The following is a 57671-nucleotide window of genomic DNA, read 5'->3' as shown; positions in this document are numbered from 1 at the left end:
CCGGGTACAGCGTGGGCATGCTGCTGCAGGAGCCGCCGCTGGACGAGTCCAAGACCGTGCTGGAGAACGTGCAGGACGGCGTCGCGGACACCAAGGCGAAGCTGGACCGGTTCAACGAGATCGCCGAGCAGATGGCGACCGACTACTCCGACGAACTGCTGGACGAGATGGGCCGACTCCAGGAACAACTGGACCACGCCAACGCCTGGGACCTGGACGCGCAGCTCGAACAGGCCATGGACGCGCTGGGCTGCCCGCCCGGCGACTGGCCGGTGACCAACCTGTCCGGTGGTGAGAAGCGCCGGGTCGCGCTCTGCAAGCTGCTGCTGGAGGCGCCCGACCTGCTGTTGCTGGACGAGCCCACCAACCACCTGGACGCGGAGTCCGTGCAGTGGCTGGAGCAGCACCTCGCCAAGTACCCGGGCACCGTTGTCGCCGTCACCCACGACCGGTACTTCCTGGACAACGTGGCCCAGTGGATTCTGGAGCTGGACCGCGGCCGGGCGATCCCGTACGAGGGCAACTACTCGACGTACCTGGAGAACAAGGCGTCGCGGCTCAAGGTCGAGGGTCAGAAGGACGCCAAGCGGCAGAAGCGCCTCAAGGAGGAGCTGGAGTGGGTCCGCTCCAACGCCAAGGGGCGGCAGGCCAAGTCGAAGGCGCGGCTGGCCCGTTACGAGGAGATGGCGGCCGAGGCCGACAAGATGCGGAAGCTGGACTTCGAGGAGATCCAGATCCCGCCGGGCCCGCGACTCGGGTCGATCGTGGTCGAGGTGGTGAACCTGTCGAAGGCGTTCGGTGAGAAGGTGCTGATCGACAACCTGTCGTTCACGCTGCCGCGCAACGGCATCGTCGGCGTCATCGGCCCCAACGGCGCCGGCAAGACCACGCTCTTCAAGATGCTCCAGGGCCTGGAGCAGCCGGACTCCGGCGACATCAAGGTCGGCGAGACCGTGAAGATCTCCTACGTCGACCAGAGCCGGGCCAACATCGACCCGAAGAAGACGTTGTGGCAGGTCGTCTCGGACGGCCTTGACTACATCAATGTCGGGCAGGTCGAGATGCCGTCGCGGGCGTACGTGTCCGCGTTCGGCTTCAAGGGCCCGGACCAGCAGAAGCCCGCCGGGGTGCTGTCCGGCGGTGAGCGCAACCGCCTCAACCTCGCGCTCACCCTCAAGCAGGGCGGCAACCTGCTGCTGCTGGACGAGCCGACCAACGACCTCGACGTCGAGACGCTGTCCTCGTTGGAGAACGCGCTGCTGGAGTTCCCCGGTGCGGCGGTGGTCGTCTCCCACGACCGCTGGTTCCTGGACCGGGTGGCCACGCACATCCTGGCGTACGAGGGCGACTCCAAGTGGTTCTGGTTCGAGGGCAACTTCGAGTCGTACGAGAAGAACAAGGTCGAGCGGCTGGGCCCGGACGCGGCGCGGCCGCACCGTGCCACGTACAAGAAGCTGACCCGCGGCTGATGGCGCGACACATCTTCCGCTGCCCGCTGCGGTGGGCGGACATGGACGCCTTCGGGCACGTCAACAATGTGGCGTTCCTGCGGTACCTGGAGGAGGCGCGGATCGACTTCATGTTCCGCCTGGCCCCGGGCGAGGGGAGCGCGTCGTTCACCGGCGGGTCCGTGGTGGCGCGGCACGAGATCGACTACCTGCGGCCGCTGGTGCACCGGCATGAGCCCGTGACCATCGAGACGTGGGTGACGGGTCTGGCGGCGGCGTCGATGACGCTCGGGTACGAGGTCAAGGATGCGGAGGTCCTCTACGCGCGGGCGTCGACGGTCGTGGTGCCGTACAACCTCGCGCATCAGCGGCCGAGGCGGATCACCGCGGAGGAGCGGGCGTTTCTGGAGGAGTACCTGGACGGGGCCGTCGCCGCATGACGCGGCTTGCCTTCACAGCGGGTACGGATACAGGTACGGACGCCGGGGCGGGCGGGGAGGCGGCGGAGGAGCTGGCCGCCTTCCTCGGGCGGCTGCTGCGGTGGGACAAGGCAGCGGTGGTACGGCTCCGCTCCGCGGAGGGAGAGGCGGCGCTCGGGGTCTTCGGGCACCCGCCGTTCGGGGACGTGCTTGCGGTGAAGGGCGTGGCGCTCGGCGGCAGCGGGGTCGGGGTCGCGGTGGACGCGACGGTGTCCGCGGGGGAGTTGCTGGAGGCGGTCTCCGCTGCGGCGTCGGAAGGCGGCGCCGAGTTCACGGTGCCGCGGTCCGTGACCGGGCCCGCGTGGGCGGGACTGCTGCCCCCACGCGGCGGCTGGCAACGAATCGCCGAGATGCCCGCGGCACCCGTACGGGGGGTGGCGGCGGAGGCCGTCGCGGAATTCCGCGCGCGGACCGAGGGTTTGCCGCAGGAGCGGCGTACGCGGCGGGAGTTGGACGCGCTGGCCGAGGAGTTGTGGGGGCGGTCGTTCGGGCCCGGCGGCGCGGTGACCCTGCGGGTGGTGCACGCGGCTTACGCCCTGGGCTTTCTCCGGGTTCCCCCCGGGGAGGGAGCGCAGGACGTGGCCGTGCTGCTGTCGGCCGGGGCGTGGGTGCGGCTTCGTACCGGGTACGGGTCGGTGGCGGTGCGGGGCGCGTCGGCGACGAGCCGTCTGACGGTGTCCCCGGTCTGACGGCCGGCGCGCCGACCCGCCGGCCCCCGGTTCCGCGGCCGGGGTTCCTTCTCCGGCCGGCGGTCAGCCGGGGGTGTTCACCATCGACGCGGCGGCGTACACCAGGTAGTCCCACAACTGGCGCTCGTGGTCGGGTTCCAGCCCCAACCCGTCCACCGCCGCCCGCATGTGGCGCAGCCAGGCGTCGTGCGCGGCCCGGTTCACCGCGAACGGCGCGTGCCGCATCCGCAGCCGCGGGTGGCCGCGCTCGTCGCTGTACGTACGCGGGCCGCCCCAGTACTGCATGAGGAAGAGGGTCAGCCGCTCCTCGGCCGGTCCCAGGTCCTCCTCCGGGTACATCGCCCGCAGCTCGGGGTCGTCCGCCACGCCCTGGTAGAACCGGTGCACCAGACGTCGGAAGGTCTTCTCGCCGCCGATCAGCTCGTAGAGGGTCTGCTGTCGGAGCGGAGGCTGCGGGATCTCATTCACCCTCCTATGGTCGCAGACGGCCGGACCGAGTACCCGGGTCGTAGGACCTGGCCGGTGGGCGCACGATGGAGGCATGGGCGAGTCGGCTCACGACGAGCGGTACCGGGCGGCGGCGAGGGCGCTGCGCAACCGGATGGTACGGCGGATCGTCGCGGGCGGCGGACTGACCGACCCGGCCTGGCGGCAGGCGTTCGCGGAGGTACCCCGGCACCTGTTCGTACCGGGGTCCGAGGGAGTGGGGTACGAGCGGCCCGCGTACGAGCGGCCGGGCGACGGCCGGGCTGGACGCGAGCGCCCCGGGTACGAACGCTCCGGGTACGGGCGCCCCGGCTCCGACCGGCCGGGCGAAGCCGTGGAGGCGCGGCGGCGGCTGCGTCGGCTGGCCGCCGCCTACGCGGACCAGCCGATCGCCACGCGGGTGGTGGAGGGGGAGCTGGTCTCCTCGATCAGCCAGCCGTCGCTGATGGCTGTGATGTGCGAGGCACTGGAGGTGATCAAGGGACAGCGGGTGCTGGAGATCGGCGCGGGCACCGGTTACAACGCGGCGCTGCTCGCCCACCGGCTCGGCCCGGACACGGTCACCACCATCGACCTCGACCCGGAGATCACCGCCGCCGCCCGCGCGCACCTGGACGCGTACGGTACGCCGGCCGCGCGTTCGGTCGTCGTGGTCACCGGCGACGGTGCGCTCGGTCATCCGGACCGGGCCCCGTACGACCGGATCATGGCCACCTGCGAGCTGCCCTGGATCCCGCCGGCCTGGCTCGCGCAGTGCCGGCCGGGGGGCCGGATCCTCGCCCCGTTCGCGACCGCCGTGGTCGTCCTCACCGTGCACGGCCCTGACCGGGCCGAGGGCCGCTTCCTGCGCACCCCGGCGTTCTTCGTCCCGCTGCGGGGCGCGGCCGGGGGTACCTCCCGGGCTGAAGGCTCCGGGGGAGGGGCGCCCCGGGGCGGCATCGCCGGCGCGCTCTTCACCGGCCGCCACCCCGAGCGCGACCGCTTCGGCCTCACCGTGGACGGCCCCCGGCAGTGGGTGTGGCTGGACGACCCGCACGGCCCGGAGACCTGGCCGCTGACGTCGTAGCATCCACGGCCGAACGTACGGGCCCGCGACCGCCTGACGCGCCGCCGCGCGCGGGCGACCGCCCTGCGCCACCGCCCCCCGACCGGTCGGAGCACGTTCAGCGACCGCCCGCCACCGACCGCCTCACGCCCGCCGCAGCGTGATCGTCGTCCACGCCCCCACGTGCACCCGGTCGCCCTCGTCCAGCGGGACCGGGGTGTAGGGCCGGATCGGGTCCTCGGCCAGGTTGACCGTGGTGCCGTTGGTCGAGTCCTGGTCGACCACCGACCAGGTGCCGTCGGGCTGTTGCACCAGCACGGCGTGCTGGTGCGAGACGCCCGGGTCCTCCGGGGCGCGGGACAAATCGATGTCGGGACCCTCGCCGGTGCCGTGCCGGCGGCGGCCGATGGTGATCTGGCGGCCGACCAGCGGCAGTTGCACCTCGGGCGAGAACGCGGGGAAGTACAGGCCCTGCGCCTCGGGGCCGCTGCGGGCCATCATCGCGGTGAAGTACGCGCGGTCGGCGGCGATCACCGCCACCCACGCCGTGCCCCGGCCGGCCGCGGACGGCACCACCGTGGGCACGGAGGAGGGACCGGCGACTGACGTGGGCGCGGAGGGCGCGGAGGCTGCGGACGGAGACGACGGAGACGACGGAGACGGGGAAGGACCGGCGGACGCCGCGGACGCCACCCCCGGGTGGGGCCTCACCGGCTTCGACGGCGGGTCCAGCAGGAAGTCCCCGGACCCCGAAGTCACCGTCACCGACTCCGAAGGCACCGGCTCCGCCGGCCGGTTGATCTGCGAGGGCCGTGACCGCTGCGACTCGTAGCGCTCGTAGGGCGGGAACTCCGGCGCGACCGGAGAGACCGGCGGCGCCGGAGCCGACGGCCCGACCGGCGGGGACAGAGGCGGCTCGGCCGGCGACACCGGCGCGATCGTCGGCGAGTGGGTCCGGAAGTTGTAGCGGCACACCTCGCAGTAGATCGCCGCCCCCTCCCGCGGGGTGTCGCACACCGGGCAGAGTTCCAGGCGTTCCGCCGGTTCGCCGTCGAAGCCGGGCGGCGAGGCGGAGGCCGGCGGCGTGGAGGACGACGACGCCGAGGACGACGAGGAGGCGGACGACGACCGCGGCCCGTAGGCCGAGTACGGCGCGTCCATCCGCATGCCGCAGACCTCGCACCAGTCATCGGTCCCGGACTGATGACCGTTCGGACAAATCGGCATGGTGCCGGGCCCCCTCCGTCGTGTCACTTCTTGACGCGGACCGTCTTCGTCGACCGCGTCTCCAAGGTCATCTCATCGGCGTCGGCGACCCTCGCCTTGAGCCGCACAGTACCGCTCGCGGCGTCCACCACGTCCACCACTTTGGCCAGCAGCTTGGCGGTGTCCTCGTTGCCGGACGCGTTGGCGAGCTGCACCGCGCGGCCCAGCTTCGCTGTGGCGCCGTCCAGGTCACCGGCCTTGCGGGCCTCCAGGCCCTGCTGGATGACCTGGGCGAGTTCGGCCTGCCCGGTGTAGTGGGCGACCTGCGGGCTGATGCGGGTGGAGGCGGCCATGTCGTCGGTCCACACCGCCCGTACCAGGCCCTGCCCCAGGACCTGCGAGGTGCCGTCGGGTGCCGGCAGCACCAGCGACAGCCGGGCGGCGAGCATCTCCTGGCCGATACCGGCCGGGGGCACCCGCACGGAGACGTGGTAGTCGCGCGATTCGTCGCCCCACGACCCGGTCGGGTAGTCGCCCGCCCGCGGACCCACCTCGGTACGCCGCGCGGTCAGGTCCTCCACCGTCGGCGCGACCTGCTTCACGAAGGCGATCTCGGCGCCCTGCGGGGTCCACAGCCGCAGCGCCACGTCCGCGACCTCCTTGCCCATCGCTTTCTCCATCAGCGCCTGGAAGTCGGCGGCCAGGCCGGCCGGGTCGGCGACGATGTCGGCGGACCCGAGCAGCGCCGAGGCGATGCCGGTCACCTCCTTGACCTCCCAGTCGGTGCCGACGCCGCGGGCGTCGCAGGTGAAGCGGCCGGCGCAGGCGTCCAGGGTGTCCCGCAGGGCCTCGGGGCTCTCGTGCTCGTTGCGGCCGTCGGTGAGCAGGATGCCGTGCCGGATGGCCACGTCACCGGTGGCCAGCAGCCTGTCGGCCAGCCGCAGCCAGGTGCCGATGGCGGTGCCGCCGCCCGAGGTGAGCTTGCGCAGCGCCAGCTTGGCCTGGGCGCGGGTGGCGGGCCCGGCGATCGCCAGCCCCCCGTCGGCCGGGTAGACCTCGCGGGCCTGGTGGGTGCCGGCGACGACGGCGAAGGCCACACCGTCCCGGAGCGTGTCGATGGCGACGGCGGTGGCGTCCCTGGCGTTGCGCATCTTCGTCGGCGGGTACTCCATGGAACCCGAACAGTCGACCATGATGACCACGGCCGCGCTCGCCGAGGCGGTGGAGCCCGGCAGCGGCCGGCCGCCGGTGGTGCCGCCACCGGTCGAGGTGACCGTGACGATGGCGTTGACCTCACGGCCGCCCTCGGGGAGGTACTCGTTCTGGTACACGTCCACCGAGAACTGCGGCACATTCGACTTGGAAAAAACTGCCATCGTTTTCCTGCGCTCCTTAAACCCCTCGGGCCCGCAGGCCCTCATCAAGCTCCGCCCCAGCGTCACAGACAGCTAGGCGGTTGGGAATCCTGTCCGGGACATGGCGGCCGGGAACGGCAGCACCGCGACCGTCACGTTGTCGTGGCCGCCGCCGTCCAGCGCCACGCCGAGGAGCGCGCGGGCGCTGTGCAGCGGGCGGGCGCGGGCGTCGACCGGTACCACCTCGGCCATCTCCGCGGCCGATTCGGCGTAGTTCCACAGCCCGTCGGTGCACACCACGATCACCCCGGGGCCGTCCGGCTGGAACGCGGCGACGTGCGGATCGACGTCCACCGCGTCGGCGCCGAGCCACCCCGTGATCGCGTGCGCGCGCTCGTCCGCGTATGCCTCCGCCTCCGACATCAGCCCGGCCGCGACCATCCGCGCCGCCCACGAGTCGTCCTCGGTGAGCCGCGCGGAGGGCAGGCTGCGGTCGTCGGGGACCCAGTACGCGCGGCTGTCGCCGATCCAGCCGACAGTGAAGACCGGGCCGGTGACGACCGCGCTGACGCAGGTGCAGGCGGGCGCGTTGTGGTGCGGGCGGCCGTCCGGCGGCTCCTCCTCGGCGGCGAGCGCGGTGACCGCGTCGAAGGCCGCCATCAGCGCGCCGCGCATCGCCTCCTCCGCGCCGGTGCCGCGCTCCAGGGCGCCGAGCAGCCACTCACTGCCCGCGGTGGAGGCTGCGGCCGAGGCGTCGTCGGGACGGTACGCGGTGGACACGCCGTCGCACACCACGGCGGCCACCGCGGGGGTGCCGTCGGGCAGCCGGGCGGCGGCCACGGTGAAGGCGTCCTCGTTGCGGTGGTGCCGCAGACCGCGGTCGCTCACCGCCGCCACGCCCTCCAACTCCTGCTCCTGGTGGTCGCGCTGGCGGGGCTGCGCGTGGCCGCAGTGCTCGCAGTAGCCGTCGTCGTCCACGCCGCCGAGCCCGCAGGCCACGCACACGGTGCCGGTGCCTCCGGTGGCCGCGGGAGGTTCCTCCGCACGGGGGTCGGACACACGGGCGGTGAGGCCCAGCGCGAGGGTGGCGCCGCTGTCCGCGTGCGGCGGCGCCGGCACGAAGGAGCCGGAGGCGTCGGGGTCCGGCCGCCCTGCGCCCGAGGCCCCTCCGGCAGTCGGCTCTCCGGCCGTGCCGCCGGGAGCGGTGCCGCTGCTGTCGTCGCGGTCCGCGCCCGGTCCGGCGCCGGCCGGACGCGTGCCCGGCCCGGTGCCGGTCGTACCGCTGCCCGGTCCGGCCGCGCGGGCGGCGGCCGCCGTCGTCAGGTCCAGGCCGCAGACGCCGCAGAAGAGGTCGCCCTCGTCCAGCGGCTCGGCGCAGTGGGGGCAGATGGTCGGAGGAGTGTCGGGATCGGTCGAAGGCGCCGACTCGGGCAGCGGTGGCATCGGTTACACCCATGTCCGGGGGCGGAAGCGGTTCGCCCGCTCCACCAGTTCGATCCTGGTGCTGCCCTGCTGGGCGAGCCGGGCCAGCACGCGGTAGGAGCGTTCCAGGCCGAACCGCAGGCCGCGCTCGCTCAGTTCGGCACCGAGCACACGGCCGGTGGGCGACGCCGCCGGGGCGCCCGCCTCGCCGGTGCGTCCGGCCAGCACCCAGTCCAGCGCGCTGCCCAGCACCTCCGTCGCCAACTGCTCGCGCCGGTCGGCGTCCAGGCCCTGCCGCTGCAACTCCTCGACCTGCCGGGAGGCCGCGTACAGATCCGGCAGCAGCGGCTCGCCCGGCGACCGTTCCCGCAGCCGGGCCCGTATCGCGGCGACCCTCGCCGCGGTGTAGTGGATCGAGGACTCGGGCACCGACTCCAGCGCCCGTACCGCCCCGTGCCGGTCGCCCGACCGCAGCAGCACCCGGGCCAGGCCGAACGCGGCGCTCACATAGCTCTGGTCGGTCGCCCACACCAGCCGGTAGTACTCGGCGGCGTTGTCGAGCTGGCCCAGCACCTCGGCGCAGATGCCCAGTGCCAGCTTGGGCGCGGGCTCGCCGGGGAAGGCGTCGTAGACCGCGTCGAAGCTGAGCGCCGCCGTCCCGTGGTCGCCGGTGCACAGCGCGGCCAGCCCGCGGTGCCACACCACCCGCCAGTCGGCACTGCCGTCGGCGGAGTGGGCGAGCGACCGCAGCGCCAGTCGGGCGCCCTCGGTGTCGTTCAGCTCCAGGCGGGCCCGTACGTCGCGCAGCCGCTTCTCCACCGAGTCCTCGGGCGCCGACTGGAGCGCCACCACCAGTTCGGCGGGCGCTGCGGCCGAGAGACCGGCGAGGAAACCGGCGTTGGGGTCGGACGGGTCCACGTGCGGTACGGGCAGGGCGAGTACGGCGGCGCCCGCGTCGAGACGGGACACCACGGGCGTGGCGGGGCCACGGGCGGGCCGCCCGCCCGCGATGGGTCCGCTGCCCGGTACGGGGACGGGCGCGGCGCCCCCGCCGTGAGCCGTGGAGGGCAGCGAGACCGGCGCGCCGCCCCCCGGCGGCAGCGCCCCTGCCCTCTCCCGCTCGCGGGCCGCCCGCGCCGGCGCCCGGTCCCCGCCGAGTGTGGAGGTGTCACCGGTCACCGGCCGCACCAACTCCGTGTCCACCACCCGCAGTTCCGGCCCGAACAGGGTGGACAGGGCCGGCCGTGGCTGTCCCGTCTCCAGCGCCACGACCTCCCGCAGCACCCCCAGCAGCTGGTCCGCCATCTCCTCCGCGGAGGCGAACCGCTTGCCCGGGTCCGGGTCGGTGGCCCGTACCAGCAGCCGGTAGAACGACTCGTACCGAGAGAACACCTCGATGTTGGCCGGGTCGGGCAGGCTGTCCGCGAAGACATTGGTGTAGCCCTGGAAGTCGAAGGTCAGCACGGCCAGCGTGCGCGCGACGGTGTAGAGATCGGAGGCGACCGACGGCCCCACCTCGGCGACCTCGGGCGCCTGGTAGCCGACCGTGCCGTAGATCGCCGACTCGGCGTCGTCCATCCGGCGCACCGCGCCCATGTCGATGAGTTCGAGCCGGTCCCCGGTCTGGATCGCGTTGTCCACCTTGAAGTCGCAGTACAGCAGGTTGCGGCTGTGCAGGTGGCCCAGGGCCTCCAGCGCCTCGATGGCGTACGCGATGGCCTGCGCGACCGGCAGCGGCTCGCGCCTGCCGTCCGGGCCGCGCCGCTCGTTGGCGATCTCCTTCAGCGACTTGCCGCCGACGTAGGCCATCACGATGTAGCCGTCGAGGGTGTTGGTGCGCTGGTCGAGGTGTTCGACGAAGTTGTAGATGCGGACGATGTTGGGGTGCTCGATCTCGGCGAGGAACCGCCGCTCGGACAGGGCCGCGGCCAGCGCGTCCTCGTCCCCGGTGTCCAGCAGGCCCTTGAGCACCACCCAGCGGTCGGAGACCGCGCGGTCCACCGCGAGGTAGATCCAGCCGAGCCCGCCGTGCGCCAGGCACCCCACCACGTGGTACTGCCCGTGCACCACGTCGCCCGGCCGCAGCTTGGGCGTGAAGGAGTACGGGTGCCCGCACTTGGTGCAGAACCCCTCGGTACGGCCGGGCCGGTCGCCGCGGCTGCGGCCCACGGGCGCGCCGCAGTGGCTGCAGTACCGCTTGCGTTCGGGCACCTCGGGGTTGGCGAGCACCGCGGCGGCCGGATCGGGCCGCGGGATCGGCGGTACGGACACCAGGCCGGCGCCCAGCTTGCCGCGCGCGGGACCGCCGGTGCTGCCCCGGGTGCTGCGCACCGAGACCGAACGGCCGGTGGAGCCGCCGCTCAGGCCCTGCGACAGCCGCCCGGAGACCGACCGGCGGGACGCCTGCGAGGAGGACTTCGACGAACGCGAGGACTGCGAGGCGGAAGGCCCGGAGTCCGAACCGGACCGCGCCGAGGGCACGGCGGCGGCGGGCCCCGGCCCGGGAGCCGGAGCCGCGGCCGGCAGCGGCGCGAGCCCGCACGTGTCGCAGTACAGCTCCCCGCCGCCCATGTCCTCCAAGGTCCCGCCGCAACCTGGCCGTTGGCACTTGCTCACGGTCTCCCCCTCAGCCTTTCTCCGACGTTTTCCCGTCGGTCGCCGTTGTGCGTGTCCTGCCGCCCGCCGCACGTGTGATCCCGTCCGCCGGCCCCTGTCCCCGCCCCTGTCCCCGCTCCTGGCCCTGTCCTCGTCCCCGTCACACCGGCCCCCGGCGGTCCTCGGGCGTACGCGGCGTGCTGCCGATCTCCGCGACGGCCTGCTGGTAGCGCTGAACGGTGCGCTCCGCGGCGGCTAGGTCGCACGGCGCGCTCCACAGCAGGCGGCGTGCCTGGTCGTACCGTTCGATCAGCACCGGGTCCTCGGCCATGCCCAGCCTGGCCACCTTCGCGCGGTACGCGTCCAGCCTGCCGCGCAGCTCGGCCCGTACGGCCAGCGGCGCGGTCACCGCGGTCAGCGAGTCGCGGGCGCGCAGCAGTTCGTCGTCGGCGTGCTGTTCCAGGCTGTCCAGCAGCGGGGAGAGCCGGTGCCATTGCGCGGTCCGGCTGAACCCCTCAGCCGCGGCCAGCTGTTCGTGCAGCGCCGCGGCCGGGCCGCTGACCGCGGGCACGTCGGAGGCGAGGATCTTCGACAGCACCTCGACGCGGGCGCTGCGCGCCTCGGTCAGCGTGCGGTCGGCCCGGGACAGCACGTCGCGCAGCCGTTTCAGCCGGTGCTCGGCGTCGTCCCGTACGTGCAGCACCGCCTCCACCTCGCGGCGGATCTCCTCCAGGCGGCGGCCCGCCTGCTCGTACCGCGAGGTGTCGGGCCGGCCGGGCGGCGGCTGCGCCTGCCAGAAGGCGAGCGGGTCCGACACGGTCTGCGCCCGCAGCACGGTCAGCTCCGCGACGAGCTGCTCCAGTTCGTCGCCGGACGGATGGGTGCCGGGACGTACGCCCACCGAGTCCGCCAGTGACCGGACCCGCCGGGTCTCGGCGGCCAGCAGGTCTATCCGGGCCGGCAGCGCGGACCACACGGAGTCGGCGGCGGCCACCGTCTCCATGGCCTGGTCGTACCACCCGTTCATCCGCTCCAGCAGCCGCTCCAGGCTGAGCTGTTCGGTCAGCCGGGCGGGGCCGGTCAGGGAGCGGGCGCCGTCCGGCACCGCGGCGCCGGTCACCGTGACGCCGTCGCCGCGCAGCAGCTCGGTGAGCCGGTTCAGCTCGGTCTGGGTGGGCCAGCGGCGGCGGCCCCGCAGCTCCCGGGCGGCGGAGAGAGCTTCGGTGTACGCCTCGAAGTGCGTCCACAGCACGGAGATCGCGGCGTCCGTCTCGGCCCACCGCTCCTTGGTGACGCCGGTCAGCTCCGCGCCCTCCAGCAGCCGCCGTCCCGAGTGGTCCTGGAGGGCGAGCAGGGAGGACTCGATCGCCTCGTGCTCGGTGCCGAGCCGTGCCAGGGCACGGTCCACCTCCTCCCGGCCCATCACCGGCCCGGATGGTCCCGCGACCGCCATCACACCCTCTTCCTGTGCGTTCGTGGGCGTCACTTCTGCGTTGTCGGCGCCGCTTCTTGCCGGCACTGCTTGTCGGCACTACTTATACGTCGGCATCAGTGCTGCGTCGGCGTCACTTTGTACTTCGGCTCGGGCGGCCCGCTGATCCCTTTCAGCTCGTCGGCGAGCCAGTGGTCGTACGACTTCATCCACGCGCTGCCGGAGCCGCCCGCCCGGTAGCCGTCGAGAACCTGATTCACCCTGCGTACCAGATCGGGGGAGCCGAGGTTCATGGCCACACCGTACGGCTCCCGGGTGACCGGTCGGCCCTTCAGTTCCATCGAGGGGTCCTGCGCGGCCTGGCCGGCGGCGAGGGCGTTGTCGGTGAGGACCGCGTCGGCCAGACCCAGTTGCACCCTGACCAGGCAGTCCAGCTGGTTGGGCACGATCTGCACATCGGCGCCGAACCGCTGGGCGTCGGACTTCCCGGTGGCCTTGTCGATGTCGGTGAGCTTCGTGTCACCGGTGGAGTCGTCCGCCGTGCAGACCCTCATGCCCTTGAGGCTGGCGTCGTACCCCGTGATCGGTGAGCTCTTGGGGGCGAGGATCTGCTGGCCCGCCTCGAAGTAGGCGGTGGAGAAGGCCACGTCCTCCAGCCGCTTGCAGTTGATGGTCATGGTGCGTACCACCATGTCCACCGTGCCGTTCTCGATCAGCTCGATGCGCTTGTTGGTCGGCACGGTCAGGTACTGCACCTTGTCCTCGTCGCCGAGGATGTCCTGCGCGACGGCCTTCACGATGTCGATGTCGAAACCGTCGATCCGGCCGGTGGCCGGGTCGCGGAAGCCCCACAGATAGCTGTTCTGGTCCACGCCGACGACCAGGCGCTCGCGGTCGACGATGGTCCGTACGGCGGCGCCGTCGGTGGGGCCGGTCAGCGGGTCCAGGCTCGCTTCCGGGTCGGCGCAACCGTCCTGGGCGGACGCGTAGCCGGCCCGCGTGACCGGCACGGCCGGGGTGCGTACCGCCGGCGCGGCGTCGGTACCGCTGTCGTCCAGCGGCAGCAGCGCGGCGGTCACGGCCAGCGCGCACGCCGCCGCCATCGCCGCGACGCCGCCCCAGCCCCGCCTCGCCCACAGCCTTCGGCCCGGGAGGTGCCCCCCACCACTCACCGTCCGCCTCCTCGCCCCGTCTGTACTTTTCATACGGTCCGCCCGCTTCGTCCGCATCCCGCTCACCGGTACTCCGACAGGCGGCGCCCGATGCCGAGCACCGCGCCCGCCGCGGCCAGCAGCGCGAGCAGTGCCGCGCCGGCCGGCAGCAGCGACAGGGCGCCGCGGCCGTCGTCGGCCGCCTTCCGGAACTCCCCCTGCTCCTGGACGACGGCCTGCTCCAGGCTGTCGTCCACCGCGCGGAAGGACTGCTCGGTGGTCTCCTCGACTTCGTTGTTGTCGCTGTCCAGGCCGCCGATCACCCGGGCGACCGCCGTCGTGTAGTCGCCGTTGTCGTCGCTCTCGCGGGCCGCCGCGTGCCGTTCCCGCCAGGTCTGCACGTTCTTGATGGCCGCCTCCACCGGGGCGCGACCCTCGGGGCTGTCCGCGAGCGCCAGCGCCCGCGCCAGTTCGCCGCCGACGCCCTCGGGGTCCTCGCCCGCGAGCGCGTCCATGCCCTCGTTGAAGTTCGTGTCGTACTTTTCGCCCGAACCCCGCGCCACCAGCGTCAGGTTCTCGTCGCCGCGGGACTGGAGCACCTTGATCCGCGCGTCGTTGAGCACCTGCATCGACCTGGCGCCGTGCGCGTACGAGGTGTCGAGCTGCGTACGGGCCACCGTGTGCCCCACCACCAGCCACAGCAGGACCACCGCGCCGGCGGCGCTCGCCGCCAGCATGCCCTGGTTGAACACCCGGTTGGTACGGCGGTAGTGGCGGCGCTGCGCCCACACCAGGGCGCCCAGCGCGGTCACGCCCAGCGCCCACGCGGCCCACGGCAGCGCCTCGGCCCGGCCGTAGTCGTGGCCGAGGCGGGCGGTCTCCGCGGCGTACAGCTTTCCGGCCGCGTCCAGCAGACCGCCGTCCTTGCGCATCTGCTCGTTGGCGTACCGCAGATAGGCGCCGCCCAGCGGGAAGCCCTGCCGGTTGTTGGCCTGGGCGGTGGCGACGAGCTCCACGTAGAAGGGGAGTTGGGTGTTGAGCGAGGTGAGCTGGGCGCGGGCCTCGGCGGAGCCCTGGCTGTTCGCGGCGGCCTCGGTGATCAGGCGCGTGGCCTTCTCGATGTCCTTCTTGTAGCGGACGGAGGATTCGGAGGATTTCGGCTGCTGTCCGCCGACCAGGAAGCCGCCCGCGACGGTGGCGTCCGCGTCGGCGAGGGAACGGTAGATCTCGGCGGCGTCCGCGCTCAGCCGGGCACTGTGGTTCAGCACGTCGCCGGCCGCGGTCGAACGCTCGGTGATCTGCCAGGCGGTGACGGTGCCGAACGCGACGACGAGGACGGCAAGGGTCGCGCCGATGATGCGGAGGCGGCCGGGCTCGGTGGTGGCCGAGGCGCGCAGACGCTCGGCCGTTTCGCGCCACGCCCGGCGCCGCGGTGCCGCCCGGGGCGCCGCGGACCCTCCTGTGTCTGGTGCTGCGCCTCGCGTCGGCGTGTGCGTCACTTACCCTCCCCCAGCCCCGGACCACCGCGTATGCGGAGGTCATGCAGCAGTATGGCTGGCGCTGCCTGCGCGCTTCCACCGCCGGGGGCGGATCTCCCCTCCCCCCAGCAGCCCACACGCTCCCGCACGGGGGTTCGGTTCCACGCCCGCTGAACCGGGAAGCGGGGCGGGTGGGCGCACGGCCGGGGTCGTACGCCGTGCGCCCGCGCGCCGCGCTGCCGGCGCGAGCCCTTCCGTACCCCCCGAACTGTCAGGCGTAGTGCGCGCGCAGGGCCGCGTGGGCCGCCGGGGGCGCGGTGACGCGGTCGAGGCCGAGCAGCGCCGCGCCCAGGACCGGGGGAGCGGTGACGACGCGGGGGCGGGCCTTGGGGGCGCGGGAGGCGAGGCGGGCGGTGAGCGCGTCCATCAGATACGGATGGCGCGCCGCCATGACGCCACCGCCGAGCACGACGTCCGTCTCCTCCTCCAGCAGGTCGAGCCGGCCGAGTGCCACCACGGCCAGCGCGACGATCTCCTCGGCCTGCCGGTCCAGGATCGTCCTGGCCACCGGATCGCCCGCGTCCGCCGTCGCGAAGAGAACCGGCGTGAGCTCGTACGTCCGCGTCCCCGGAATCGTGTGCAGGTGCAGCGCCTCGATCAGCGCGGACATCGACGGCAGCCCGAAATGCCCCGGCAGCGTCGAGGCCAGCGCGGTCGGCCCGCCGCGCCCGTCCTCGGCGCGGGCCGCGTACCACAGGGCCTCCTCGGCGAGCCCGTACCCGCCGCCCCAGTCCCCGGATATCCTGCCGAGCGCCGGGAACCGCGCGGTGCGCCCGTCCGGCAGCATCCCCACGCAGTTGATGCCCGCGCCGCACACCACCGCGACGCCCCGTGGCTCGTCCACCCCGGCCCGCAGGATCGCGAACGTGTCGTTGGCGACCCGCGTGGTACGCGCCCACCCCCGTGCGTGCACCGCTGCTTCGAGTTGCCGCTCCTCGACCGGCAGGTCCGCGTTGGCCAGGCACGCCGACGTGTGTTCGGCCAGCGGTGTCCCGTCCCCCGCCGCACTTCCCTCGGCGGCCAGGCCCGCCTGGGCGGCCGCGCGCGCCACGATGCGCGCGAGCGACCCGACGGCCGCCTCGACCCCGACGACCGGCGGCTGGAACCCGCCGCCGCGCGCGGCGCCGAGCACCGTCCCGTCGGCGGCGACCAGCGCCACGTCGGTCTTGCTGTTGCCCGCGTCGATGGCGAGAACGCCGCCGGGCACGAGCGGCTCCAGGGTCAGGCCCACGCCAAGTGCTCCCGGTTGTGCGCGACGAGACGGTCGGTCAGCGCGTCCGCGTACTCGTACTGCCCGATCAGCGGGTGTGCCAGCAGCGCCCGGAAGACCCGGTCCCGCCCGCCGCGCAGCGCCGCGTCCAGAGCCAGGTCCTCGTACGCCGTGACGCTCGCGATCAGGCCCGCGAACAGCGGATCGAGCGGTGCGACCGGCAGCGGCGCGGCGCCGCCGCCGTCCACCACCGCCGGCACCTCGATCACCGCGTCGTCGGCGAGGAACGGCAGGGTGCCGTTGTTGTACGTGTTCACCACCTGCACGTCGCCGGACCAGGAGGCGGACGCGGGCCGCAGCAGGGACGCGGCCAGCGCCACCGCCGCTTCCGAGTAGTAGGCCCCGCCGCGTTCGGACAGCAGTTCCGGCTTCTCGTCCAGAGCCGGGTCCGCGTACATGTCCAGCAGCCGCTGCTCCATCGCGGCCACCTCGGCCGCCCGCGACGGCTTGGTCCGCAGCTCCCGCACCACCTCGTCGTGCGCGTAGTAGTACCGCAGGTAGTAGGAGGGCACGACGCCGAGCCGGTCCAGGATCTCCCGCGGCAGGCGCAGCTCGGCGGCGATCTCGGCACCGTGTCCGGCGAGCAGCTTCGGCAGCACGTCCGCGCCGCCCGGCCCGCCGAGCCGCACCCCCCGCTCCCACGTGAGGTGGTTGAGCCCCACATGGTCGAGGTGCACCTGTTCGGGCGCCACATCCAGCAGTCGCGCGAACTTCCGCTGGAACCCGATCGCCACGTTGCACAGCCCGACCGCCTTGTGCCCGGCCTGGAGCAGCGCCCGCGTCACGATGCCGACCGGGTTGGTGAAGTCGACGATCCAGGCCTGCGGCGCCACCCGCCGCACCCGTTCGGCGATGTCCAGCACCACCGGGACGGTGCGCAGCGCCTTGGCGAGGCCGCCCGCGCCCGTCGTCTCCTGCCCGACGCAGCCGCACTCCAGCGGCCACGTCTCGTCCTCGTTGCGTGCCGCCTGCCCCCCGACGCGCAACTGGAGCAGCACCGCGTCGGCTCCCGCCACTCCCGCCTCCAGATCCGCGGTGGTCACCACCTTCGCCGGGTGTCCCTGGCGCCCGAGGATGCGCCGGGCCAGCCCGCCCACCAGCTCGACCCGCTCGGCCGCCGGATCGACCAGCACCAGCTCCTCGACCGGCAGGCTCTCCCGCAACCGCGCGAATCCGTCGACCAGTTCGGGCGTATACGTGGACCCGCCGCCCACGACTGCCAGTTTCATCCCTTGACTCCTGTCAGGGTCACGCCTTCGATGAAGGCCTTCTGCGCGAAGAAGAAGACGGCGATCACCGGTGCCATCACCAGTACGGTGGCCGCCATCGTCAGGTTCCAGTTGGTGTGGTGGGCGCCTTTGAAGGACTCCAGGCCGTAGCTGAGCGTCCAGGCGGCGGTGTTGGAGCTGGCGTAGATCTGCGGGCCGAAGTAGTCGTTCCAGCAGTAGAAGAACTGGAAGAGGGCGACCGCGGCGAGGGCCGGTTTGATCATGGGGACGATCACGGTGAGCAGGGTGCGCAGTTCGCCGCAGCCGTCGACCCTGGCGGCCTCGCCGTACTCCTTGGGGATGGTGAGGAGGAACTGCCGCAGCAGGAAGATGGTGAAGGCGTCGCCGAAGGCCATCGGGACGATCAGCGGCCACAGGGTGCCGTCGAGGCCCAGCTGCTTGGTCCAGAACAGGTACATCGGGATGACGACCACCTGCGGGGGGAGCATCATCGTGGCGACCACCAGCACCATGACCAGGTTGCGCCCGCGGAACCGGAACTTCGCCAGGGCGTAGGCGACCGGCAGCGAGGACGCGATGGTCAGGGCGGTGCCGCAGACCGCGTAGAGCAGGGTGTTGCGCCACCAGGTGAGGAAGCCCGGGGTGTTCCAGACGGTGCGGAAGTTGGACCACTGCCAGGAGTGGGGCCACAGGTCGCGGGTGAGGGCCTGGTCGTCGCTCATCACCGCGGTGAGGAAGACGAAGACGAAGGGGAGCACGAAGAAGGCGGCGGCTGCGATGCCGAGGGCGTGCACCGCGATCCAGTGGAGCCACTGTCTGCGCCGGGCGGCGCGCCGGGCGCGGGCGGCGGCGCTCTGCGGGGCGCTCCCGCCGGACGCGGCGGTGCCGGTGGTGAGAGTCGCGTGGGTCATGGGGATCAGTCCTCCGCCGACAGGAAGGTGCCCCCGCGGCGCATCAGCAGCGCTGTACAGGCCATCGCCAGGGCGAACAGCACCAGTGCCACGACACACGCGGATCCGTAGTCGAAGCGCTGGAAGCCGAGGTTGTAGACGAGCTGCGGGAGCGTCAGGGTCGATTTGTCGGGGTAGCCGGGCTCGAACTGCTGGCCGGAGTTGCCGATGACGCCGGAGGCGACCTTCCCGGCGACCAGTGGCTGTGTGTAGTACTGCATGGTCTGGATGACCCCGGTGACCACAGCGAACGTCACGATCGGGGAGATGTTCGGGAGCGTCACGAACCGGAAGCGGTGCCACGCTCCCGCGCCGTCCAGCTCGGCGGCCTCGTACTGCTCCTTCGGTACGTCGAGCAGGGCGGCCATGAAGATCACCATGAGGTCGCCGATGCCCCACAGGGCCAGCACGGTCAGCGCGGGCTTGGACCAGTGCGGGTCGGTGAACCACCCCGGGGTGGGAACGCCGATGCCGCCGAGCATGTGGTTGACCGGGCCGGTGCCGGGGTTGAGCAGGAAGACGAACGCCATGGTGGCGGCGACCGGAGGGGCCAGGTAGGGCAGGTAGAAGGCGGTACGGAACAGGCCCGCGCCGGTCTTGATCTTCGTGATCAGCAGGCCGATGCCGAGCCCGAAGACCACCCGCAGGGTCACCATGACGACGACCAGCCACAGCGTGTTGCGCAGCGCGGGCCAGAACAGCGGGTAGTCGCCGAGGACGTACGACCAGTTCGTGCCGCCGGTCCAGGCCGGTGGGTTGAACCCGTCGTAGTGCATGAAGGAGAAGTAGACGGTGGACAGCAGCGGGTAGGCGAAGAAGACGCCGAAGCCGACGAGCCAGGGTGACAGGAAGGCGAGGTTGCGCAGCGCACGCCTGCGGCTGCGGGCGCGCAGCGCGCCGCCGGGCCGCCGGCCGGGTGCCGGGAGGTCGGTGGCGCTCATCACTTGACCTGCGCTATGTCCTTGTCGACCTGGGAGTCGACGCCGCGCAGACCGGCTTGCAGATCCTTGGACCGTCCGGACTCGTACGCGTAGCCGAAGTCCTGGAGTGTGGCCTGGTACGCGCCGCCGTTGACACTGGACGGAGTGGTCGTGCTGTCCGGGTGCCGCACGATGCCGAGGAAGGTCCGGAAGCCGGGGTCGGCGTCCAGCCGCGGGGACTCCAGCGCGGCGAGTGTGGAGGGCACGTTGTGGATGGCGTTGGCGAAGGAGACGACCGCGTCGGTGTCGGTGGTCATGAACTTCACCAGTTCCCAGGCGGCGTTCTTCTTGGCGCTGGTGCTGGCGATGCCGATGATCGTGCCGGACAGGTAGCCCCTGCCGTACGTGCCCGCCTGGTCGTCGGGGACCGGGAAGGGCGCCACGCCGAGGTCGTTCATCCCGGCGTCCCTGGCCATGCCGAGCCGCCACTCGCCGTCGATGCCCATCGCGACCTGGCCGGTGTGCAGCGGGTTCTTCGCGCCGAACTCGTCACCGAAGCCGGCCCGGTACTTCTCCAGTTTCGTGAAGCCGCCGAGTGCCTTCACCAGGTCCTGCTGCCAGGTGAACATCGCGGCGAAACCGGGGTCCCGGGCCACCCGGGACCTGCCCGCCGCGTCAAAGTACCGCACGCCCCACTGCGCGGCGAAGCGGCCGGGCGTCGACTCGTAACCGTGAAAGTTCGGCATGAAGCCGAGTTGGCTGTACGAATCCCCCGTGGTCTTCGTCAGCTTGACCGCGTCCTGCTTGAACTCCGACAGCGTCTTCGGCGGCGCGGTGATGCCGGCCGCGGCGAACGCCTTCTTGTTGTAGTAGAGCCCGTACGCGTCGCCGAGCAGCGGCAGGGTGCAGCGCTTCCCCTGGAACTGCGTGTACTCCAGCATCGGCTTGGGGAAGGTGGCGGCCGGGTCGATGGCCGACTTCGCCAGGAAGGGTGCGAGGTCGGCCAGGGAGCCCGATGAGCAGAACTGGCCGACGTTGTCGGTGGTGAAGGAGGAGACGACGTCGGGGGCCCGGTCACCGCCCGCCCGCAGCGCCTGGTTGATCTTGTCGTCGGAGATGTTGGCCTGCACCTTGACGTGGATGTTGGGGTGCGCCGTCTCGAACCGGTCGACGTTGTCGTTGATCGCCTTCAGCTCGCTCGGGGCGCTCCAGCCGTGCCAGAACGTGATGGTGACGTCCTTGGAGGCGTCGTCGTCGGCCGAGGTGGAACCCTGGCCGGTACACGCACTCGCGAGCAGGGACAGCGCGGCGGTGACCGCCATGGTGGCGGCTGCCTTTGTCAGACGGGACACAGCTCTTTACCTCCGGGGTTGGAGAGGGGGCGTTTCGGGGGCGCGGCGCTGCGCGGGTAGGCGGTGCCGTCGGAACGGCGTGTTCGGGGTGCCGTTCCGCTCGGTGAGCGGGGGTGACGGGGCGCGGGGCGGTCGGGCTTCGGCGCGGGTGACGGGGAAGCGGTCGGACGGGCTCAGCGCGTGGTGTCGAACACCTCGTCGCGGGTGGCGGCCAGGGCGCTCTCCAGCGCCCCGGTCAGTACGGGGTGCGTCTGGACCGTGCCGAGCACCAGCCGCGGCCGGGGTACGGCCAGCTCGGCCAGCTCGGACTGGATCAGCGCGCGCAGGGGTTCCCCGCCCGCGACGGTGACGGCGCCCGACAGCACGATCAGCTCCGGGTCGAGTACGGCGACGAGCGAGGCCAGGCCGATCGCGTGGCCGGTGGCGCAGCGGGCCAGCAACTCGGCGTACGGGTCCCCGTCCGCGGGGCGGCTGTCCGCCGGTCGCCGGTCCGCCCGGGGCCCGTCCGGCTGCTGCCGTTGTGCCGGGACCCCGTCCGCGTGGCGCCCGGCGGCCCGGGCCAGCAGTTCCGCCGCCGCGTCCTGCACCGTGCCCGCCGGAACCTCCAGCCCCAGCTCACGGGCGATTCCCAGCACCGCGGTGCAGCCCGCCAGCTCCTGGAAGCCGCCGTTGTTGGTCTTGGCGACGTTGCGGACCAGCGGCGTGCCCGGCACCGGAAGGAAACCGACCTCGCCCGCGCCCCCGGTCCAGCCGCGGTGCAGCCGGCCGCCGATGACGAGGGCGGCGCCGATGCCCTCCTCGTTCCACAGCAGCACGAAGTCGCCGTGGCCGCGGGCCGCGCCGATCCGCTGCTCGGCGACCGCGGCGAGGTTGACGTCGTTGTCGTACTCCAGCGGCATCGGCAGCGCGGCGGCCAGCTCGTCCAGCAGCGTGGGGGAGTGCCAGCCGGGCAGGTGGCTGGCGTACCGCAGCCGCCCGGTGCTGGGGTCGAAGGCGCCCGGTGTGCCGATCACGGCCCGGTGCAGGTCGTCCCGGCTGAGCCCGGCGGCCTTGACCGCGCCGTCCACCGCCGCCACCACCTGCTCGACCGCGCTGTCCGCCCGGCGGTGCGGGGTGGGCAGCGTGAAGCCGCCGACGGTCCGTCCGGTGATGTCGGCGACCGCGGCCTGGATCCGCTCGGTGTTGACGTCGAGACCCGCGACGTGGGCCGCGGCCGGGTTGACCGAGTAGAGCTGGGCGTTGGGTCCCGGGCGGCCCGCGGTGGTACCGGTCGCCTGCACCAGTCCGGCCGCTTCGAGACGGGCCAGCAGCTGCGAGGCGGTGGGCTTGGACAGGCCGGTGAGTTTGCCGATCCGGGTCCGGGACAGCGTGCCGTGCTCCAGCAGGAGGTCGAGTGCGGCGCGGTCGTTCATCGCGCGCAGGACGCGCGGCGTGCCGGGGGTGCCAGGTGTGCCAGCCATGCGCGCCATCCTCCCTCAGTGCACTGTTAGGAAACTTTCCTATTGGTGAAACGAAAAATAGGCCCCCCTTCGGGCCACCGTCAAGGGGGGCGCCGGAAAAAAGGGGGGCCGGGACGAAGGGGGCCGGGAAGAGAGGCCGCGGAACGGCCGTGGGAAGGCTCAGACCTCTCCGGCGGAGGGCTGTGGCGGCACCGACGCGGGCGCCGGAGCGCGCACCGGCGTGGGCGACTCTCCGGACTCGCCGCCCTCCGCGCCCGCCCCGGGAGCGCCCGCCACCTGCTCCTGCCCGACTGCCGACGTACCGCCGGTGATCACGATGCCCGCCTCGTCGAACGCCAGCTTGATCCGCCAGCGCAGCTCGCGCGCCACCGCCGTCGCCTCGCCCGGCATCGTCCTGGCCTGCGCCTGGATCACCACCGAGTCCGAGGTCACCGACTCGAGGCCGAGCACCTTGACCGGCTCCCAGAGCCGCTCGTCCCACGGGCTCTGCTTGCCCATCGCCTCGGCGGTCGCCGCGATCACCGACCGCGCCCGCTCCAGGTCCTCGCCCGTGCCCACCTGCACGTCCACCACGGCTGTCGCCCAGCCCTGGCTGAGGTTCCCGATCCGCTTGACCTCGCCGTTGCGCACGTACCAGATCTCGCCGTTGTCGCCGCGCAGCTTCGTCACCCGCAGCCCGACCTCGATCACGGTGCCGCTGGCCACGCCCGCGTCGATCACGTCGCCGACGCCGTACTGGTCCTCGAGGATCATGAAGACCCCGGACAGGAAGTCCGTCACCAGGTTCCGCGCGCCGAAACCGATCGCCACGCCCGCGACCCCGGCGCTCGCCAGCAGCGGCGCCAGGTTGATCCGCAGCACCGACAGGACGGTCAGCGCGGCCGTGCCCAGGATCAGGAACGACGCCACGCTCCTGAGCACCGAGCCGATCGCCTCGCTGCGCTGCTTGCGCCGCTCGGCGTTGACCAGCAGGCCGCCCAGCGTCGTATTGGCAGCGGCCTCCGCACCCCGGTTCATCCGGTCGATCAGCCGGGTGATGGTCCGGCGCACCACCGAACGCAGCGCGACCGCGACGATCACGATGAACACGATGCGGAGTCCGGCGTTCAGCCAGTCCGCCCAGTTCTCGTCCACCCAGCTGTTGGCCTGGACGGCGGACTCGGGCATGGCGGTGAGGATTGCGGCGGCTCGGGGCGTCGCGGTGAACACGGGTGGGACCTCCGTCGGGGAAACCGGTCTTCCAATCTAACGGGGGACCGTTGCCGTCCTGTTGCCCTGTTCAAGGAGCGGAAGCCCGAAAACCGGGGGATGTAAGGAGAGTGCGCCGAAGTCTGGAGGAGAAAGTGTGGTCCAAAACACCCTCGGTCCGTTACCCGGGCGTGGTGGCGCGGCGCCCTGCCTTCCGGAGAGACTGAGACAGATCGTCCCGGCGCGAGCCACGCGCCGCCGGCGTTAAAGGAGGCATCCGTGCCGCATGTCCTGGTCCTGAACGCGTCGTACGAGCCGCTCGGCGTCGTACCGCTCCGCCGCGCGCTCATCCTCGTGCTCAACAACAAGGCCGTATGCCTCGAGGAATCCGGCGCCTATCTGCACAGCGAGACGCAGGCGCTGCCCGCGCCCAGTGTCGTCAAGCTCACCAAATTCGTGCGCGTGCCCTTTCGCGGCACCGTGCCCCTCACCCGCCGAGCACTCTTCGCCCGCGACGGCGGCAAGTGCGCGTACTGCGGAGCCGCCGCCACCAGCGTCGACCACGTCATCCCGCGCAGCCGCGGCGGACAGCACGTCTGGGACAACGTGGTGGCGGCGTGCAGACGCTGCAACCACGTCAAGGCGGACCGCCACGTCGCCGAGCTCGGCTGGCGGCTGCGCCATCAACCGGCCCCGCCGTCCGGACTCGCCTGGCGGATCATCGGGACCGGACATAGGGACCCGCGCTGGCTGCCCTACCTGCAGCCGTTCGGCGCGGACGACGCCCTGGCCCGGATCGACGGCATATCAGCCTGAGATCCGGGCCTTCGTGTCTGTGGCGCAACACCTCCGGCCTGCGCGTACGCGGGGCCGGGGGTGTTGTCGCCCGCGGCAGCAGCCGGTCGTCGGCCTGCCGCACCCCCCCGTGTCAGGCCGGTGCCGCTCAGGTGCCGTGGGCGGAGGACCGGTGCCCGACCTGCGTGACCCACCGCCGGTCACCCCGGACGCGCCCAGCCCGGGACAGTGCGGCCGTCAGCGGCCCGCCCGGAATCACCTGCGCAGGTCGGCACAGCGCTCAGCCGTCCACACCGGCCCGGGATCCGGGTCGTCGTGTGTCACGGGACGCGTGCCCCGGCTCTGGGGGGCGTGCGTCCGCACGGGGTCCGGACCGCCACGGCGGCCCGGGGTCACCCCGCGACGGCGTATGCCTCCACGCCGAACAGCGAGTAGCCGTACTTCGTGGCCCGCCGCACCCCCTGCACCCGCAGGAAGCGGGTGTCCGCCGCCGCCTCCAGCCATACGGTCTCGGTGCCGCCGCCCCCGTCCGTCACCGTGGCCGCGGTCTGCCAGGCCACCCCGTCCGCGGAGGTGAGAATCCGGTAACCGGCCGCGTACGCGTCCTGCCAGTGCAGCACCACCCGGCCGACCCGTGCCGGGGCCGGGAGCTCGACCTGCACCCAGGAGTCGTCGGTCACCGGCGACGACCAGCGGGTGGCCGGATCCCCGTCAGCCACCGCACGCGCCGGGAAGCCGGGGGTCTCGTCGCCGGACGAGGCGGCCGTCGCGCCGGGTACGAGATCGGGTCCGCCGGTACGCGGATGCGTGCGTACGGTCAGGCGGCGCTCCACGGTGCGGCCGGCGACGGTGAGGCGGACCGGGACGGAGTACGTGCCGGGGGCCGTTCCGGCGGGGACCTGGACGCGCAGGGGCACGGGCGCGGTGGCGCCCCGGGGGAGGGCGAGCTCTCGGGGGGCGGTCACCTTGATCCCGGCGGGCGCGGCGCCGACCGCGACGGTGGCGGTGAGGTCGCGGGGCAGCCCGGCGGCGAGGTGGGCGGTCACCGTCCGCGGCGGGCCGCCGGCCTCGGCGTCCAGCCCGGTCGCCCGGTCGAGGGTGACGCGGGGCGGTTCGGCGAACCACGGCACGACCTGGTGGACGCCGTCCGCGTCGGAGATCCGTACCGCGTCGGCGAGCACGCCGGCGTGCAGTTCGGTCCAGCCGCCCGGGTCCAGGGTGCCGATCCGGCGCCAGGTGCCGAGGGTGCGGACCTCGACGGAGACGGCGGCCGGAGCGGGACCCGGGGCGCGCGACGAGGTGTCCCGCGGACCCGGCGGCGCGATGCCGGCGCCCTTCGCCGGGCCTTTCGCGGCGGCCGTCACCGTCACCGTGTCCAGCAGTCGCGCGCCGGCGAACCGTACCGTCACCGGACCCGGCCCCGCGGCCGTGGCCAGGTCGCCGTCCACCACCGTGGCGGCGTTCCCGGTACCCGTCGCCGTAGGGGGTGTCTCGCCCGGCACCGAGACGGCGAAGTCCCGTACCGTCACCGCCGCCGACTGTCCGGCCGTGGCGCGCAGCCGGACGCGGCGGGCGCGGGTGCCGGGCGGGAGGGCGGCGTGGATGACCGCCTGCTCGTGGTACTGCCCGATCCGGCGCCAGCCCGAGCCGTCGTCGTCGGCGACCTCCAGCACGGCGTGGTGCAGGAAGTCGTCCGATCCGTCACCGTCGCCCATCGTGATCCGCACGTCACTGACCGGCTTCGCCGTACCGAGATCGACCCCGAGGACGTCGTCCGGCTGCGGCGGGGCGTCGCTCGACCAGGAGGTCGTGTCCTTGCCGTCGGTCATCGCGGCGGGGTCGGTGCCGCGCCCGGAGGCCAGGGTGCTGGTGGCGGTCCTGCCGTCCGTACGCAGTCCCGTCCACGCGTCGCCGCGGGCCGCCGCGCGGTCGAGGAAGGCGTCCAGCGTCCCGGCGCCGACCCGAGCGGTGCCCTGGCCGAGTGCGTCCCGGTCCCGGTCCAGCGCCTGCCGGGCCTGCCACGCCGCGGCGCCGTCCCCCGCGGCCTGTGCGACGAGCATGTCCACGGCGTGCCCGCCCGCGGCGCCGTATCCGGAGAGCCGGTCCAGCCAGGGCCCCGCCTCGTCGCCGAAGGTGCCGTCGGCGAGCCCTTGGAGGGCGCTCGGGGCGCCCCTCATGACCGCGAAGGCCGCACGCAGCCGGTCCGCCGCACCGCCCAGCCTCACCGTGTCGCCGGCGTCCAGCGCGGTCTGGAAGTCCCCTGTCAACGGCCGCAGATACGCCGACTCCTCGCCGCCGAGCGCGGACGACGACTCGTTGCCGGCCAGCGCGCGCAGCGCGGCCCGGGCCGCCGGGGCGGGGCCCGCGAGATCGTCGATCGCGGCCTGCCAGGAGGCCGCCGGGTCGTAACCGCGCGGATTCCAGGCGAAGTCCGCGACCGTGAACAGCGGGATGCGGGACGCGGCGGGCTGCTGCATCGCACCGGCCAGTACTCCGGCCAGCATGGTCGCGACGGCCGGTTCGCGCCCGGTGTAGGGGCCGAGAAAGAGACGGCCGGGGTCGAAGTCGTTGACGGGGTAGTTGTCGACGGTGGTCAGCGGATGCCGCAGCGCGGCCTGGGCGGCGGACACCTGTGCGCCGGTGATGCTTCTCGGGAGCACGCCGACGCCGGTCCAGGCGACGGTGACGCCGGGGTCGAGCGCCCGCGCCAGCGCGGTGCGGTACGGGGTCGGGCCGTCCTGGTAGAACTCGGTGGGCAGCAGCGACAGTTCGGCGCCCGGGTACCGCCCGGCCAGGTACGCGGCCGTGGCGTTGGCCGCTTTCGCCTGCGCGCGGGCCGCCGCGTCCGGACCGGTGCCGAACTCCCTCGCGTCCGCACCGCAGTGCCACTCGCTGTAACTGACGTCCTGGAACTGCAACTGGAAGGCCCGCACCCCCAGCGCCCACATCGCGTCCAGCTTCCGCTCCAGGGCACGCTGGTCCGCCGCCGAGCTGAAGCACATCGCCTGGCCGGGCGCGACCGCCCAGGCGAGCGTCACATGGCCACGGGCCGCCTTCCCGGCGAGCGCCCGGAAACCGGCGCGCAGGCCGGCGGGGTACGGCTCACGCCACCGCGCCTGGCGATACGGGTCGTCGCCCGGCGCGTACAGGAAACGGTTCTGTTTGGTCCTGGCCAGGAAGTCCAGCTGGGTCAGGCGCTGCTCCTGCGTCCAGGGGACCCCGTAGAACCCCTCGGTCACCCCCCGCACGGGGGCGGCGGGCCAGTCCCGTACGGTCACGGCCGCGAAGCCGCGGTCGCCGTGCGAGACGGTCGCCAGCTGGCGGAGCGTCTGGGCGGCGTGGAAGAGGCCGTCCGGGCCGGCGCCGTCGAGGGCGATCGTCCGGTCGTCGACCGCCAGCCGGTAGCCGCCGGAGGGGAGGTCGCCCCGTGCCGGGACGCGCAGATCGGCCAGCGGCGTCAGGGCGGGGGCGCCGGCGTACACGGTGAGTCCGGGGCCGCGGGCCTGCGATCGTAGGAGCCGGCGTGCCCCCGCCTGACGCAGTGCGTCCTCGACGACGTCGAGCGCCGCGGGGTCGGCGTCGTCGCCGGCCACGACGGTGACCTCGGGGGTGACCCGGGCGAACCGGCCCTGGGCCCGAAGGCTCTGCGGCCGAGGCCACACGGCGGGGACCGCGGGGCCGTGCTCGGTGGCCGTCGCGGACGCGGCCGGCTGTGCGGGCGTCCGACCGGCGAGCGCCGGCGCTTGGCCGGTCGCCTGGTCGGCGAGTGCGGGTGCCTGCCCCAGCCAGCCCCCGACCACCGTGGCGGCCACCGCCACCGCCGAACCCCTGCGCAGCACGTTTCCCTCCCGCAGCCCGCAGCCCGCAGCCCACCGACCCACATGACCCACATGACCCACCGAACGAACCGCGAGCCCATCACTCCGGCCGCCCGCGTGTCAACGTCTCCTTCGCGGGAGGCGGTGGCGCCGGGAGGCGCGGGCGGCGGCGCCGCGCGGGAGGCGCCCGGAATTCGATGTCGGCGGCCCCCGCACCGAAACCAGTGCCGCGTCAGCCGCGCCGGTCGCGTTGCCAGGGTTTGCCCCGTCGCGACGCCCGGAACAGCACCTCGTGGCGTTGCCGCATCGGCCGAGCAGGCCCACTACCCACTACGAGGCCGGTCCGGCGCCTTGCGACGCACCGCACCGGACGCCGCTCCTTGACGGGCAAACCCTGACTGACGCGGCACCAGGGTGACGCCGCACCCCACCGGGCTGGCGGCGCTCGGCACCGCTGCCGCACTCCAGCCGCACCAGGGACGCTCCACTGCGCCGCCGCGCCCGCACGCCCCGCGCAGGCCGACCGGTCCCACACCGGCGCCGGCCGCCTGACGTGCTGCGGGGGACTCTGAAAGTTGTCCACAGGGGCTCGGCGGGGGAGGCGGGGTGCGTGCGAGGATGGCTGTCTCAGCGGACGAGAAGGAGTGGGCCACTGTGGCTGGTACGAACCTCACGCGTGAGGAGGCGCAGGAGCGTGCGCGCCTGCTCACTGTGGACACCTATGCGGTAGAGCTGGATCTTGGCGGGGCCCAGGACGGAGGGACCTTCCGGTCGGTCACCACCGTGCGCTTCGACGCGGCCGAGGACGGGGCCTCCACCTTCATCGACCTGGTCGCACCCGCCGTGCACGACGTCGTGCTGAACGGGAAGGAGCTGGACCCGGCCGAGGTCTTCGCGGACTCGCGGATCACCCTGCCCTCCCTGCGCGCCGGGGGGAACGAGCTGCGGGTCGTGGCGGACTGCGCCTACACCAACACCGGCGAGGGACTGCACCGCTTCGTCGACCCGGTGGACAAGCAGGCCTACCTCTACACCCAGTTCGAGGTGCCGGACGCCCGCCGCGTCTTCGCAAGCTTCGAGCAGCCGGACCTGAAGGCGAGCTTCGCCTTCACCGTGCGGGCGCCACGCGGCTGGACGGTGATCTCCAACTCGCCGACCCCCGAGCCCCCGGCCGACGGCGTGTGGGTCTTCGAGCCCACCCCGCGCATCTCCACGTACATCACCGCGCTGATCGCCGGGCCGTACGCGTCGGTGCACAGCAGCTGGGAGGGCGAGGGCCGCAGCGTGCCGCTCGGCATCTACTGCCGCCCGTCCCTCGCGGAGTACCTGGACGCGGAAGCGGTCTTCGACGTCACCCGCCAGGGCTTCGACTGGTTCGAGGAGAAGTTCGCCTACCCCTACCCCTTCGCCAAGTACGACCAGCTCTTCGTGCCCGAGTTCAACGCCGGGGCGATGGAGAACGCCGGCGCGGTCACCATCCGCGACCAGTACGTGTTCCGGTCCAAGGTCACCGACGCCGCGTACGAGACGCGTGCCGAGACCATCCTGCACGAGCTGGCCCACATGTGGTTCGGCGACCTGGTCACCATGGAGTGGTGGAACGACCTGTGGCTGAACGAGTCGTTCGCCACCTACACCTCCATCGCCTGCCAGGCGCACGCCCCCGGCTCGAACTGGCCGCAGGCGTGGACGACCTTCGCCAACTCCATGAAGACCTGGGCCTACCGGCAGGACCAGCTGCCGTCCACCCACCCGATCATGGCGGAGATCGAGGACCTGGACGACGTCCTGGTCAACTTCGACGGCATCACCTACGCCAAGGGCGCCTCCGTGCTCAAGCAGCTCGTCGCGTACGTCGGGACGGACGAGTTCTTCGCCGGTGTGCAGGCGTACTTCAAGCGGCACGCCTGGGGGAACACCCGGCTGACCGACCTGCTGGGCGCGCTGGAGGAGACCTCGGGCCGCGACCTGAAGACGTGGTCCAAGGCGTGGCTGGAGACCGCGGGCATCAACGTGCTGCGGCCCGAGCTGACCGTGGACGGGTCCGGCGTCGTCACCTCCCTCAAGGTCCGCCAGGAGGCCCCCGACCTGCCCGCAGGCGCCAAGGGCACGGCGGTGCTGCGGCCGCACCGGATCGCTGTCGGTGCCTACGATCTGCAAGGCGGCAAGCTGGTCCGTACCAGCCGTATCGAACTGGACGTGGACGGCGAGCTGACCGAGGTGCCGTTCCCGCCCGGCACCCGCCGCCCCGACGTGATCCTGCTCAACGACGACGACCTGTCGTACGCCAAGGTGCGCCTGGATGAGCAGTCCCTCGCGGTCGTCCGCGACCACCTGGGCGACTTCACCGAGTCGCTGCCGCGCGCCCTGGTGTGGGCGGCGGCCTGGGACATGACGCGGGACGGCGAGCTGGCCACCGGCGACTACCTGGAACTGGTGCTGCACGGCATCGCCAAGGAGACCGACATCGGGGTGGTGCAGTCGCTGCACCGCCAGGTGAAGCTGGCCCTGGACCTGTACGCGGCCCCGGAGCGGCGCGAGAGCGGCCTGGCCCGCTGGACCGGGGCGGCCCTGGAGCACCTGGAGGCCGCGGCCCCCGGCAGCGACCACCAGCTCGCCTGGGCCCGCGCCTTCGCCGCGACCGCCCGCACTCCCGAGCAGCTCGACATCCTCGCCGGCCTGCTGGACGGCACCGTGGAGTACGAGGGCCTGGCCGTCGACACCGACCTGCGGTGGGCACTGCTGAAGCGGCTGGCCGCGACCGACCGGGCCGCCGAGGCGGAGATCGAGGCCGAGCTGGTACGCGATCCCACCTCGGCGGGTGAGCAGCACGCGGCGGGCGCGCGGGCCGCCCGGCCGGACGCGGAGGCCAAGGCCGCGGTGTGGGCGTCGGTCGTGGAGGACGACAAACTGCCCAACGCCGTGCAGGAAGCGGTCATCGGCGGCTTCGTCCAGACCGACCAGCGCGAGCTGCTCGCGGGGTACACCGAGCGGTACTTCGCCGAGGTGAAGCGGGTCTGGGAGACCCGCAGCCACGAGATGGCGCAGCAGATCGTGGTCGGCCTCTACCCCTCGCTGCACGTCTCGCAGGCCACCCTGGACGCCACGGACGCCTGGCTCGCCGAGGCCGAGCCGGTCCCGGCCCTGCGGCGGCTGGTCACCGAGTCCCGCGCGGGCGTGGAGCGGGCCCTGCGGGCCCAGGAGGTGGACGCCGCCGGGGCCGCCGGCTGAGCCGAGAAGGACAGGTGATCCACGGGGAACCGTCGCGTGGCGGTTCCCCATGGGCCAGGATGCCGGTGTGAGCCACATCGTCGGCGCGGCCCCGGCCGCGGCAGAGGTCAGGACCGCGCACACCGCGGAACTGGGGTCCGCGGAGCTGAGCGCCGTGCGGAGGCTGCTGGAGGACGCGTTCGCCGGGCATCCCGACGGGGAGTTCACCGAAGCCGACTGGGATCACACCGTCGGCGGTATGCACGCCCTCGCATGGGAGGGCGGTCGGCTGATCGGGCACGCCGCGGTCGTGCAGCGGCGGCTGCTGTACGGCGGGCGGGCGCTGCGCGCCGGGTACGTGGAGGGCGTCGCCGTACGGGAGGACCGGCGGCGGCGGGGGCACGGTGCCGCGGTGATGGCGGCGGCCGAGCGCTTCATCCGGGGCGGGTACGACCTCGGCGCCCTCGGCAGCGCCGAAGAGGCCACCGGGTTCTACACCGCCCGCGGCTGGCGGGCCTGGCAGGGCCCCACCTCCGCGCTCACCCCCGAGCACGGCATCACCCGCACTCCCGACGAGGACGGCTGGATCTACGTCCTCCCGCTCCCGCACACCCCGCTCGACCTGACCGCGCCCCTGACCTGTGACTGGCGCGACGGCGACGCCTGGTGAGGCGGTGAGCGTTCCCCGCTGACGTGCCGTCGTTTTCCGACGGCACGTCAGTCCAGCCTGCCTGGCCGGACAGTCGTACCGATGGGGTGATCCGGCTGATCGTGGGACCCGCTTCGGTGAGCTTTCGGCGAGCCTGAACCCCACATCCGGGCAAACCGGTAAAGGTGGGGCCCCACCGGCTCCTGGAGGAACGTTCATGGCTGGGTTGACGCGACGCCGGCTGCTCGGCTCGGCGGCGGGGGCGATCGGCGGATCGGCGGCGCTCGCGCTGCTGCCGTCCAGCGTGCAGAAGGCGGTCGCGGCCGGACCGCCGCGCAAGAGCTCCATCGCCGACATCGAGCACGTCGTCCTGCTGATGCAGGAGAACCGCTCGTTCGACCACTACTTCGGCACCCTCTCCGGCGTCCGCGGCTTCGCCGATCCCGACGCGCTGACGCTGTCCACCGGCCGCTCGGTCTTCTACCAGCCCGACACCGTCAACCCCGAGGGCCACCTGCTCCCCTTCCACCTCGACACCAGGACCACCAGCGCCCAGGCCATCCCCTCCACCAGCCACGCCTGGTCCGTCCAGCACAAGGCTTGGAACAACGGCCGGATGGACATGTGGCTGCCCGCCCACCGCGCGGCCGACGGCGCCAACGGCCCGTACGTCATGGGCTACTACACCCGCGACGACATCCCGTTCCAGTTCGCCCTCGCCGAGACCTTCACCGTCTGCGACAACTACTTCTGTTCGGTGCTCGGCCCGACCTGGCCCAACCGCCTGTACTGGATGACGGGCACCCTCGACCCCGCCGGCACCCGGGGCGGCCCGGTGATCAGCAACAGCGCGCCGAACCCGTACCGGTGGACCACGTACGCAGAGCGCCTGGAGGCGGCCGGCGTCAGCTGGAAGGTCTACCAGCAGGACGACGACTACGGCTGCAACCTGCTGGAGAACTTCGCGAACTTCCAGAACGCCGCCCCCGGCTCCGCGCTGCACGAGCGGGGCGTGCGCCCGCAGCCCGAAGGCACCTTCGAGGACGACGCCCGCAACGACCGGCTGCCGGCCGTCTCCTGGATCATCCCGACCGCCGTCCAGTCCGAGCACCCGGACTACCTGCCCGCGGCCGGCGCGGACTTCGTGGCGCAGAAGCTGGAGGCCATCGCCTCCAACCCGGCGGTGTGGGCCAAGACGGCGTTCATCCTCAACTACGACGAGAACGACGGTCTCTTCGACCACGTGCCCCCGCCCACCCCGCCCGCCGGCACCGCCGACGAGTTCGTCCAGGGCCTGCCGATCGGCGCCGGCTTCCGCGTCCCGGCGATCATCGTCTCGCCGTGGACGGTCGGCGGCTGGGTGGCGGGCGAACGCTTCGACCACACCTCGCCACTGCGCTTCCTGGAACGCTTCACCGGCATCCGGGAACCCAATATCTCCGCCTGGCGCCGCGCCACCTTCGGTGACATGACCTCGGCGTTCCGCTTCACCGATCCCGAGCCGGCACCCCCGCCGCTGCCCGACGACACCGCCGAACGGTTGGCGGAGGCCAGACTGGACGTCGCCACCCTGCCCAAACCGGTGCTGCCCGCCGCCGCCCAGACCTTCCCGGTCCAGGAACCGGGCACCCGCCCGCACGCAGGACGGTAGACCCGGCACCCCAGGAAAAACCGCTGGGCGCGGGCCCGCCGGCCCCGGTAGCCTCGGCCTTTGGCCGGGCACCTGGGGGAGGCACCACGATGGCGGCGGGTCTCGGCCGTGACTTCCGTAGGCTGTGGGCGGCGAACTCCGTCTCCACGCTGGGCGACGGCGTGGTCGCCGCGGCGGCCCCGCTGCTGGTCGCCTCGGTCGCGGACGACCCGGTCCTGGTCGGTCTCGCGGTCTTCGTCCAGCAACTGCCGTGGCTGCTGTTCTCCCTGGTCAGTGGGGTCGTCATCGACCGTCTCGACAAGCAGCGGCTCATCGTCGCGGTGGACGCGCTGCGCGGCGCGCTGACCGCCGTACTGGCGGTGGCGGTGTGGTCGGGGCACGCCTCGATCCCGGTGATCTACGCGCTCGCGTTCCTGCTGGGCACGGGGGAGACGCTGGCGGCGACCGCGGCGTCGACGCTGGTACCCGCCGTGGTCCCGGACGAGCTGCTGCCGAAGGCGAACGCGCGGTTGCACGGCTCGTACTTCGTCCTCAACAAGTTCGCCGGGCGACCGCTCGGCGCGAGCCTGTTCGTGCTGGCCGCCGCGCTGCCGTTCGGGCTCGACGCGATGTCGTTCCTGGTCTCGGCGGCACTGGTCGCGACGATGCGCGGGGTGCGGCGGGAACGGGCGGTCGGGGCGTCCAAGGAGGCCGGCCGGTCCCCGGAAGGCGGCGCCTCCCCGCATGCCGGCCGGCCGTCGGTGCGGGCCGACATCGCCGAGGGCCTGCGGTGGGTGTGGGCCGATCCGGTGATCCGGATGATGTCGGTCGCGCTGTGCCTGATGAACGTCACCCTGACCGCGGGCATGTCGACCCTGGTCCTCTACGCCCGGGACCGACTCGGGATGAGCGAGGTCGGCTACGGACTGCTGCTGTCCGCGAGCGCGGTCGGCGGGGTCTTCGGCGCGATGCTGGCACCCCGGTTGCAGGCCCGGTTCCGGGCCTCGCCGCTGCTGCGGGCCGGACTGGTCGTCGAGACGCTGACCCACGTCGGCCTGGCCGCGTCCACCACGGCCTGGGCGGCGGTGTCGGTCCTGGTCGCCTTCGGCGTCCACTCATCGGTACTCGGCGGGGTCGAGACGACCTTCCGGCAGCGGCGGGTCCCGGAGGAGCTGCGGGGGCGGGTGCACAGCGCTTTCCTGATGTTCGCCTACGGCGGCAACGTCGTCGGGGCGGTCGTCGGGGGGCCGCTGGTCCGCTGGCACGGGGTGACGGCCCCGTTCTGGTGCTCGGCGGTGGCGATGACGCTGCTCACCGCGGTGGCCTGGCGGCCGTTCGGCCGCAACCTGGAACCGCGGGGCGCCGCCGAAAGCGCGGCGGCCACCCGAGAGGCGTACGCGGGGCCGTAGCGGGACCCCTCACGCCGTGAAAGGGACCGCGCAGCCCGTGAAGAAAGACCGCTCAGCCGCTCTGCTGCTCCTTGCGGGACTTGTCGGTCACCATCACCAGACCCGCGATGACCGCGAACAGCACGATCGGCGCGGCGACGAACAGGCCGAGCGTCTCGATGACGCTCAGGCCGGAACCCGGGTCGTCACCGTCGTCGCGGGCCACCGCGAACGCGGGGGACGACATCAGCAGCATCAGCGTCGTGGCGGAGGTGACGACGCCGGCGCGCACGGCCTTCTTGGTGAGCTTCTTGTCCACGCGCCCAATGTAGTGACCGTCCCCGCGGCCCGCGCGCCCGGGGTGCCCTTACACGGGTGGTACGGGCCCACGGCCATCCCGCGGTTTCGGTCGGTCTTTCTGCTCGTTCCCTGCGGGGGTGGTCTTGTTCCTCGGCCGCCCGCTCCAGGAACTCGGGCGTCAGCCCTCCGCCCCTTGGTCGGTCTTCTGCTCGTTCCCTGCGCGGGTGGCCTCGTTCCTCGGCCTCCCGCTCCAGGAACTCGGGCGTCAGCCCTCCAGCGGCTGCGGGCCCGTCCCGGCATGGTCCGGCGAGCCCCCGCCGAGCGCCCGCCGCACCGCCTCCGCCAGTGCGCGCAGCCGCGGGGAGGCGGCAAGCTGCTCCAGGCTGAGCGGGGTGCCGTCGGGGCCGGCGACCGGGAGCCGCCAGTTCGGGTACTCGTCCGTGGTGCCCGGCAGGTTCTGCGGGCGGCGGTCGCCCACCGCGTCCGGCAGCCACACGCCGATCATCCGGGCCGGGGTGCGGACCAGGAACCGGTGCACGGCCGTCACCACCGCCTCCTCGTCCGCCGCACCCTCCGGGAGCAGCCCGACCCGGGCGAGCAGCGCCAGCCACTCGGCGACCTCGGCGGCGTCCGCCGCCTCCTCCTCGGCGAGCGGGCGGCTCAGCAGGCCGAGGCGGTGCCGCAGCCCGACGTGCTCGCCGGTCAGCCGGGCCGCGGTGCTCGGCAGGTCGTGGGTGGTCGCAGTGGCCAGGCAGGCTGCCCGCCACGCGGACGGCGGCAGCGGGCGGTGGCCGGCCTCTCCGCCGTTTTCACCGTCCCCGCCGTCCCCGCCGTCCCCGCGGTCATCGTTCCCGGTTCCGTAGTCCCGCTCGAACCACAGCACCGACGTGCCGAGGATGCCCCGGTCGGCCAGCTCCTCGCGGACGCCCGGCTCCACCGTGCCCAGGTCCTCGCCGATCACGACGGCGCCGGCCTCGTACGCCTCCAGGGCGAGCAGGCCGAGCATCGCCTGGGCGTCGTAGTGGACGTACGTGCCCTCGGTCGGCGGGCGGCCCTCCGGCACCCACCACAGCCGGAACAGCCCCATCACGTGGTCCACCCGCAGGCCGCCGGCGTGCCTCAGCAGCCGGGCGATCAGGTCGCGGTACGGGGCGTAGCCGGTGGCCGCCAGCGCGTCCGGACGCCAGGGCGGCAGGCCCCAGTTCTGGCCGCGGGAGTTGAACGCGTCCGGGGGCGCCCCGATGGACATCCCGCCGGCCAGCACCGGCTGCATCGACCAGGCGTCGGAGCCGGCCGGGTGCACGCCCACGGCGAGGTCGTGCACGACGCCGACCGTCATACCGGCGTCCCGGGCGGCCCGCTGCGCCGCATCGAGCTGGCTGTCCGTCAGCCAGCTGAGCCAGCAATGGTGTTCCACCCGTTCCAGGAGCCGGGCGCGGGCGCGTGCCACCTGCGGGGAGCGGGGATCGCGCAGCCCGGCGGGCCAGGTGTGCCAGTCGGGACCGTGCAGTTCGGCCAGGGCGGACCAGGTGGCGTGGTCCTCCAGTGCCTGGCCCTGCTCGGCGCGGAAGCCGGCGTACGCGGCGCGGCGGCCCGGGCTCAGAGGCACCTCCCGCACCAGCGCCAGCGCCTCCGCCTTCAGCGCCCACACCGCGTCGCGGTCGATCAGCGCGTCCTGGAGCAGGACGCTGTCGCGCAGGGCGGCGGCCTTCCGCACCAGGCGTGCGGCGTGCTCGCGGGCCTCGGGCTGGAGACGGGCGTACTCCGGGATCTCCTCCACCCGCAGGTACACCGGATCGGGGAAGCGGCGGGAGGAGGGACGGTACGGGGACGGGTCCGCCGGAGGCCCCGGCACACCCGTGTGCAGCGGATTGATCTGCAGGAAGCCGGCGCCGAGGCCGCGGCCCGACCAGGCGGCGAGATCGGCCAGGTCGGCGAGGTCGCCCATGCCCCAGGACCGGGCGGACAGGGTGGAGTAGAGCTGGGCCATGAAGCCGAAGGTCCGCGCGGGGGGACCGGGCAGCCGCTCGGGGGCGACCATCAGGTCGCCTTGGGAGGTACGGCCGTCGGGGGTAACCGCGTGCAGGCGGTAGCGTCCGGGCACCCCCGGCGGCCGTGCCAGGGGTTCGCCGGTCCGCGTCTCCACCGTCACCCGGGTGCCGCCCGGCAGGCGGCCGTCCAGGGCCTGGGCGAGGGTGCCGCGGTTCACCCGGACGACGGTGCACGCGGGGAGCAGGCGGTGCCCCTCGCGCTCCTCGTACGCGGCCAGGGCGTCGCGCACGGCGTCCGGCCCGGAGGCGTCCACGCCGAGTGCCGCCAGTACGGAGATCAGGGTCTCCCGGGGGACCGGTACGGCCTTGCCGGGGGCGGGTTCGTACGTCACGTCCACGCCGTACAGCCCGGCCAGCCGTAAGAGGTCCATGCGGGGACCGCCCTTCCTCGGGTTCCGGGCCACGTGCCCAGACCCTTACCCGCCCCTTCCGCGGACTACCCTTCCCCCTTCCGCGGGGTGCCTGCTGTGCGGGGGATTGTTCCCGCCCGCACCAACCGCGCGGACGGGGCGAAGAGCACGGGTCCACCCGGGGCGCGCTCCCCGCCGACGGCGGCCGCCGTGTCCGCGGCGGACGGAGAAAGCGGCGGGGCGGGCGCCCCCTGAGCGCCCGCCCCGCCTGTGGTGCCCGGTCTCGCTACTCCACGGTCTTCGTGATGATCACGCTGCCCGTGCCCGCGACCGAGCCGCGGGTGTCGAGGAGCTGGACCTCGCCGAAGAGCTGGCGGCCCTCAGGTGCGGCCGAGATGGCCAGGACCGAGGCGGAGACCGGCGCCGAGGCGCCGTGGGGCAGGTCGATCACGGCCGAGTCGTCCACCGTGACCTGGCCGAGGCTGTCGGAGAAGAAGACGTCCTCGTAGTCGTAGGTGGTGGTACCGGCCGGGACCGCGTAACCGTCCACCTCGAAGGTGTAAGTACCGGGTGCCGGGTTGACGAGCACCACCGACTCCTCCGAGTCACCGTCCGCCGCCTGGCCGACGAGCACGCCGTTCCGGAAGACGTACAGGTCGAGGTCGGCCGCGGTGTCCGACGGCGAACCGATCGTCACGTCGAGCCGCGAGACGCCGGAGCCGAGGGTCAGCTCGGTGGTCTGCGTCTCACCCTGGGCGATCGTCGGCTTCGCGGTGAACGCCGAGCCCAGCGCCCCGCCCTTGAGCTTGCCCTGGAGCGCGGCGAACTCGTTGGTGACGTTCCAGGAGACCGGCGTCGGCGTACCGACCTTCGCCTCGTCCAGGGTCTTCACGGCCGGGTCGAAGGCCGCCCCGAGCGCGGAGACGGTCAGTGTGTACGGGTTGTCCAGCAGCGGCGAGGTGCGGCGCGCCTCCACCTCGATCTCCCAGACGCCCGGCAGGGGGTTGGCGTAGAACCGCGTGTCGGGCCGGCAGGTGTTCGCCGGGTTGTCGTAGTTCGGGTAGCAGTTGGTCGTCGCGGTCGGGTCGACCGGGACACCGTACGGGTGAAGGGTGATGAACCGCGTCTGGCTGCCCGCGGCGAGCCCGTCCAGGGCGACTTCCAGGGAGGTCACGCCGGCCGGCACGGTGACGAAGTACGACGTCGTGCTGTCCCGCTCGATGGTGCCGGAGCGGCTCAGCGTGTACGACGGCTGCTCGACCGGCGAGGAGACGACCACGGCCGCCGAGATCTGCGTGTCGATCCCCCGGGTGCGGGGGTTGTCCACGTTGAGCAGCGCGCTGTGCAGGCCGGCGGACTTCGGCTTCGCGGTGATCTCCACCGCCACCGGCTGGTTCAGCGGCAGCTTGACCCCCGAGACCGCCAGCCGGAAGGAGCCGTCGTTGTGCGCCCAGCCGAGCGAGTGCCACTGGTCGTCCGCCGTGCCGCTGGTACGGGTCACGGTCACCGTGTACGTACGCTTCTGGCCGGCTGTCAGGCCGCCCTCGCGGTCGTACACGCCGGTGCCGAAGCCGGGGGTCACCAGGAAGTCCGACAGGACCGTGTCGACCGGCGCCTTGACCGTGTACGTGTCGGTGGTCCCGCCCTTCTTCAGCAGCTCCCAGGCCGGGCCGACGGCGATCAGGCCGGCGCCCTGGGCGACCGTCTGGAAGCCGCGGATCTCGCGAGCGGTGCTGGTCAGCGCGGTCCGCAGCTGCGCCGGGGTGACGGTCAGGCCGCGCTGCTCGGCCGCGGACAGCAGCAGCGAGGCGGCGCCGGCGGCCTGCGGGGAGGCCATCGAGGTGCCCTGGAGCATGGCGTAACCGGGCGGCAGGGAGTACCCCGCCTCCTTCACCGGCCCGCCCGGCTCCCAGGTCGGGATGGTGTTGATCGACGCGCCCGGCGCGGTGATGACCGGCGCCAGACCGCCGTCCTCGCGCGGGCCGCGGGAGGAGAACGGCAGCAGCGAGTACGGCACGGTCACCTGGGAGCCGTAGTTGGCCGCCCAGGTCTCCTTGGAGATGGTCGCGCCTACGCTCAGCACGTGGTCGGCCAGTCCCGGGTCGCCGATGGTGTTGAGGCCGGGGCCGCTGTTGCCGGCGGAGATGACGAGCTGCACCCCGTAGGTGTCGATGAGCCGCTTGTAGAGCGCGTCACGGGCGCTGGAGCCGTCGTTGAGCGCGCCGAGGCCGCCGATGGACATGTTGACGATGTCCACGTGGCGGTTGACGACCAGGTCCATCATGCCCTCGGTGAGGGCGATGCTGGTGCAGCCGCCGCTCCACGTGCAGGCCCGCGAGGAGACGATCTTCGCGCCGGGGGCGGCGCCGTTCATCTTCCCGCCGAACAGCCCGTAGGCGCTGGTGATGCCGGCCACGTGGGTGCCGTGCTCGGACTCGATCACGCCGATGTTGACGAAGTCCGCCGTCTTGCCGATCCACGGACCGCCGAACGGGTCCATGGGGACGTCCTTGCGGATCTCCACGGTGAACGGGATCGCCTCGGCGATCGCGGTGGCCGGGTCGTCGGTGCCGAAGTACCCGATCTGGAAGCCGTCCTTGTACGGCTTCATCGCGCTCTCGTCGGTGAAGTCCGCGTTGTTGTTCAGGTCCACCCGGACGGTCCCCGCGGCCGGGTCGTAGAGCACGCCCCACACGTCGGTGGTGTCACCGTCGCGGTTGAGGTCGCCGTTCATGTCGCCGCCCTTGGTGGCGGCCTCGGAGAACCGGCTGAACTTGAACGTGCCCGCGGGGGCGGTCCAGGTGCGGCCGGAGGCGGTGAAGCCCGGCCCCGTCACCTCGGTGACCATCGCGCGCCAGGTCGCGTCGCCGTCCAGGATCGGGTCGGTCGCGGTCACCCAGTCGACGATCTTCCGCTCGCCGGTCGTGGTCTTCTGCAGCGCCGGGTGGCCGAGGTCCACCCCCGAGTCCAGGATGCCGATGGTGATGCCCCGGCCGTCCGCGGTCGGGTTGTCCTTGACGAAGTCGACCGCGCCGGTCTCGAAAGACGGCTGGTACGGGTTCTTCGCCGGGGTGTCGGCGCCCGGGCCCGGGTACGTGGTCGCGGACCCCTGGTGCGAGGCGGCGGCGGCCGTGGTGTCCGCGGCCGGGGTCGGGTCGTCCAGCACGATCTCCTGCTTGAGATCGATCGCCAGCACCGCGGGGAGCTTCTGGGCCGCCGCGATCGCCGAGTCCGCCTTGGCGGTCGGCACGGTGGCGCGGACGTAGCCGAGGTTGTCGTACGTCAGGCCGACGCTGGCGCCCTTCGCGTGCAGGGCCGCGCTGACCTGCTCGGTGTCGCCGGGCTTGGTGGCGACCATGAAGCTGACGTTCTTGTCGCCGTCGGCCTTGGCCTCGGCCAGCAGCGTGGCGTCGGCGGCGCCGAGCTTGTCGCCGTGGGCTCCGGCCTGCTTGGACGGCGCGGCCGTGGCCGGGGAGTCGGGCGCCGGGTCGGCGACCGCGAAGGCGGGCCCGGCGGCCGACAGCGTGGCGGCCAGGCCGGCCGCCAGCGCTACGCGCACCGCGCGTCTCTTCGCGGATATCTGATCGAGTGGCATGGGCATCCCTGTTCGGACGGTCGAGGTCGTGTCGTGCGAAACCGCGGGTGTCGAACCGTGTGTGTCTGTGTCTGTGTCTGTGTCGCTGTTTCGCTGCGACCCTGTGCGGCGGGGTGTCGAAGTGATCTGTGACGAAACCGTGTGCGCGTCGAGGTGATTTTCGTCGGAGTCGTGTTCGAAGTGCGGAGTCCTACGACCGCTCACATTGATGGAGTCGGGCGCTCTTTGGGGAGTATTGACCTCACCGTGGGCAGGTCATGACGTGTTTCCGCCACGCGCCATCAGCGACATAGTGCGCCCAATCGGGCACAACGGGCGCGTTCCCCTGTTCGGGTGAACGACGGGTGAGGAGCGTCCCGCGATCTGACGAGGAGTCCGGTGGCGGAGTGCGGAACCGGGTATTCGGCGTACGCGGACGAGTGTTCGACGATGGGTCGCGGGTCACGCCCTGAGTGACCGCGGTCGCGGGCCGGTGCCGGCCGGTGTCCTCGTCGCCTACCTCGGGGTGACCACCACGTAGGCGGCGGGCGAGCCGTCAGGCGAGGCCATCAGGGCGGTTCTGACGACCGCCGCCTGCTGCTCCATCGCGTCCCGGAGCTTGGCCGGAGTGACGTACACCAGCGTGATGCCCAGCGCTTCGAGGCGCTCGCGCTGCCGGGTCGCGTGCGCCCCCGCCGCCTCCTGCTCGATCCGCGCGTCGATGACGACGGCCACCGCGTGTTCCGGCCAGTACGCGTCCACCGCCCCCAGTGGCGGCCCGCCCGGCAGCGTCAGCGTCACGTTCCACACCGGGTCGGGCAGTTGGTGACAGCGCGTCATTGTGTAGAGCCGCTGCTCGGCCGCCGTCCGGCCCTCGGCCCGCAGTACGTCCAGCGCGCCGCGGACGTACAACCGGTCCAGCAGCCCGGCCCCGGCCAGCTCCCGTACCACCGCCGACGCGTCGCAGTGCCCGGCCCGTACCGCCTCGGTGAACAGCACCCGAACGGTGTCGGTGTCGTCCAGCTGTGCGACCGCGTCTGCGAGCGCGCGGGCGGCGGGCGCGCAGGGCAGTCCGCCGACGTCCTGCGGGCGGGGCAGGTCGCGGGCCCGGTGCAGGACGACGTCGCCGGCGTCCCGCAGCCGGCGCTGCCTCGTCACGAGGACGTCGATGCGGGGGAGTCCGGGCAGCGGCGGTACGCAGTCGAAGCGGTAGAGCGCGAGTGCGGCCAGTCCGGTGACCATCGCCTCCCGCCCGCCGCCGGCCGGCCCGTGCGTGCCGGGCCCCCGTCCCGCGTACAGCAGCGCGGCCCGTACCCGCTCCTCGCTGCTCGGCGGTCCCTCGTGCAGCAGGTACACCTGCGGGAGCCACTCCTGCCACGGCCCGCCGGGCCGGCACCGCTCGGCGATCACCGCGCCGGTGATTCCGTGCTCCCGCAGCTGACGGACCGTCATCACGCCTTCCCCGACCCGCGCGAGACGGTCCAGGGCGTGGGGGGTGTACTGGTTCGCGTTCATGCACCCGTGTTTCCCGCCGCCCGACCGCTCCCTAACCGCTGTTACACAGCCGTCGACAAACCGGCACAACTCTGCGCTAAAGCCAACCCCTACGCTTGCCGAGAAGGTTCTCCGCCCGCGGGCCGAGAACCGTCGCCCGGGCCCCTCCGGCAGCCGCGGGCCGAGGGGGCCTTCCGTGGCCCCCGGCCCGCCCCGACGGTGGGGACCGACGGTGGGGACCGAGACGGCGCGGCCGGCGGGTGCCGAACTCACCGCGACCCCGCACGGACCGCCGTCACCGCGCGGGGGCACGCGCGCCCGGCGGGGCGCCGCGCTCCGTGGCTAACCCTGGTCGCACGCCTGCGCGCGCAGCGCCCGCGCCAGGTCGTCGCGGGCTTCCAGGACGAGGCGCCGCAAGGCCGGCGGTGCCGCCTCGTGGGAGGCGAGCCACGCGTCGGTCGCGGCGAGCGTCGCCGGGTCGTCCTGGAGGTGGGGGAAGAGCCCGCGGACGATCGCCATGGCGATCTCGATCGAGCGGGACGCCCACACCCGCTCCAGCGCGGCGAGGTACGGCTCCACGTAGGGGACGAGCAGCTCCCGCCGGCCGGGCTGGGCGAAGCCGGCGATGGTCGCCTCCACCAGCGCGTTGGACAGCGCGTCGGACTCCACGACGTCCGCCCAGGCGGCCGCCTTCACCTCCGCGGACGGCCGGGCCGCCAGGCACCGCACGGAGTGCCGGTGCCCCGAAGCGGTGTCGTCCCGGGCACGCTCCGCCGCGATCACCGCCGCGTCCGCCTCGCCCTCGGCCGTCAGCGTCTCCAGGAACGTCCACCGCAGCTCCTGGTCCACGTCCAGCCCGTCGATCTTCGCGGTCCCGTCCAGCAGTCCCCGGAGCAACCCCAGGTCCGGCGCCGACGACGCCACCGCCGCGAAGAACCGGGCCCACGCGAGCTGGTGCCCGCTGCCCGGCTCCGCCAGCCGCAGTTCGCGCAGCGCGCCCTCGGCCAGCGTGGCGGCCGCCGCCGCCCGCCCGGACGGGGCCACGTAGTGCGTCAGCGCGGACCGTGCCTGCTGGTGCAGGGACTGCAGGACGCCGATGTCGCTCTCGCGCCCTGCGAACCGCAGCGCCAGCGCCAGGTAGTCGCCGGCCGGCATCAGCCCGTCCCTGGTCAGGTTCCACACCGCCGACCAGGCCAGCGCACGCGCCAGCGGATCGCTCAGCTCGCCCAGGTGGTCCCGCAGCGTGTCCAGTGACGCCGGGTCGAAACGGATCTTGCAGTACGTCAGGTCGTCGTCGTTGACCAGGATCAGATCGGGCCGCTCGCGCCCGGCCAGCTCTTCGACCACCGTCACCGGGCCGGCCACGTCGGTCTCGGCCCGCGCGTACCGCTCCAGCGCGCCGCCCGGCGTCCGCCGGTACAGACCCACCGCGACCCGGTGCGGGCGCAGTTCGGGGTGCGACTCCTCCGCCGTCTGGAGCACCGACAGCTCGGTGATCAGGCCCTCGGTGTCGTACACCACCTGCGGCGTGAGCGAGTTGACGCCCGCCGTCTCCAGCCAGGCCCGCGACCACGCGGCCATGTCCCGGCCCGAGGTCTCGCCGAGCACCGACAGCAGGTCGGAGAGGGTCGTGTTGCCGTACGCGTGCCGTTTGAAGTACCGCCGCGACGCCTCCAGGAACGCCTCCCGCCCCACGTACGCCACCAGTTGCTTGAGCACGGCGGCGCCCTTGGCGTAGGTGATCCCGTCGAAGTTGAGCTTGGCGTCCTCCAGGTCGCGGATCTCCGCGACCACCGGGTGCGTGGACGGCAGCTGGTCGGCGCGGTACGCCCACGCCTTGCGGCGGTTGGCGAAGGTGATCCACCCCTCGGCGTACCGCGTCGCCTCCGCCAGCGAGAAGGTGCCCATGAACTCCGCGAAGGACTCCTTGAGCCACAGGTCGTCCCACCAGCGCATGGTCACCAGGTCGCCGAACCACATGTGCGTCATCTCGTGCAGCACCACATTGGCCCGGTGCTCGTACGCCGCCCGTGTCACCTTCCCGCGGAAGACGAACTCCTCCCGGAACGTCACGCACCCCGGGTTCTCCATCGCGCTGAGGTTGTACTCGGGCACGAACGCCTGGTCGTACTTCCCGAACGGATAGGGGTAGTCGAAGTGGTCGTGGAAGAAGTCCAGGCCCTGCTTGGTCACCGTGAAGATCTCGTCCGCGTCGAAGTGCCTGGCCAGCGACTTGCGGCACAGGGCGCTCAACGGGATGTCCAGCGCCGCCCCGTCGTCGCCGGTCCGCGTGTAGTGGTCCTGCTCCACGTGGTAGGGGCCGGCGACCACGGCGGTGATGTACGTCGAGATCGGCTGCGTCTGCAGGAACCGCACGGTCGCGCCGCCGCCGTCGGCCGGAGCCGGCTCTCCGTCGGGAGCCTGGTTGCCGATCACCGTCCACCCCTCGGGTGCGGTCACCTGGAAGGTGAACGGAGCCTTCAGGTCCGGCTGTTCGAAGTTGGCGAAGACCCGGCGGGAGTCGGCCGGCTCGTACTGCGTGTAGAGGTAGACCTCGCCGTCCTCCGGGTCCTCGAAGCGGTGCAGGCCCTCGCCGGTACGGGAGTACGCGCACCGGGCGTCGACCACCAGAGTGTTGCGCTCGGCCAGGTCGTCCAGCGAGATCCGGGTCCCGTCGAAGACCGCCGCCGGGTCGAGGTCCCGGCCGTTGAGCCGTACCGACGTGACGGCCGGCGCCACCAGGTCGGCGAAGGACGAGGCGCCCGGCTGCGAGCAGCGGAAGTCGATCACCGTCGTCGAGCGGAAGGTGCGCTGCTGTCCGGGCACGCCCGGCTCCACGGCCGACCGTACGTCCAGCGCCACGTCGTACCGCTCGACGGACAGGATCGCGGCCCGCGCGCGGGCCTCCTCGCGGCTCAGGTTCTCGCCGGGCACAAGCGGGCTCCTCTTCGTCCGGTACTGGGGGCGACAGCGCATCCTCCCACGCGGGCCCCGCCGCGGCAGGTGGGGAAAGCCGGTCGTACGAGCGGTCGCGGCACAGCAGCGGCACACCGGGTCACCCGCGGACGCACCCGGGGAATGCCGTCGCGCCGCCCGTATGTTGTGCGTCACGGAAGACAGCGCCCGGCCCGGGCCGCAGCATCCCGTACGAGGAGTAGGCAGTGACCGCGACCGTCCCCGAAACCGCCCCCGAACCCGGCCGGACGCCGGCCGACTTCTGGTTCGACCCGCTCTGCCCGTGGGCGTGGATGACGTCCCGGTGGATGCTGGAGGTCGAGAAGGTCCGCCCGGTCCAGGTCCGCTGGCACGTGATGAGCCTCTCCGTGCTCAACGAGGACAAACTCGACACGCTCCCCGAGGAGGTCGCCGCCTTCCTGCGGGACGAGGGCTGGGGCCCGGTCCGCGTCGTGGTCGCCGCCCAGCAGCAGCACGGTGACGAGGTGGTCGGTCCGCTCTACACCGCGCTCGGCACCCGCTTCCACAACCAGGCTCTCCCCAAGACCCGGGAGACCCTGGTCGCCGCCCTGGAAGAGGTCGGCCTCCCCGCGAGCCTGGCCGACTACGCGGACACCGACACGTACGACACCGAACTGCGCGCCTCCCACAAGGAGGGCATCGACAAGGTCGGCCAGGAGGTCGGCACCCCGGTCGTCGCCGTGCCCGGATCCGACGGCGAGCAGATCGCCTTCTTCGGCCCGGTCGTCACCCCCACCCCGCGCGGCGCGGACGCGGCCAAGCTCTGGGACGGCACGCTGCTGGTCGCCTCCATCCCGGGCTTCTACGAGATCAAGCGCACCCGCACCAAGGGCCCCTCTTTCGACTGATCGCCTTCAAGCGGCCCGAATTGGCGGATTCCCATAGAAGTGCCGGGGTCTCGCATGCGATGGGGCGGGCGTACGAACGCCCGCCCCATCTGCCGTCACAGAGGTGAGTACGCCGCCGCCGGCGTCGCCGGCCTGCCCTGGTTCGCCGCCGGCACCTCCGGCTGGTCCATGCCCAGCTTCTGCTACATCCTCGGCATGATCCTGGCCTCCGGCGTGGTCGGCGCGCTCGCCCGCCGCGGCGCCGACCGTACGGTTCTGCGCATGGCCGCCGTCACGGTCCTCGGCTCGGCGGTCATCTACGCGATCGGGGTGCCCTACCTCGCGGTCTCCGCGTACCTGTCCGCCGGCCGGGCGGTCGACCTCGGCCTGCGCCCGTACCTTCTCGGCGACGCCCTGAAAGCGGCCCTGGCGATGGGCGCGCTGCCGACGGCCTGGCGCTTGCTGGACCGCCGCTGAGCGAGGGTGCCCCCGCTCCGGGGCACCCCGCGTGGGACACTCGTCCCCATGCGCGTGTACCTCGGCTCCGATCATGCCGGTTTCGAACTCAAGACCCACATCGCGGAGTGGCTCACCGCCGGCGGGCACGAGCCCGTGGACTGCGGCCCGTACGTCTACGAGGCGGGGGACGACTACCCGCCGTTCTGCCTCCGCGCGGCCGAGCGCACCGTGGCGGACCCCGGAAGCCTCGGGATCGTGATCGGCGGATCGGGGAACGGCGAGCAGATCGCCGCGAACAAGGTCGAGGGTGTGCGCGCGGCGCTCGCGTGGAGCGAGCAGACCGCCTCGCTCGCGCGGCAGCACAACGACGCGAACGTGCTGAGCATCGGGGCTCGGATGCACACCCTGGAAGAGGCCCTGAAGTTCGTGGAGATCTTCCTGGCCACCCCGTTCTCGCACGGGGAGCGCCACCAGCGCCGTATCGGGATGCTCGCCGCGTACGAGGAGACCGGTGAGCTGCCGCCGCTGCCGGCCGGCGGCCCCGGACAGGACTGACCCGGGCGATGCCGGAAGGCCACACGATCCACCGCCTGGCCGCCGACCACGAGGAGCGGTTCGGCGGCCGGGCCGTGCGTGCGAGCAGCCCGCAGGGCAAGTTCTCGGACGGCGCCGCCCTGCTGGACGGGCAGACGCTGGAAGCGGCCGAGGCGCACGGCAAACACCTCTTCCTGGGCTTCGGGCCCGTGGGCTGGGTCCACATCCACCTGGGGCTGATCGGGAAGTACGGCTTCGGGGACGGGCCCGCGCCCCCGCCCACCGACACCGTGCGGCTGCGCCTGGCGACGCCCGGGCACTACGCGGACCTGCGCGGGCCGGCCGCCTGCCGGCTGATCACCGACCCGGAGAAGCGGGCCGTGCACGACCGGCTCGGCCCCGATCCGCTGCGCCCCGCCGACGACCCCGGCCGGGTCTGGGCGCGGATCTCCCGCTCCCGGGTCAGCGTCGCCGCCCTGCTGATGGACCAGAAGGTGATCGCCGGGGTCGGCAACGTCTACCGCGCCGAGGTGCTGTTCCGGCACGGCGTGGACCCCTTGCTGCCGGGCCGCGCGCTGGCCGCGCCGGTGTGGGAGGCGATGTGGGCCGACCTGGCGGCGCTGATGCGCGAGGGGGTGCGCACCAACCGGATCGACACGGTACGTCCCGAGCACATGCCCGAGGCGATGGGCCGCCCGCCGCGCCGGGACGACCACGGCGGCGAGGTCTACGTCTACCGCCGCGCCGGACAGCCCTGCCTGCTGTGCGGTACGGAGGTCCGTACGCGGCCCCTCGCGGCCCGCAACCTCTTCTGGTGCCCCACCTGCCAGCCGCCCGCGGCCGGGTAGCCGTACGCGGGCCCGTACGGGAGGCGCGTCCAGGACCGCCGCCGCCCGGCCGCCCTCAGAACCCGTGCGGCAGCCATGGCTCCACCACACCGCGGAAGGCCACCGACGCCTCCGTCAGCGCGCCCGGCCGCAGTTCCCGCACCAGACCCGCGTCGGCCAGTGCCCGCAGCGACGGCCCGCCCAGGTAGGCCGCGGCCAACACCCCTACCGGCAGCGCCAGATCGGCCGGGTCCGCGGTCCGCTCGCAGACCGCGCCCTTCGCGTCGCCGGTCAGCCGCCAGCGGCCGGTGTTGGCCGGGAAGAAGGCGTCCTCGACGTCGAGCACCACGTCCACCGGGCCCGCGTAGGTGCGCGCCGCGAGCGCCGCGCCGACATCCACCAGCCGCAGGTGCACGCCGTCGCGCAGGCCGATCTCGCAGCGGCGCATGTCCGAGGCGAGGTGCAGCAGCGGGTCGTCGGCGGGGCGATTGCGGAAGACGAGCCGCGAGGTGAGGTCGATGCCCGCGAGGTAACGCCACAGCGCCGCGTACGTCACCGGATCGAGTGCTTCGACGTCCCGCAGGTTCACCGTGCCGTCGGCACCCGCGTTGTTCCAGCCCGACCGCACCGAGTAGCGCGCGTAGCCCCGTACTTCACCGTCCACCTCGGCCAGGACGCACAGCAGCTCGCCGGCGCCGGCCCGGTCCTCCGGCGGGTCGAGCACCGGCAGCGCGTCCCAGCCCGGCTGCCGGGCGAGCATGCCGGGTCGTGCCGGGATCCTCCGCGCGTACACCGACTCGCAGCTCTCTCGGCCCTCGGCCGCGGGCACCAGCCGCATCCGTACCGCGTCCACGCCCTTCGGGGCGGCGAAGACCACCCGCGTGGAGTCGACCGAGGCGTACATCTGCCGGGCCGCGATGCCGTAACCGAATCGGCCGTAGATCACCGGCTCGGAGGCCGTCAGGATCGCGACGGACTCGCCGCGTTCGCGGAAGTCGTCGAGCTGCCTGCGCATCATCGAGGTGAGCACGCCGCGGCGGCGGTGGGTCGGCTGCACGCTGACCATCGTGACGCCCGCCACGTCCAGCGGGGCGCCGCCCGGGACGGTCATCCGGAACGAGAAGGCGCCCGCCGTGCCGACGATGCCGTCGTCGTCCCAGACCGCCAACGACCGTTCCACCTCGGTGAGCCGACGCCACAGCTCGCGCTCCTGCGAGGCGTCGAGCATCCCGCCGAACGCCCGCCCGAGGCGGTCGAAAAACGTGTCCCACTGATCGGGTTCCAGCACTCGCACATCGGTCGTCATCCTCCCTGCCTACCAGCCGGACGGGGCGCCGGGCGAACGTATTTCCGCACCCCGCCCACGCGTGGGCGGCACAGCTCACAGGCCACGCGCCCTGCACGGCCGGGCCGTCGCTCGGTAGGGTCGCCGGGACATGGCAAAAGGTGTGGCGGGCGACGGAACCGGGCTCAGGTGGCGCAGGCGGCTGCGCCGGGCCCGGCTCGGTGTGCGCCGCTCCGCCGTCGACTACTTCCGCGGCGACGCCCCGGACTGGACCGGCCTGGCCGTCATCGTCCTCACCGTTCCGGCGCTCGCCGTCACCACCGTGATCGTGCCCGTCTGGTGCCCGCCCAGCGCGCTCGTCCTGCCGATCCTGGCCGGCGGGCTGCTGCTGCGCCCGGCCAGCCTGCTGCTGATCTACGCGGCCTGCGCCGTCGCCCTGGTCGCGGAGTCGGCGGTGCTTGGCCCGTACGGGGAAGGCCCGGCGCGGGTCACCCCGGGAACGGTGCTGGTGGTGACCGCGGTGGCGCTGGCCGGGCTGATCATCGCGCAGTTCCGGGCGCGGGTGGGCGTGCCCTGGCGGCGCGGCCACACCATGCTCTTCGACCTGCGCGAACGCATCCGGGTGCAGAGCAGGCTGCCGCGGCTGCCCGGCGGCTGGCACGCCGAGATGGCGCTGCGGCCGGCCGGCGGCCAGTCCTTCTCCGGCGACTTCGTGGTCGCCACCCGCACCGCGGGCGGCCGGGTCCTGGAGGCGGTCCTCACCGACGTCTCCGGCAAGGGCATGGACGCCGCCTCCCGTTCCCTGCTGCTGTCCGGGGCGTTCGGCGGCCTGCTGGGCTCGCTGCCGCCGCACGCCTTCCTCGGCGCCGCCAACGGCTATCTGCTGCGGCAGAACTGGGACGAGGGCTTCGCCACCTCCGTCCACCTCGTCCTGGACCTGGAGAGCGGCGACTACGAACTGCTGTCCGCGGGGCACCTGCCCGGTGTCCAACTGCACGCCGGCAGCGGACGGTGGGAGGAGAAGGCGGCCGAGGGGCCGCTGCTCGGGGTGTACGACGGCGCCGAATTCCACGGCGTGAAGGGGACGCTGAGCTCCGGCGACGTGCTGCTGCTCTTCACCGACGGCCTGGTGGAGACCGCCGACCGCGACATCACCGAGGGCATTGACCGGCTCATCGGCGCGGCGGACCGGCTCGTCGCGACCGGATTCCGCGGTTCCGCCTGGCGGTTGATCGAGGCGGTGGCCAAAGACGTCAACGACGACCGGGCGTTGCTCGTGGTGTGCCGCGACTAGCCCCCGGGAATGGGACTATGAGCCACACAGGTGTCGGAAGCCCGGTCGGCTCACCGCTGTCGGTGGCCGATGGCACCATGAGTGCGGGCGGGGCGGGGGCGCGGTTCCCGGACCGGCATGGAATTACCGAAAGAGGAAGTGATCCGCTGTGGTTATCTCCCTGTCCGTCGTGGTGTTGCTGGCGATCGTCCTGGTGGTGATGATCCGGAGCAAGTCCCTCAAGGTGGGACCGGCGGTCGTGGCCGCCCTCTTCGGCTTCTTCCTCGCTTCGACGAACATGGCGCCGTCCGTCAACCGCTTCCTGACGTCACTGGCCGACACCATCAACCAGATAAAGCTCTGAGGCGGCCTGGGCCTGCGGTGCGGCCTCCAGCACGCCCCTCAGGATCCCGTCGGCGTCGGCGTCGGCGTCGGCGTCTTGCGCCCCTGCCGCCCCCGCCGTGCCGGCGGCCAGCAGGGCCGCGAGGACGGCGATACGGGCCTGCCCCGGACGCAGCGTGCCGGCCAGCCGGGCCCCGGCGGCCACCAGGTCCACCGCTCCGCCGCCGGTGTACAGCGGTGCCACCGCCCCTGCCGCCACCCGAGTGCTGACCGCCACCAGGACGCCGTCCGCGGTGGCCTTGCGTACCGCGTCGGCGATCTCCGGGGTGGCGTTGCCCGCCCCGGTGCCGACCAGGACGACGCCGCGTGCCCCGGCGGCCAGTGAGGCGTCGAGCAGGACGGTGTCGCCGTCGCTGTGGTGCATCACGATGTCCACCCGCGGCGCGGTGACGCCCTCGGCGGGCAGCGGCAGCGCCCTGGGCCGCGGCCGGCGCCGGGCCCAGCTCACCCGGCCGAACTGGACCCGGCCCAGCGGCGTTCCGTCCGGGTCGCCGAAGGCGCGCGCGTCCACGGTGTGCTTCTTCACGGTGCCGCGGGCCGCGAAGACCTGGCCCGCGAAGACGATCACGACGCCGATGTCCTGGCCGGTCGCGGCGGTCAGCAGCGCGTCGTAGAGGTTCCCGGCGGCGTCCCCGTCCTCCGCGTCCAGCGGCTGCTGCGCGCCGGTGAAGACCACCGGGCGGCGGTCGGCGTGGAACAGGTCGAGGAAGAAGGCGGACTCCTCCAGGGTGTCCGTACCGTGCGTGACCACGACGCCGTCCACGGCGGGGTCGGCCAGCACGTCGTGCACCGTGTGCAGCAGCCGGAGCTGGTGGTCCGTGGTCAGCCGCGAACTGTTGACCGTGAAGAGGTCCACCACCCGTACATCCACGCCCTCGGGCACGGCGCCGGCGGCGAGCACCTCCTGCCCCGCGGCCTCGGCCGCGTACCCGTCGCCCTGCCAGCGGCTGGCAATGGTGCCTCCCGTGCTGATGACCACAACGCGTCGCACGATGCTCCTGCCTCCCTCTAGTACGCCTGGTACGCAGTTTCCTCCAGCACAATGATATGCGCGTAGACTTGCCATATGATTGCGAATACGCGCCAGTATTCGCCTTTGATCATGTTAGAAATCACTCTCATGGACGCTATCGACAGACGAATCTTGCGCGAGCTGCAGGCCGACGGCCGCCTCACCAACCAGGAACTGGCCCAGCGCGTCGGCCTCACCCCGTCCCCGTGCCTGCGCCGCGTCCGCCAACTGGAGGACGACGGCGTCATCCAGACCTACCGCGCCGTGGTCGACCCGGTCGCGGTCGGCCGCGGCTTCGAGGTCTTCGCCTCCGTCGAGGTCCGCCGCGACCGCGACTCCGTCGCCGCCTTCGAGGCCGAGCTCCAGTCCACCCCCGACGTCGTCGAGGCCTATCGCCTCTACGGCGCGCCCGGCTGCCTGCTGCGCATCGCGGTGGCCGACTCCGACGCCTACGAACGCTTCTGGACCGAGAAGCTCATCGCCCTCCCGGGCGTGACCGACGTCAACTCCCAGATGATCATGAAGCGCATCAAGAACCCCCAGGGCCTCCCGGTCGACTGACTCCCGGGTCCGGCGATCCGCCCGCGAGCACGCCACGCCGGCGGCTGTCGGGTTCTGGGGTCGCGCCCGGCGGGAAGCTCCCGGCCGGAGGCCGGTGCCGGTGCGCCGACCGTCGCCGGGGCGTACGCCCCGCCGCGCGTCAAGCGGCTGCCGGCCGGAACGGGCAGGTCGGGAGCGCGGGCGGCTGGAACGAGAGCGGGAAAGGCAACGGCCCAGGAAGCGGAATCCCTCCGCGACATGGGCCGCTGCCATGTGGAGCGGGCGACGGGAATCGAACCCGCGTAGCTAGTTTGGAAGACTAGGGCTCTACCATTGAGCTACGCCCGCAGTGACAGAGATTCTGGCACATCGCATGGTAGCCGGTCGAACCGGTGCCGTGGTGGGTGAAATAACGGCTGCCCACACGTACGGGGACATGTACTCTACGTGTCGCACCAGCGGGGTGTGGCGCAGCTTGGTAGCGCGTCCGCTTTGGGAGCGGAAGGCCGTCGGTTCGAATCCGGCCACCCCGACCAGTAGTTCCGTATGGGCCGGGGCGCGGGGTCGCGGACAACCGGTCGCCGGGCGTGGCAGGCCGTCGTACGACCCCGCCCGCGACCTTTGTGGTACCGGTAGGATGGGCCGCTGGCGACCGAGCAGGCGGCGTGGCCGCGTACGGCATGTCATGACGGCATGTCCCGCGAGGTGCCCCCATCAACGTAAAGCCCCCAAGGAGACCCAACCGTGAAGAGCGCCGTCGAGACTCTGAACCCGACCCGGGTTCGACTCACTGTCGAGGTGCCCTTCGAGGAGCTCAAGCCCAGCCTCGACGCGGCGTACAAGAAGATCAACCAGCAGGTCACGGTGCCGGGCTTCCGCAAGGGCAAGATCCCTGCGCGCGTCATCGACCAGCGGTTCGGCCGTGGCGCGGTCCTCGAAGAGGCCATCAACGACGCGCTGCCGAAGTTCTACACGGAGGCGGTCAACGAGGGTGAGCTGAACGTGCTCGGCCAGCCCGACGTGGACATCACCGAGTTCAACGACGGCGACGAGCTGAAGTTCACCGCCGAGGTGGACATCCGCCCGACCATCGAGATCCCGGACTACTCCGGCATCGAGGTCGTGGTGGACGCCATCGAGGTCTCCGAGGAGGACGTCGACAAGTCCCTGGAGCAGCTCCGCGACCGCTTCGCCTCGACCACCCCCGCCGAGCGGCCGGCCGCCGACGGCGACCTCGTCGTGGTCGACCTGGAGGCCTCGGTCGACGGCACGGTGCTGGAGGACGGCGTCGCCAAGGGCGTCAGCTACACCATCGGCTCCGGCCAGCTCCTCGACGGCATCGACGAGGCCGTGATCGGCCTGGAGAAGGGCGGCTCGGCCACCTTCACCTCCGAGCTCAAGGGCGGCTCCGCGGCCGGCCGCGAGGCGACCGTCAAGGTCGACGTCACCGACGTGCAGGAGCGCGAACTGCCCGAGCTGGACGACGACTTCGCCCAGCTCGCCTCCGAGTTCGACACCCTCGAGGAGCTGCGCGCCGACAGCCGCACGCGCCTGGAGCGGATGAAGTCGTACGACCAGGCCACCCAGGCCCAGGAGAAGGTCCTCGACGCCCTCATCGAGCTGGCCGAGGTCCCGGTCCCGGAGAAGCTGCTCAAGGACGAGGTCGAGACCCGCACCCACAACCTGGAGCACCACCAGTTCCCGTCCATGGGGCTGACCTGGGAGACGTACCTGGAGCGCGAGGGCAAGACGCGCGAGGAGTACGACGCGGAGCTGGAGCAGCAGGCGGTCAAGGGCATCAAGACCCAGTTCATCCTGGACGAGCTGGTCAACAAGGAGAAGCTGTCGGTGAACCAGGAGGAGCTCACCGAGCACCTCATGCGCCGCGCCGCCACCTCCGGTATGACCCCGGACCAGTTCGCGCAGGCCGTCGTCGAGGGCGGCCAGGTGCCGATGCTGGTCGGCGAGGTCGCCCGCGGCAAGGCTCTGGCCGTGGTCGTCGAGGCCGTGACGGTCACCGACACCAACGGTGAGACGGTGGACCTGGCGGACGAGGAGGACGAGGACGGGGAGACGGTCACCGCCTCCTCCGAGGCCGGGGCCGAGGCGTCCGACACCGCCGAGGGCACCACCGCCGAGGACGCGGCTCCCGTGGACGCCGCCGAAGGGGAGGGCGACGACCCGGCCGCCAAGGCCTGATCCGGCCCCCGCACACCGTGTGACGGGCCCGGACGCCGCCCGCGTCCGGGCCCGTACCCGTACACCGCGACCGCACCCGTGCCGCACCCGACCCGTACCCCCGTTTCGCCCTCCCGTGGCCACCCTGCGCTCACAGCGAACAGTTCGCCGTACGGGATTGCCGGGCCCCACCTGCGCGTTAGGGTCCGTAAGTAGGTGGGCCCCCCGGGCCCTGACGAAGACCCTGTGACGGCCTGACGACCGTCCGACAACGAGCAGGTGGATACGTGACGACTCCGATGCCTTCCGCCGCCGGCGAGCCGACTTTCGGTGGCCTCGGCGACCAGGTCTACAACCGACTGCTCGGCGAGCGAATCATCTTCCTCGGCCAGGCGGTCGACGACGACATCGCCAACAAGATCACCGCACAGCTCCTCCTCCTGGCCGCGGAGCCGGACAAGGACATCTACCTCTACATCAACAGCCCGGGCGGCTCCGTGACCGCCGGCATGGCCATCTACGACACGATGCAGTTCATCAAGAACGACGTCGTCACGATCGCCATGGGCATGGCTGCCTCGATGGGCCAGTTCCTGCTCACCGCGGGGACTCCCGGCAAGCGGTTCGCGCTGCCGAACACCCGCATCCTGATGCACCAGCCCTCCGCGGGCCTGGGCGGCTCCGCCACCGACATCAAGATCCAGGCCGAACAGCTTCTGCACACCAAGCGCCGGATGGCCGAACTGATCGCGCAGCACTCCGGCCAGACCTTCGAGCAGATCACCAAGGACTCCGACCGCGACCGCTGGTTCTCCGCCGAGGAGGCCAAGGAGTACGGGCTGCTGGACGGCGTCATGCTGTCCGCCGCGCATGTCCCCGGCGGCGGCGGCACCGGAGCCGGCGGCCCCGGCGCCTGAGCCCGGCCGCGCGCCCGGGCACCGCACGGCCCGAGCCCACGGGCACCGGCCCGGCCCCGCCCCCCAGATCCCTCGAAGCTCTTCATCACCAGGACGGTGGACGTGAACCCCTTGAACTTCCCCGGTAGCGGCCTGTACGAGCGCACCATGGCCGAGCGGCCCGGTGTGTTCGGCGCCGAGGCCCGCTATGTCATCCCGCGCTTCGTCGAGCGCACCTCGCAGGGCATCCGCGAGTACGACCCGTACGCGAAGCTGTTCGAGGAGCGGGTGATCTTCCTCGGCGTGCAGATCGACGACGCCTCCGCCAACGACGTCATGGCGCAGCTGCTCTGCCTGGAGTCGATGGACCCCGACCGCGACATCTCGGTCTACATCAACAGCCCCGGTGGCTCCTTCACCGCCCTGACGGCCATCTACGACACGATGCAGTTCGTCAAGCCCGACATCCAGACGGTCTGCATGGGCCAGGCGGCCTCCGCGGCGGCCGTGCTGCTCGCGGCCGGCAGCCCCGGCAAGCGGATGGCGCTGCCCAACGCCCGGGTGCTGATCCACCAGCCGTACAGCGAGACCGGCCGCGGCCAGGTGTCCGACCTGGAGATCGCCGCCAACGAGATCATCCGGATGCGGCAGCAGCTGGAGGAGATGCTGGCCAAGCACTCCACGACGCCGATCGAGCAGATCCGCGACGACATCGAGCGGGACAAGATCCTCACCGCCGAGGAGTCGCTTTCCTACGGTCTGATCGACCAGATCGTGTCCACCCGCAAGAGCTCCGTGAACGTCTGACTGTCCGGTAAAGGGTTCCGGCGCGCCCGTGGCCCTCCTTGGACTCGGTGAGCGAGTACGTCCAAGGGGGGCCCGCACGGGGGGCGCGGCAAGGTACCGTCGATGAGAGAAGCACCAGGCTCCGTTGAAGGCCGGCGGATCCCAGGCGAAGGGGAAACACCTCGTGGCACGCATCGGTGACGGTGGAGACCTGCTGAAGTGCTCGTTCTGCGGAAAGAGCCAGAAGCAGGTGAAGAAGCTCATCGCAGGCCCGGGTGTGTACATCTGCGACGAGTGCATCGACCTCTGCAACGAGATCATCGAGGAGGAGCTCGCCGAGTCCTCCGAGGTGCGCTGGGAGGACCTGCCCAAGCCGCGCGAGATCTACGAGTTCCTGGAGAGCTACGTCGTCGGGCAGGAGCCCGCGAAGAAGGCGCTCTCGGTCGCGGTCTACAACCACTACAAGCGCGTTCAGGCGGGTGAGAACGGCCGCCCCGGCCACGACGACGGCATCGAGCTGGCCAAGTCGAACATCCTGCTGCTCGGTCCCACCGGCTCCGGCAAGACCCTGCTGGCCCAGACCCTGGCCCGGATGCTCAACGTGCCCTTCGCCATCGCCGACGCGACCGCCCTCACCGAGGCCGGGTACGTGGGCGAGGACGTCGAGAACATCCTGCTCAAGCTGATCCAGGCGGCGGACTACGACGTCAAGAAGGCCGAGACCGGGATCATCTACATCGACGAGATCGACAAGGTCGCCAGGAAGAGCGAGAACCCGTCGATCACCCGGGACGTCTCCGGCGAGGGCGTGCAGCAGGCGCTGCTGAAGATCCTGGAGGGCACCACCGCCTCGGTGCCGCCGCAGGGGGGCCGCAAGCATCCCCACCAGGAGTTCATCCAGATCGACACGACGAACGTCCTGTTCATCGTGGGCGGTGCGTTCGCTGGCCTGGAGAAGCTGGTCGAGTCGCGCAACGGCAAGAAGGGCCTCGGCTTCGGCAGCGAGCTGCACTCGCCCAAGGACCTCGCCGACTCGATCCACGAGGTGATGCCCGAGGACCTGATGAAGTTCGGGCTCATCCCCGAGTTCATCGGACGCTTGCCGGTCATCACGACGGTGAGCCCGCTCGACCGCGACGCGCTGGTCCAGATCCTCACCGAGCCGCGCAACGCCCTGGTCAAGCAGTACAAGAAGATGTTCG

General features: G+C 72.6%; 44 protein-coding genes, 2 tRNA genes and 1 pseudogene (1 of these 47 running past the window's edge). 23 read left to right on the top strand and 24 right to left on the bottom strand.

Features of this window, described 5'->3' with window-relative positions:
• The 3 genes in view from ettA to VIW71_RS20870 are tightly spaced (each overlapping or abutting the next) and all read left to right on the top strand, a layout consistent with a single transcriptional unit that may run on beyond the window.
• Positions 1-1469 carry the 3' portion of an energy-dependent translational throttle protein EttA gene (gene ettA / locus VIW71_RS20880; RefSeq protein WP_331623948.1) on the top strand. 196 nt of this gene lie to the left of the window's left edge, so the window shows 1469 of its 1665 coding nt (coding positions 197-1665); its start codon lies off the left edge, out of view; its stop codon occupies positions 1467-1469.
• Entirely contained in the window at positions 1469-1888 is a 420-nt protein-coding gene (locus tag VIW71_RS20875; RefSeq protein WP_331623947.1) for an acyl-CoA thioesterase, read from the top strand. The genes ettA and VIW71_RS20875 overlap by 1 nt, the downstream gene beginning before the upstream one ends.
• A complete protein-coding gene (locus tag VIW71_RS20870) occupies positions 1885-2616 on the top strand; it encodes a hypothetical protein (protein WP_331623945.1) in 732 nt (243 codons plus the stop codon). Before VIW71_RS20875 ends, VIW71_RS20870 begins: the two co-directional genes overlap by 4 nt.
• A 63-nt stretch (positions 2617-2679) precedes the next feature.
• Here the strand turns inward: VIW71_RS20870 and VIW71_RS20865 are convergent, their stop codons facing one another.
• A complete protein-coding gene (locus tag VIW71_RS20865) occupies positions 2680-3084 on the bottom strand; it encodes a globin (RefSeq protein WP_331623944.1) in 405 nt (134 codons plus the stop codon).
• Between the two features lie 73 nt (positions 3085-3157).
• On the opposite strand from VIW71_RS20865, the gene VIW71_RS20860 reads away from it, so the two are divergent.
• On the top strand, positions 3158-4168 hold the full coding sequence (locus tag VIW71_RS20860) for a methyltransferase domain-containing protein (protein ID WP_331623943.1): 1011 nt from the start codon (positions 3158-3160) through the stop codon (positions 4166-4168).
• A 123-nt stretch (positions 4169-4291) separates the two neighbouring features.
• Here the strand turns inward: VIW71_RS20860 and VIW71_RS20855 are convergent, their stop codons facing one another.
• Complete coding sequence (locus tag VIW71_RS20855) at positions 4292-4732, bottom strand: FHA domain-containing protein (RefSeq protein ID WP_331623942.1); 441 nt, start codon at positions 4730-4732, stop codon at positions 4292-4294.
• Between VIW71_RS20855 and VIW71_RS20850 the strand changes: the two genes are divergently transcribed.
• Positions 4725-4979, top strand: coding sequence for a hypothetical protein (locus VIW71_RS20850; RefSeq protein ID WP_331623941.1), 255 nt, complete (start codon positions 4725-4727; stop codon positions 4977-4979). The two genes, VIW71_RS20855 and VIW71_RS20850, sit on opposite strands and share 8 nt — an antisense overlap.
• A gap of 174 nt (positions 4980-5153) precedes the next feature.
• Positions 5154-5288 (top strand): hypothetical protein, encoded by a 135-nt coding sequence (locus tag VIW71_RS20845; protein ID WP_331623940.1) that lies wholly within the window; start codon positions 5154-5156, stop codon positions 5286-5288.
• Between the two features lie 109 nt (positions 5289-5397).
• Here the strand turns inward: VIW71_RS20845 and VIW71_RS20840 are convergent, their stop codons facing one another.
• The 13 genes from VIW71_RS20840 to VIW71_RS20780 form a co-directional block, all read right to left on the bottom strand.
• Positions 5398-6729 carry a vWA domain-containing protein gene (locus tag VIW71_RS20840; protein ID WP_331623939.1) on the bottom strand — a complete coding sequence of 444 codons (1332 nt, stop codon included), beginning with the start codon at positions 6727-6729 and terminating at the stop codon, positions 5398-5400.
• A 72-nt stretch (positions 6730-6801) separates the two neighbouring features.
• Positions 6802-8151, bottom strand: coding sequence for a PP2C family serine/threonine-protein phosphatase (locus VIW71_RS20835; RefSeq protein ID WP_331623938.1), 1350 nt, complete (start codon positions 8149-8151; stop codon positions 6802-6804).
• Positions 8152-8154: 3 nt separating this feature from the next.
• A complete protein-coding gene (locus VIW71_RS20830) occupies positions 8155-10701 on the bottom strand; it encodes a serine/threonine-protein kinase (RefSeq protein ID WP_331623958.1) in 2547 nt (848 codons plus the stop codon).
• A gap of 184 nt (positions 10702-10885) precedes the next feature.
• The gene (locus VIW71_RS20825) at positions 10886-12178 is read right to left on the bottom strand and encodes a hypothetical protein (protein ID WP_331623957.1); all 1293 of its coding nucleotides are present in this window, start codon (positions 12176-12178) and stop codon (positions 10886-10888) included.
• 95 nt (positions 12179-12273) lie between these two features.
• Positions 12274-13329 carry a glutamate ABC transporter substrate-binding protein gene (locus VIW71_RS20820; RefSeq protein WP_414720798.1) on the bottom strand — a complete coding sequence of 352 codons (1056 nt, stop codon included), beginning with the start codon at positions 13327-13329 and terminating at the stop codon, positions 12274-12276.
• Between the two features lie 62 nt (positions 13330-13391).
• Entirely contained in the window at positions 13392-14807 is a 1416-nt protein-coding gene (locus VIW71_RS20815) for a hypothetical protein (protein WP_331623937.1), read from the bottom strand.
• Positions 14808-15057: 250 nt separating this feature from the next.
• Positions 15058-16077 (bottom strand): N-acetylglucosamine kinase, encoded by a 1020-nt coding sequence (locus tag VIW71_RS20810; protein WP_331623936.1) that lies wholly within the window; start codon positions 16075-16077, stop codon positions 15058-15060.
• On the bottom strand, positions 16068-17345 hold the full coding sequence (locus VIW71_RS20805; protein ID WP_331623935.1) for a 6-phospho-beta-glucosidase: 1278 nt from the start codon (positions 17343-17345) through the stop codon (positions 16068-16070). Before VIW71_RS20805 ends, VIW71_RS20810 begins: the two co-directional genes overlap by 10 nt.
• The gene (locus VIW71_RS20800; RefSeq protein ID WP_331623934.1) at positions 17342-18256 is read right to left on the bottom strand and encodes a carbohydrate ABC transporter permease; all 915 of its coding nucleotides are present in this window, start codon (positions 18254-18256) and stop codon (positions 17342-17344) included. Before VIW71_RS20800 ends, VIW71_RS20805 begins: the two co-directional genes overlap by 4 nt.
• Before the next feature lie 5 nt (positions 18257-18261).
• Positions 18262-19236 (bottom strand): carbohydrate ABC transporter permease, encoded by a 975-nt coding sequence (locus VIW71_RS20795; RefSeq protein ID WP_331623933.1) that lies wholly within the window; start codon positions 19234-19236, stop codon positions 18262-18264.
• Positions 19236-20537: an ABC transporter substrate-binding protein gene (locus VIW71_RS20790; protein ID WP_331623955.1), complete on the bottom strand. Its 1302-nt coding sequence runs from the start codon at positions 20535-20537 to the stop codon at positions 19236-19238. The genes VIW71_RS20795 and VIW71_RS20790 overlap by 1 nt, the downstream gene beginning before the upstream one ends.
• Positions 20538-20740: 203 nt before the next feature.
• Complete coding sequence (locus tag VIW71_RS20785; RefSeq protein ID WP_331623931.1) at positions 20741-22027, bottom strand: ROK family transcriptional regulator; 1287 nt, start codon at positions 22025-22027, stop codon at positions 20741-20743.
• Between the two features lie 159 nt (positions 22028-22186).
• Positions 22187-23194, bottom strand: coding sequence for a mechanosensitive ion channel family protein (locus VIW71_RS20780; protein ID WP_331623930.1), 1008 nt, complete (start codon positions 23192-23194; stop codon positions 22187-22189).
• Between the two features lie 300 nt (positions 23195-23494).
• On the opposite strand from VIW71_RS20780, the gene VIW71_RS20775 reads away from it, so the two are divergent.
• The gene (locus tag VIW71_RS20775; protein WP_331623929.1) at positions 23495-24031 is read left to right on the top strand and encodes an HNH endonuclease; all 537 of its coding nucleotides are present in this window, start codon (positions 23495-23497) and stop codon (positions 24029-24031) included.
• 371 nt (positions 24032-24402) lie between these two features.
• Here the strand turns inward: VIW71_RS20775 and VIW71_RS20770 are convergent, their stop codons facing one another.
• Entirely contained in the window at positions 24403-27849 is a 3447-nt protein-coding gene (locus VIW71_RS20770; protein WP_331623928.1) for a beta-N-acetylglucosaminidase domain-containing protein, read from the bottom strand.
• 633 nt (positions 27850-28482) lie between these two features.
• Here VIW71_RS20770 and pepN (VIW71_RS20765) point away from each other — a divergent pair.
• The 4 genes from pepN (VIW71_RS20765) (at position 28483) to VIW71_RS20750 (ending at position 34726) form a co-directional block, all read left to right on the top strand.
• A complete protein-coding gene (gene pepN, locus VIW71_RS20765) occupies positions 28483-31059 on the top strand; it encodes an aminopeptidase N (protein WP_331623926.1) in 2577 nt (858 codons plus the stop codon).
• A 67-nt stretch (positions 31060-31126) separates the two neighbouring features.
• Entirely contained in the window at positions 31127-31708 is a 582-nt protein-coding gene (locus VIW71_RS20760) for a GNAT family N-acetyltransferase (RefSeq protein WP_331623925.1), read from the top strand.
• Positions 31709-31904: 196 nt separating this feature from the next.
• Entirely contained in the window at positions 31905-33338 is a 1434-nt protein-coding gene (locus VIW71_RS20755; RefSeq protein ID WP_331623924.1) for an alkaline phosphatase family protein, read from the top strand.
• 89 nt (positions 33339-33427) lie between these two features.
• Positions 33428-34726, top strand: a complete 1299-nt coding sequence (locus tag VIW71_RS20750) for an MFS transporter (RefSeq protein ID WP_331623923.1) — start codon at positions 33428-33430, stop codon at positions 34724-34726.
• 52 nt (positions 34727-34778) lie between these two features.
• Here the strand turns inward: VIW71_RS20750 and VIW71_RS20745 are convergent, their stop codons facing one another.
• The 5 genes from VIW71_RS20745 to pepN (VIW71_RS20725) form a co-directional block, all read right to left on the bottom strand.
• Positions 34779-35024, bottom strand: coding sequence for a hypothetical protein (locus VIW71_RS20745; RefSeq protein WP_331623922.1), 246 nt, complete (start codon positions 35022-35024; stop codon positions 34779-34781).
• 246 nt (positions 35025-35270) lie between these two features.
• A complete protein-coding gene (malQ, locus tag VIW71_RS20740) occupies positions 35271-37427 on the bottom strand; it encodes a 4-alpha-glucanotransferase (protein ID WP_331623921.1) in 2157 nt (718 codons plus the stop codon).
• 265 nt (positions 37428-37692) lie between these two features.
• The gene (locus VIW71_RS20735; protein ID WP_331623920.1) at positions 37693-41001 is read right to left on the bottom strand and encodes a S8 family serine peptidase; all 3309 of its coding nucleotides are present in this window, start codon (positions 40999-41001) and stop codon (positions 37693-37695) included.
• 495 nt (positions 41002-41496) lie between these two features.
• Positions 41497-42495, bottom strand: a complete 999-nt coding sequence (locus tag VIW71_RS20730; protein WP_331623919.1) for a hypothetical protein — start codon at positions 42493-42495, stop codon at positions 41497-41499.
• Between the two features lie 321 nt (positions 42496-42816).
• Positions 42817-45408: an aminopeptidase N gene (gene pepN, locus VIW71_RS20725; protein ID WP_331623918.1), complete on the bottom strand. Its 2592-nt coding sequence runs from the start codon at positions 45406-45408 to the stop codon at positions 42817-42819.
• Between the two features lie 227 nt (positions 45409-45635).
• Here pepN (VIW71_RS20725) and VIW71_RS20720 point away from each other — a divergent pair, with 227 nt between their 5' ends.
• From VIW71_RS20720 to VIW71_RS20705, 4 genes and pseudogenes are all read left to right on the top strand, one after another.
• A complete protein-coding gene (locus VIW71_RS20720) occupies positions 45636-46298 on the top strand; it encodes a DsbA family protein (RefSeq protein WP_331623917.1) in 663 nt (220 codons plus the stop codon).
• A gap of 24 nt (positions 46299-46322) precedes the next feature.
• Positions 46323-46754, top strand: a pseudogene (locus tag VIW71_RS20715) (biotin transporter BioY); the annotation flags it as partial.
• Between the two features lie 48 nt (positions 46755-46802).
• Positions 46803-47291, top strand: a complete 489-nt coding sequence (locus VIW71_RS20710) for a ribose-5-phosphate isomerase (protein ID WP_331623916.1) — start codon at positions 46803-46805, stop codon at positions 47289-47291.
• A gap of 8 nt (positions 47292-47299) precedes the next feature.
• A complete protein-coding gene (locus tag VIW71_RS20705) occupies positions 47300-48118 on the top strand; it encodes an Fpg/Nei family DNA glycosylase (RefSeq protein WP_331623915.1) in 819 nt (272 codons plus the stop codon).
• Positions 48119-48173: 55 nt separating this feature from the next.
• Here the strand turns inward: VIW71_RS20705 and VIW71_RS20700 are convergent, their stop codons facing one another.
• Complete coding sequence (locus VIW71_RS20700) at positions 48174-49403, bottom strand: GNAT family N-acetyltransferase (RefSeq protein WP_331623914.1); 1230 nt, start codon at positions 49401-49403, stop codon at positions 48174-48176.
• A 130-nt stretch (positions 49404-49533) separates the two neighbouring features.
• On the opposite strand from VIW71_RS20700, the gene VIW71_RS20695 reads away from it, so the two are divergent.
• Both VIW71_RS20695 and VIW71_RS20690 read left to right on the top strand, forming a co-directional pair.
• Positions 49534-50676, top strand: coding sequence for a PP2C family protein-serine/threonine phosphatase (locus VIW71_RS20695; RefSeq protein ID WP_331623913.1), 1143 nt, complete (start codon positions 49534-49536; stop codon positions 50674-50676).
• 148 nt (positions 50677-50824) lie between these two features.
• Entirely contained in the window at positions 50825-51019 is a 195-nt protein-coding gene (locus tag VIW71_RS20690) for a hypothetical protein (RefSeq protein WP_331623912.1), read from the top strand.
• Here the strand turns inward: VIW71_RS20690 and VIW71_RS20685 are convergent.
• On the bottom strand, positions 50984-52048 hold the full coding sequence (locus VIW71_RS20685) for an asparaginase (protein WP_331623911.1): 1065 nt from the start codon (positions 52046-52048) through the stop codon (positions 50984-50986). The two genes, VIW71_RS20690 and VIW71_RS20685, sit on opposite strands and share 36 nt — an antisense overlap.
• Before the next feature lie 129 nt (positions 52049-52177).
• Between VIW71_RS20685 and VIW71_RS20680 the strand changes: the two genes are divergently transcribed.
• Positions 52178-52630 (top strand): Lrp/AsnC family transcriptional regulator, encoded by a 453-nt coding sequence (locus VIW71_RS20680; RefSeq protein ID WP_331623910.1) that lies wholly within the window; start codon positions 52178-52180, stop codon positions 52628-52630.
• A gap of 253 nt (positions 52631-52883) precedes the next feature.
• Here the strand turns inward: VIW71_RS20680 and VIW71_RS20675 are convergent.
• Positions 52884-52957, bottom strand: a tRNA-Gly gene (locus VIW71_RS20675).
• Between the two features lie 111 nt (positions 52958-53068).
• On the opposite strand from VIW71_RS20675, the gene VIW71_RS20670 reads away from it, so the two are divergent.
• From VIW71_RS20670 to clpX, 5 genes are all read left to right on the top strand, one after another.
• A tRNA-Pro gene (locus tag VIW71_RS20670) sits at positions 53069-53145 on the top strand.
• 208 nt (positions 53146-53353) lie between these two features.
• On the top strand, positions 53354-54808 hold the full coding sequence (tig, locus tag VIW71_RS20665; protein WP_331623909.1) for a trigger factor: 1455 nt from the start codon (positions 53354-53356) through the stop codon (positions 54806-54808).
• A 278-nt stretch (positions 54809-55086) separates the two neighbouring features.
• Positions 55087-55704: an ATP-dependent Clp protease proteolytic subunit gene (locus tag VIW71_RS20660; RefSeq protein ID WP_331623954.1), complete on the top strand. Its 618-nt coding sequence runs from the start codon at positions 55087-55089 to the stop codon at positions 55702-55704.
• 147 nt (positions 55705-55851) lie between these two features.
• Complete coding sequence (locus tag VIW71_RS20655) at positions 55852-56490, top strand: ATP-dependent Clp protease proteolytic subunit (protein ID WP_414720799.1); 639 nt, start codon at positions 55852-55854, stop codon at positions 56488-56490.
• Positions 56491-56653: 163 nt separating this feature from the next.
• A partial coding sequence (clpX, locus tag VIW71_RS20650) for an ATP-dependent Clp protease ATP-binding subunit ClpX (protein ID WP_331623908.1) occupies positions 56654-57671 on the top strand: 1018 nt, incomplete at its 3' end.

It is taken from the genome of Streptomyces sp., assembly GCF_036524955.1.
Lineage (GTDB): Bacteria > Actinomycetota > Actinomycetes > Streptomycetales > Streptomycetaceae > Actinacidiphila.
Note: the sequence above shows the minus strand (reverse complement) of the source record. Positions and strands in the feature narration are given on the sequence as shown.

What these genes read in the sequence shown, in the direction of transcription:
- VIW71_RS20830 (WP_331623958.1), bottom strand. Translation starts at nt 10,701, where the DNA reads ATGGGCGGCGGGGAGCTGTACTGCGACACGTGCGGGCTCGCGCCGCTG.
- VIW71_RS20790 (WP_331623955.1), bottom strand. Translation starts at nt 20,537, where the DNA reads ATGGCGGTCACCGCCGCGCTGTCCCTGCTCGCGAGTGCGTGTACCGGC.
- VIW71_RS20660 (WP_331623954.1), top strand. Translation starts at nt 55,087, where the DNA reads ATGCCTTCCGCCGCCGGCGAGCCGACTTTCGGTGGCCTCGGCGACCAG.
- VIW71_RS20805 (WP_331623935.1), bottom strand. Translation starts at nt 17,345, where the DNA reads ATGAAACTGGCAGTCGTGGGCGGCGGGTCCACGTATACGCCCGAACTG.
- VIW71_RS20840 (WP_331623939.1), bottom strand. Translation starts at nt 6,729, where the DNA reads ATGGCAGTTTTTTCCAAGTCGAATGTGCCGCAGTTCTCGGTGGACGTG.
- VIW71_RS20835 (WP_331623938.1), bottom strand. Translation starts at nt 8,151, where the DNA reads ATGCCACCGCTGCCCGAGTCGGCGCCTTCGACCGATCCCGACACTCCT.
- VIW71_RS20800 (WP_331623934.1), bottom strand. Translation starts at nt 18,256, where the DNA reads ATGACCCACGCGACTCTCACCACCGGCACCGCCGCGTCCGGCGGGAGC.
- VIW71_RS20735 (WP_331623920.1), bottom strand. Translation starts at nt 41,001, where the DNA reads ATGCCACTCGATCAGATATCCGCGAAGAGACGCGCGGTGCGCGTAGCG.
- VIW71_RS20875 (WP_331623947.1), top strand. Translation starts at nt 1,469, where the DNA reads ATGGCGCGACACATCTTCCGCTGCCCGCTGCGGTGGGCGGACATGGAC.
- VIW71_RS20710 (WP_331623916.1), top strand. Translation starts at nt 46,803, where the DNA reads ATGCGCGTGTACCTCGGCTCCGATCATGCCGGTTTCGAACTCAAGACC.
- malQ (WP_331623921.1), bottom strand. Translation starts at nt 37,427, where the DNA reads ATGGACCTCTTACGGCTGGCCGGGCTGTACGGCGTGGACGTGACGTAC.
- VIW71_RS20860 (WP_331623943.1), top strand. Translation starts at nt 3,158, where the DNA reads ATGGGCGAGTCGGCTCACGACGAGCGGTACCGGGCGGCGGCGAGGGCG.
- VIW71_RS20700 (WP_331623914.1), bottom strand. Translation starts at nt 49,403, where the DNA reads ATGACGACCGATGTGCGAGTGCTGGAACCCGATCAGTGGGACACGTTT.
- VIW71_RS20655 (WP_414720799.1), top strand. Translation starts at nt 55,852, where the DNA reads ATGGCCGAGCGGCCCGGTGTGTTCGGCGCCGAGGCCCGCTATGTCATC.
- VIW71_RS20705 (WP_331623915.1), top strand. Translation starts at nt 47,300, where the DNA reads ATGCCGGAAGGCCACACGATCCACCGCCTGGCCGCCGACCACGAGGAG.
- VIW71_RS20730 (WP_331623919.1), bottom strand. Translation starts at nt 42,495, where the DNA reads ATGAACGCGAACCAGTACACCCCCCACGCCCTGGACCGTCTCGCGCGG.
- VIW71_RS20780 (WP_331623930.1), bottom strand. Translation starts at nt 23,194, where the DNA reads ATGCCCGAGTCCGCCGTCCAGGCCAACAGCTGGGTGGACGAGAACTGG.
- VIW71_RS20750 (WP_331623923.1), top strand. Translation starts at nt 33,428, where the DNA reads ATGGCGGCGGGTCTCGGCCGTGACTTCCGTAGGCTGTGGGCGGCGAAC.
- VIW71_RS20795 (WP_331623933.1), bottom strand. Translation starts at nt 19,236, where the DNA reads ATGAGCGCCACCGACCTCCCGGCACCCGGCCGGCGGCCCGGCGGCGCG.
- VIW71_RS20680 (WP_331623910.1), top strand. Translation starts at nt 52,178, where the DNA reads ATGGACGCTATCGACAGACGAATCTTGCGCGAGCTGCAGGCCGACGGC.
- VIW71_RS20755 (WP_331623924.1), top strand. Translation starts at nt 31,905, where the DNA reads ATGGCTGGGTTGACGCGACGCCGGCTGCTCGGCTCGGCGGCGGGGGCG.
- VIW71_RS20825 (WP_331623957.1), bottom strand. Translation starts at nt 12,178, where the DNA reads ATGGCGGTCGCGGGACCATCCGGGCCGGTGATGGGCCGGGAGGAGGTG.
- VIW71_RS20870 (WP_331623945.1), top strand. Translation starts at nt 1,885, where the DNA reads ATGACGCGGCTTGCCTTCACAGCGGGTACGGATACAGGTACGGACGCC.
- VIW71_RS20695 (WP_331623913.1), top strand. Translation starts at nt 49,534, where the DNA reads ATGGCAAAAGGTGTGGCGGGCGACGGAACCGGGCTCAGGTGGCGCAGG.
- VIW71_RS20785 (WP_331623931.1), bottom strand. Translation starts at nt 22,027, where the DNA reads ATGGCTGGCACACCTGGCACCCCCGGCACGCCGCGCGTCCTGCGCGCG.